The 45,298-nt window shown below is 53.4% G+C and carries 37 protein-coding genes; 32 read left to right on the plus strand and 5 right to left on the minus strand.

The genetic code is table 11. The features are described from left to right. The first annotated feature begins 132 nt into the window (after positions 1-132). The 4 genes from NOS26_RS08775 (at position 133) to htpG (ending at position 5,093) form a co-directional block, all read left to right on the plus strand. Positions 133-435, plus strand: coding sequence for a hypothetical protein (locus NOS26_RS08775; RefSeq protein WP_255917582.1), 303 nt, complete (start codon positions 133-135; stop codon positions 433-435). Then, the gene (locus NOS26_RS08780; RefSeq protein ID WP_014016992.1) at positions 432-590 is read left to right on the plus strand and encodes a hypothetical protein; all 159 of its coding nucleotides are present in this window, start codon (positions 432-434) and stop codon (positions 588-590) included. The genes NOS26_RS08775 and NOS26_RS08780 overlap by 4 nt, the downstream gene beginning before the upstream one ends. A 39-nt stretch (positions 591-629) precedes the next feature. Next, a complete protein-coding gene (locus tag NOS26_RS11645) occupies positions 630-2,756 on the plus strand; it encodes an ESPR-type extended signal peptide-containing protein (protein ID WP_305120451.1) in 2,127 nt (708 codons plus the stop codon). A 387-nt stretch (positions 2,757-3,143) separates the two neighbouring features. Then, entirely contained in the window at positions 3,144-5,093 is a 1,950-nt protein-coding gene (htpG, locus tag NOS26_RS08800) for a molecular chaperone HtpG (protein WP_014016990.1), read from the plus strand. A 294-nt stretch (positions 5,094-5,387) separates the two neighbouring features. Here htpG and gltS read toward each other — a convergent pair whose 3' ends face one another. Further along, complete coding sequence (gene gltS, locus NOS26_RS08805) at positions 5,388-6,650, minus strand: sodium/glutamate symporter (protein WP_095340535.1); 1,263 nt, start codon at positions 6,648-6,650, stop codon at positions 5,388-5,390. Between the two features lie 114 nt (positions 6,651-6,764). Then, a complete protein-coding gene (locus NOS26_RS08810) occupies positions 6,765-7,976 on the minus strand; it encodes a nucleotidyltransferase family protein (RefSeq protein ID WP_255917583.1) in 1,212 nt (403 codons plus the stop codon). Between the two features lie 260 nt (positions 7,977-8,236). On the opposite strand from NOS26_RS08810, the gene NOS26_RS08815 reads away from it, so the two are divergent. Genes NOS26_RS08815 through NOS26_RS08825 form a run of 3 tightly spaced genes read left to right on the plus strand, consistent with a single transcriptional unit; the run spans position 8,237 to position 10,724 of the window. Then, entirely contained in the window at positions 8,237-8,773 is a 537-nt protein-coding gene (locus tag NOS26_RS08815) for a hypothetical protein (RefSeq protein WP_027895757.1), read from the plus strand. Between the two features lie 31 nt (positions 8,774-8,804). Next, complete coding sequence (locus NOS26_RS08820; protein ID WP_036203959.1) at positions 8,805-10,001, plus strand: acetate/propionate family kinase; 1,197 nt, start codon at positions 8,805-8,807, stop codon at positions 9,999-10,001. 36 nt (positions 10,002-10,037) lie between these two features. Continuing rightward, on the plus strand, positions 10,038-10,724 hold the full coding sequence (locus tag NOS26_RS08825) for an HAD family hydrolase (RefSeq protein WP_036203962.1): 687 nt from the start codon (positions 10,038-10,040) through the stop codon (positions 10,722-10,724). 157 nt (positions 10,725-10,881) lie between these two features. Here NOS26_RS08825 and NOS26_RS08830 read toward each other — a convergent pair whose 3' ends face one another. Together NOS26_RS08830 and NOS26_RS08835 are read right to left on the minus strand one after the other, a co-directional pair. Continuing rightward, entirely contained in the window at positions 10,882-11,271 is a 390-nt protein-coding gene (locus NOS26_RS08830; RefSeq protein WP_027895760.1) for a hypothetical protein, read from the minus strand. A gap of 5 nt (positions 11,272-11,276) precedes the next feature. Continuing rightward, the gene (locus NOS26_RS08835) at positions 11,277-12,188 is read right to left on the minus strand and encodes a LysR family transcriptional regulator (RefSeq protein WP_014016983.1); all 912 of its coding nucleotides are present in this window, start codon (positions 12,186-12,188) and stop codon (positions 11,277-11,279) included. Positions 12,189-12,678: 490 nt separating this feature from the next. Here NOS26_RS08835 and nifJ point away from each other — a divergent pair, with 490 nt between their 5' ends. From nifJ to arsA, 14 genes are all read left to right on the plus strand, one after another. Next, positions 12,679-16,194, plus strand: coding sequence for a pyruvate:ferredoxin (flavodoxin) oxidoreductase (nifJ, locus tag NOS26_RS08840; RefSeq protein WP_022497482.1), 3,516 nt, complete (start codon positions 12,679-12,681; stop codon positions 16,192-16,194). A 148-nt stretch (positions 16,195-16,342) separates the two neighbouring features. Then, positions 16,343-17,965: an EamA family transporter gene (locus tag NOS26_RS08845; RefSeq protein WP_255917585.1), complete on the plus strand. Its 1,623-nt coding sequence runs from the start codon at positions 16,343-16,345 to the stop codon at positions 17,963-17,965. Between the two features lie 324 nt (positions 17,966-18,289). Further along, on the plus strand, positions 18,290-20,266 hold the full coding sequence (gene recJ / locus NOS26_RS08850; protein ID WP_255917586.1) for a single-stranded-DNA-specific exonuclease RecJ: 1,977 nt from the start codon (positions 18,290-18,292) through the stop codon (positions 20,264-20,266). Positions 20,267-20,281: 15 nt separating this feature from the next. Next, complete coding sequence (locus NOS26_RS08855) at positions 20,282-22,486, plus strand: bifunctional (p)ppGpp synthetase/guanosine-3',5'-bis(diphosphate) 3'-pyrophosphohydrolase (RefSeq protein WP_255917587.1); 2,205 nt, start codon at positions 20,282-20,284, stop codon at positions 22,484-22,486. Beyond that, on the plus strand, positions 22,483-22,932 hold the full coding sequence (dtd, locus tag NOS26_RS08860; RefSeq protein ID WP_014016978.1) for a D-aminoacyl-tRNA deacylase: 450 nt from the start codon (positions 22,483-22,485) through the stop codon (positions 22,930-22,932). Before NOS26_RS08855 ends, dtd begins: the two co-directional genes overlap by 4 nt. A 15-nt stretch (positions 22,933-22,947) precedes the next feature. Next, positions 22,948-23,583, plus strand: a complete 636-nt coding sequence (locus NOS26_RS08865) for an MBL fold metallo-hydrolase (protein WP_255917588.1) — start codon at positions 22,948-22,950, stop codon at positions 23,581-23,583. A gap of 3 nt (positions 23,584-23,586) precedes the next feature. Beyond that, positions 23,587-24,681 (plus strand): AI-2E family transporter, encoded by a 1,095-nt coding sequence (locus tag NOS26_RS08870; protein ID WP_014016976.1) that lies wholly within the window; start codon positions 23,587-23,589, stop codon positions 24,679-24,681. Then, entirely contained in the window at positions 24,653-25,180 is a 528-nt protein-coding gene (locus NOS26_RS08875) for a Fur family transcriptional regulator (RefSeq protein WP_014016975.1), read from the plus strand. The genes NOS26_RS08870 and NOS26_RS08875 overlap by 29 nt, the downstream gene beginning before the upstream one ends. 1 nt (position 25,181) lies before the next feature. Then, complete coding sequence (gene hemZ, locus NOS26_RS08880; RefSeq protein ID WP_255917589.1) at positions 25,182-26,636, plus strand: coproporphyrinogen dehydrogenase HemZ; 1,455 nt, start codon at positions 25,182-25,184, stop codon at positions 26,634-26,636. Then, the gene (gene hisS, locus NOS26_RS08885; RefSeq protein ID WP_170101785.1) at positions 26,637-27,902 is read left to right on the plus strand and encodes a histidine--tRNA ligase; all 1,266 of its coding nucleotides are present in this window, start codon (positions 26,637-26,639) and stop codon (positions 27,900-27,902) included. Positions 27,903-27,909: 7 nt separating this feature from the next. After that, positions 27,910-29,703 (plus strand): aspartate--tRNA ligase, encoded by a 1,794-nt coding sequence (gene aspS / locus NOS26_RS08890; protein ID WP_095340713.1) that lies wholly within the window; start codon positions 27,910-27,912, stop codon positions 29,701-29,703. A 771-nt stretch (positions 29,704-30,474) separates the two neighbouring features. Beyond that, entirely contained in the window at positions 30,475-30,786 is a 312-nt protein-coding gene (locus tag NOS26_RS08895; RefSeq protein ID WP_027895216.1) for a helix-turn-helix transcriptional regulator, read from the plus strand. Between the two features lie 69 nt (positions 30,787-30,855). Continuing rightward, positions 30,856-31,266, plus strand: a complete 411-nt coding sequence (gene arsD / locus NOS26_RS08900; protein WP_255917590.1) for an arsenite efflux transporter metallochaperone ArsD — start codon at positions 30,856-30,858, stop codon at positions 31,264-31,266. Continuing rightward, positions 31,263-32,996 (plus strand): arsenical pump-driving ATPase, encoded by a 1,734-nt coding sequence (arsA, locus tag NOS26_RS08905; protein WP_255917591.1) that lies wholly within the window; start codon positions 31,263-31,265, stop codon positions 32,994-32,996. Before arsD ends, arsA begins: the two co-directional genes overlap by 4 nt. Before the next feature lie 191 nt (positions 32,997-33,187). On the opposite strand, the gene NOS26_RS08910 is transcribed toward arsA, so the two are convergent. Beyond that, positions 33,188-34,699 (minus strand): NAD(P)/FAD-dependent oxidoreductase, encoded by a 1,512-nt coding sequence (locus NOS26_RS08910; protein WP_255917592.1) that lies wholly within the window; start codon positions 34,697-34,699, stop codon positions 33,188-33,190. 325 nt (positions 34,700-35,024) lie between these two features. Between NOS26_RS08910 and rpsO the strand changes: the two genes are divergently transcribed. The 11 genes from rpsO to NOS26_RS08965 all read left to right on the plus strand — a co-directional run bounded on the left by rpsO (position 35,025) and on the right by NOS26_RS08965 (position 45,131). Next, positions 35,025-35,291 (plus strand): 30S ribosomal protein S15, encoded by a 267-nt coding sequence (gene rpsO, locus NOS26_RS08915; protein ID WP_014016966.1) that lies wholly within the window; start codon positions 35,025-35,027, stop codon positions 35,289-35,291. A 139-nt stretch (positions 35,292-35,430) separates the two neighbouring features. After that, a complete protein-coding gene (locus tag NOS26_RS08920; protein ID WP_051524965.1) occupies positions 35,431-37,584 on the plus strand; it encodes a polyribonucleotide nucleotidyltransferase in 2,154 nt (717 codons plus the stop codon). 5 nt (positions 37,585-37,589) lie between these two features. Next, positions 37,590-38,036, plus strand: a complete 447-nt coding sequence (locus tag NOS26_RS08925) for a dUTP diphosphatase (RefSeq protein WP_022497734.1) — start codon at positions 37,590-37,592, stop codon at positions 38,034-38,036. A 156-nt stretch (positions 38,037-38,192) separates the two neighbouring features. Further along, positions 38,193-38,765, plus strand: a complete 573-nt coding sequence (locus tag NOS26_RS08930; RefSeq protein WP_211182007.1) for an NUDIX hydrolase — start codon at positions 38,193-38,195, stop codon at positions 38,763-38,765. 12 nt (positions 38,766-38,777) lie between these two features. Next, on the plus strand, positions 38,778-39,950 hold the full coding sequence (locus NOS26_RS08935) for a phosphopentomutase (protein ID WP_255917593.1): 1,173 nt from the start codon (positions 38,778-38,780) through the stop codon (positions 39,948-39,950). A 4-nt stretch (positions 39,951-39,954) separates the two neighbouring features. After that, positions 39,955-41,259 (plus strand): thymidine phosphorylase, encoded by a 1,305-nt coding sequence (locus NOS26_RS08940; RefSeq protein ID WP_255917594.1) that lies wholly within the window; start codon positions 39,955-39,957, stop codon positions 41,257-41,259. A gap of 65 nt (positions 41,260-41,324) precedes the next feature. After that, positions 41,325-42,710, plus strand: coding sequence for a 23S rRNA (uracil(1939)-C(5))-methyltransferase RlmD (rlmD, locus tag NOS26_RS08945; RefSeq protein ID WP_255917595.1), 1,386 nt, complete (start codon positions 41,325-41,327; stop codon positions 42,708-42,710). A gap of 403 nt (positions 42,711-43,113) precedes the next feature. Next, complete coding sequence (locus NOS26_RS08950; protein ID WP_014016959.1) at positions 43,114-43,704, plus strand: hypothetical protein; 591 nt, start codon at positions 43,114-43,116, stop codon at positions 43,702-43,704. A gap of 14 nt (positions 43,705-43,718) precedes the next feature. Continuing rightward, positions 43,719-44,231, plus strand: a complete 513-nt coding sequence (locus NOS26_RS08955; protein ID WP_014016958.1) for a hypothetical protein — start codon at positions 43,719-43,721, stop codon at positions 44,229-44,231. A gap of 27 nt (positions 44,232-44,258) precedes the next feature. Further along, the gene (locus tag NOS26_RS08960; protein ID WP_014016957.1) at positions 44,259-44,762 is read left to right on the plus strand and encodes a hypothetical protein; all 504 of its coding nucleotides are present in this window, start codon (positions 44,259-44,261) and stop codon (positions 44,760-44,762) included. 39 nt (positions 44,763-44,801) lie between these two features. After that, positions 44,802-45,131 carry a hypothetical protein gene (locus tag NOS26_RS08965; RefSeq protein ID WP_157868813.1) on the plus strand — a complete coding sequence of 110 codons (330 nt, stop codon included), beginning with the start codon at positions 44,802-44,804 and terminating at the stop codon, positions 45,129-45,131. Positions 45,132-45,298 lie beyond the last annotated feature (167 nt).

A 45,298-nucleotide genomic window follows, 5' to 3' on the forward strand; every position in this document is an offset into this window, starting at 1 on the left:
CTGCAAACTATATATATACTAAAGTATGTATATATATATAGCTTTTCCGGATATCTTGCCGTTCCTTCCATATTATGCTATAATTATATTATAATAAAATTATCATAAAATGTAAGGGGGGGGGTGAAAATCATGTATCCTGTCCAACTGATGATTTCTTACTTTACAACTAGTTTTACGGCCATCATGCATATCGGCAGAGAGGTGACGGCTAAACAATATACAGGGGGGGATTTACAAGATAGTAAAGGCACATATATAAAAAAACAGGCCCAGGAATGGGTGCGTCTTGTTTCATATAGATATAAAGAAGGACAGTGTAGGCATATACTCTCCTTTTTGGCATGTTTGCATTCGTTTGTTATTTCCAATTATTGGTTACCACCTGTCTGCCATTCAGTATGGAATGACAGGAGCATGACCATGTTCGTATGAAATGTGCTGTTTGCGGCAAAGAATTTACCTGCCGGGAATGTGGGAAAATCGTCATCGTTACGACCCCCAAAGACCGGCATCGGACTTTTTGCTGTGATGACTGCCGAAAACGTTGGTTTAATAAACGGCGGAAAGTTTCGTATGAACAGAAATAATACCTGAAAAAGTACGTATAAAAGAAGGAGGATATCTATATGAATAAAATATACAAAGTCGTGTGGAATAAAGCAAGAAATTGCTATGTTGTAGCTTCGGAATTTGCTAAAAATCATCAAACGGGTTCAAGCCGTATAAAAGCTGCATCTGTAGCGGCTGTTATGGCAGCAACTATGCTAACTATCGGGACAGGCGTTATATATGCTGCTGATAATGTAGATACAAGTGTAAAAGAGCCAAAAGAAACTATTGTATATAACAATACAACAGATGAAACCACGAAGTTAAATGATCCTAATTTAAGCCATTATCGTCCTGGTACTTGGGTTCATGGTCATACAGCTGAATGTGGTGAGTTGACGTATAATACAACATTGACGATTGGGGACATTAATAAAGTTGCTGATGCGTTAGTTGAGAATGATAAATTGCTTTATGATCAGGACATTAAAAATGTAACCATGAATAAGGAAACGAATAAGGGAACAATTTCCTTGATACGTAATGATGGGAGTAGCGTTCAAAATAATATTACTTTAACTGGAAACGGTGGTGTTAACGGTCAAGATACAGCAGTAACTGTTACAGTTGGAAACGAATCTCAAAAATTTCAGACAGGCTCTGTTGTTAGGGCAATTGAAGATACTAGCGGAAAAGTAACAGGATTCACTATTAATGGAACTCCTTATAATGTGATGAATCTGCCCGTTCACATCTATAACGGAGGTAAAGTTGCCAGTGGTGTGTATGCAAGCGGTACCCAGATTGCAAAGGACATGACGATTAGCAATCTGCAGTTTGATTTTGGCGATGGCCTGAAAGCAGAAGAAGTGGGCGCAGAAGGAGACAAACGCGTCCTGGTATCCCTGGATAAAGATGCCCTGAAGGGCGACCCTGATTTCAAGGGGGATAAAGGCGAAAAAGGTGACACCGGCGCTCAGGGTGAACAAGGTCCGAAAGGCGACAAGGGTGACACCGGCGCTCAGGGTGAACAAGGTCCGAAAGGCGACAAGGGCGATAAAGGTGACACCGGTGCTCCCGGCAAGGATGGTAAGGACGGTAAAGACGGTGGCGTAGGAACTGTCGTTGGTGACGATACCAATATAACCGTTGAAAATCAGGAAAAAGACCCAACCAAACCGGCTAACTACAAAGTATCCCTCAATAAAGAAATTACCGTAGATAAGGTCACAGCTGGAAAGACTGCTATTTCCAGTGATGGTTTGACCATTGCGGAAGGCCCGTCAGTCACCCAGCGTGGTATTAATGCGGGTGATAAGAAAATCACGAATGTAGCAGATGGAATCATCTCGAAAGGTTCGAAAGATGCCATCAATGGCGGTCAGCTCTACAACGAAACGAGAGTTGCAAAAGACGGCAACTTCGTCAAACAGTCCAACACGGCTGGCAAAAACTTGTCGGCTTTGGATAACCAGGTAACGGCCAACACGGAATCCATTTACCATATGAATGGTCGTATTTCTGACCTCGATAACCGCGTCAACAAAGTCGGTGCCGGTGCTGCGGCTTTGGCAGCATTACATCCATTGGATTTTGATCCGGATGCGAAGTGGGACTTTGCGGCAGGCTATGGCAACTACCGCGGCGCCAATGCAGCTGCTGTTGGGGCATACTATCGTCCGAATGAAGACACGATGTTCTCTGTAGGCGGTACCTTTGGTAATGGCGAAAACATGGTTAATGCCGGCGTAAGCTTCAAACTAGGTTCCGGAAGCAGTCATGTATCGACTTCTCGTGTAGCGATGGCGAAGGAAATTAAAGAACTGCGCGGTGAATTGGAAGCTATGAAGTCAGCCATGCTCGATGCCAATGCAGGTAAGAAGATAGATACATCCAAACTGCAGCTCTTCCCGGATGTACCGCAGAATCACTGGGCTTACGAATACGTAGCACAGCTGGCCGGCAACGGCATGATCGAAGGCTATCCGGATGGCAACTTTGCCGGAGACCGCCCGATGACGCGGTATGAATTTGCAGCTATCTTGTATCGTGCCATGACAAAAGGCGCTGTCTTGTCCGACAAGATCCTCAGCGAATTCTCGCATGAATTAGAATACTTCACTGTCGATACGATAGCAAAAGACAAAGCAGGCAATCCGACGATTCAGCGTGTTCGCACAGTCAAAGAAAACAAAAATAAATAAGCTTAACGAACCATTGAATAACGGATAGGAAAAAGAACGATGCAAAGAGAAAAATTTTCTCGATGCATCGTTCTTTTTTTGTTGGTTGCTTGTTGCCTGATTCTAATCTTTGATACATATGATATAATACCAGGAGAAATGCGAATTAACATGGAAGTGTAAGTGATGAGGTATTCTATAGATTTACTTGTTTTTTTATCATACTAACATGCTAAATATAGTATAATACAATCTGGTACACTATTTCAAATTGCATACTGGATACACGATAAAGGTCAAATTCTTAAAAAATACTTGACTATTTGACTTTTTGCTGTATGATATTGGTGTAAGGGTACCTGAAGGTATCCGCCACTACGGCAGAATCGTACAAAGGAGTGTTTGAATATGGCGAAAGAAACCCATGAATTTCAAGCTGAAACGAAACAATTACTGGACTTGATGGTCCATTCTATTTATACGAATCACGAAATCTTCCTTCGTGAATTGATTTCCAATGCATCCGATGCTATCGACAAGCTGCATTACCAGTCGTTGACTAACGGCGACCTCCTCGAAGGCGATACGGCCTTTGAAATCCATTTGACGCCTGACGCCGATGCCCACACGCTGACTATCTCCGATAACGGCCTGGGCATGAACAAACAGGATTTGATGGAAAACCTGGGCACCATCGCCCAGTCCGGCACCAAGGCTTTCCTGGAAAAACTGAAGGAATCCCAGGATGCAGACAGCACGGACAAGGACCTCATCGGCCAGTTCGGCGTCGGCTTCTATTCGGCCTTCATGGTCGCCGATAAAGTCACCGTCGTCACCCGCAAGGCCGGCGAAGAACAGGCTTATAAATGGGAATCCACAGGCGATGGTGAATACAGCCTGGAAGAATGTCAGAAACCGAAACACGGCACGACAATCATCCTCAGCCTGGGCAAGGACTTCTACGGCGATGACAGTGAAGAAAACTACACCGACAAGATGACCCTCCAGAGCCTGGTCAAGAAGTATTCCGACTATATCCGTTACCCGATTACCATGGATTTCACGGCCAAGGAAAAACCGAAGGATGCCGATGGCAAGGTCATCGAAGACGCACCGGAAGAAGAACACACGGAAACGCGGACGCTGAACTCCATGCAGCCCTTGTGGACGCGCAACAAATCGGACATCAAGCCGGAAGAATATAAGGAATTTTTCCAGCACCAGTTCTATGAATGGGAAGAACCGATGGAAATCTTCCACAACCGCGTCGAAGGGGCCGTCGATTACACGGCGCTCCTGTTCATCCCGGGCAAGGCTCCGTTCAACCTCTACTATGCCGACTATGAACCGGGCATCCAGCTCTATTCGCGCCACGTCTTCATCATGGATAAATGTAAAGACCTCCTGCCGGATTACCTGCGCTTTGTCAAGGGCCTCGTCGATTCGCCGGACCTGTCCTTGAATATTTCCCGTGAACTCCTGCAGAAGAGCCGCGAACTGAGCCTCATCGGCCGCAACTTGGAAAAGACCATCCTCAAGACGTTGAAGCGGAATCTGGAAAAAGACCGTGAAAAATATGAAACGTTCTGGGCTGAATACGGCAAATCCCTGAAAATCGGCGTCTACAGCGGCATGATGACCGGTGAAAACAACGTCGAAAAATTGAAGGACCTGCTGCTCTTCATGTCGTCGAAAGATGGCAAACTCTGCACCATCAAGGAATACGTCGACCGCATGAAAGACGGCCAGCAGAAGATCTACTACGCCACGGGCAAGGACAAAGAAGCCATCGAAGGCCTGCCGCAGATGGAAATGCTCCGCGACCGCGGCATCGAAGTCCTCTACATGACTGACCCGGTCGATGAATTTGCCGTCGAAGCTATCGGCGAATACGAAGGCCACCGCTTCCACTCCATCAGCCGTGGCGACTTGGACTTGGAAGACGACGCCTTCAAAGAAGAAAAGAAGAAGAACGAAGAATTGGCTAAGGATAATGAAAGCCTCTTGAAGGATATGAAAGACTTCTTGGGCGATAAAGTGGCCGATGTCCGCTTGTCCAACCGCTTGAAGAGCGGTGCCGTCTGCCTCGTCGCCGACGCTGCCGGCCCGTCCCTGGCTATGGAACAGGCCTTTGCCGCTGCCAACAACCCCATGCTCAAGGCCCGCCGCATCCTGGAAATCAACCCGCAGCATGAACTGTTCGGCAAACTGACTGCCGTCCACGACCAGGGTAAAGACAGCCAGTCCTTCAAGGACTACTGCAACCTCCTCTACGATCAGGCACTGCTCCTGGAAGGCATCATGCCTGACGACCCCGTGGCTTTCGCCAATAAAGTAGCCAGCCTGATGGCAAAATAAAATTCCATACAAAAAAAGCCCCTCCCGGTGTGTGACCGGAAGGGACGTTCCTCCAGCAAAAGGGCTTGTCGCATATGCGACAAGCCCTTTTGCCGTAGGGGCCGTCCTGTTAAGGCGGCCCGTTTGTGGGAATTCCGCAAACTGACACCGCAATTCGTAGGCCGCAGTTCACCGATTAACCTCTCAGTCAGCTGCGCTGACAGCTCTCCTAGCAGGAGAGCCGGGCCGCCTTTCAGGACGGCCCCTACGAAAGCCGTGAGACCGCTAACTGCTAGCCACGAGCCACGGGCCCTACTAGTGGAATATATTGATGAAGATGGTGATGATCGAGGCGTTGACCGGGTCGATGATGAGCGAGCCGATGAGGGGGATGACGAAGAAGGCCGTCGGTGCCGGGCCGAAGAGTTCGGTCATGGCCGTCATGTTGGCGATGGCGTTCGGCGTAGCGCCGAGGCCGAAGCCGCAGACGCCGCTGGTCATGACGGCTGCTTCGTAATCCTTGCCCATGGCGCGGAAGACGATGAAGTAGGCGAAGATAGCCATGAACAGGGCCTGGCTGAGGAGCATGACGACCAGGGGGATGGCCAGATCGGCGAGCTGCCAGAGTTTCAGGCTCATGAGGACGCAGGTCAAAAAGACGGTCAGGCTCAGGTTGCCCAGGACTTCGCTTTCACGCTGGTAGATTTTGTAGGCGTGAGTGAAGTCGGCGATATTGCGGATGATGGCAGCGACGATCATGGAGCCGATATAGCCCGGGAAGACCAGACCGATGCTGCTGAAGAAGCCGCTGACCAGGGTACCCAGGCCCATAGCCAGGAAGAGGTGGGCCATGGCGTTCATGAAGCGGTAGTTGTCGATGGTCTGACCGATTTTATTTTCAATCTTGATGGCGTTTTCTGCGCGTTCCTTATTGCCGGCAACGGCTTTCAGTTTCGAAACGGTGCCAGCATTGAAGGATGGGTCGAAGCGTTCCGATTCGGCCGAGCTGACCAGGTGGAATTTGTGGACCAGTTCTTCGCCAATCGGGCCGCCGATGACGCCGCCGGCGACGAGGCCGAACGTAGCGGCTGCGACGGCAATGGTAGCGCCGCTGTCGAGGCCGATGCTTTCCAGGAGCGGGCCAAAGGCCGCTGCCGTACCATGACCGCCGACCATGGGGATGGAACCCGTTGCCAGGCCCAGGAGCGGGCTCAGGTTGAAGGCCATGGCCAGGCCGGAGCCGATGATGTTCTGGAAGATGATTAAAATCGTCGTGACGATGGCCATTTTGAAGACCATGACGCCGCCGCGCTTGATGAGGCTGATGCTGGCCGTATAGCCGACGCTGGTGAAGAAGAGCATCATGCAGATGTTCTGCATGATCGTATCCTGTTCGTACTTCCAGATGCCCTGCGTATATAAGATGCAATTGATGATAGCAAATAAGATACCGCCGACAACGGGCGCCGGGATACAATACTTACGAAGGACGCTGATCTTGACGCGCAAGAAGACGCCGACGTAGTAGACGACGATGGCCGCAGCCAGGGTCTGATAGATATTAAGATTTAAAGACACGCGGAAAACCTCCTTATAATTTTAAAAATACAATACATATCATAACAGATTTTAGGCTGTAAAACAATTGCGAAAATAGGGAAACTTTTTGATTTTTTAGGTATATAGCAGATATTATTTTTGAATACCTATAAAAATAGGTGAATGATAATAATCTTGATGGCCTTTGCGCTGATTTTCTTTAGAAAAACAGAATGACTGGACATCGCTGGCCCGCAGGTCCAAGGCCAGTTGTTCCCGGCCCAGCGGCGTCAGTTTGGAAAGGTCCTGGCGGATTTTGGTGATGACTGCCAGCCTGTCCCGGGCGCCTTTCAGGAAGGCTGCGCCCCGGCCGTTGAGGGCCAGGAGGCGGGCGTACTGCGGGCCGGCCTCGTAGGACTGGTCCATGAGGCGGCGGGAGGGCTGCAAGAGGGTATAGGCCCCCATGCGGCACAGGCGGCTGTAGGCATAGCGCCGCGTCTTGATGAGCTTCAGGGCCTGGTCGTAATCGCCGGCTTCGGCGAAGGCGCGGTACCAGCGGTTTTCCAGGCCTTCCGTAAAGGCCGGCAGGCGGCGCAGCTGGTCCGGCGTGAGCAGGCGGTTCTGGCCGGCGACGAAATCGCCGTAACGGCGGTAATCCGTAAAGGCCCCCAAGGTCAGCTGGTCCTGCAGGGACGGGCGGACTCTTTCTACTATATAGGATATATAAGGCTTCCCATCGCCTGGATGGTCGGTCATGGCCTGCCGCAGGGCGGAGGCGCTGGCAAAGGTGGCGCCGAGGCCGGTATCGCCATGGCGGCCCTGGCGGGGCAGGGGAAGGAAGGACAGGGGCCGTTCCTGCTTCAAGAGGGCCCGGGCGTATTCAAAAGCCAGCAGGGCATTGGGCTGCTCCAGGAGCCGGGCTTCGTCGGGGGCCGCTGCCATGAGTGCGTCGGTCCGTGACTGACCGGCCGAACCTTTTTTGGCCGTCTCCGGGCCGATTTCCAGGGTATCGGCCCGGCGGGCCAGGGAGAGAAAATCCTCGGCCGTCCCCGCCTCGACGCCGCAGGCCAGGGACTGGCAGCCCAGCCGGGCCGCTAAGGTGACGCCGCCCAGGGCAAAGCCCGATGCGCTGGACAGGGCATAGACGGCCGGAAGTTCGATGACGGCATCGGCGCCGCCCTCGATGGCCCAGGCTGCGCGGTGCCATTTATCGAAAAAGGCCGGTTCACCGCGCTGGACGAAGGCGCCGCTCATGATGACGACGATGGCCGCATCGGTCCCGGATAAGCGCCGGACCTGGCGGATGAGATAGGCATGACCGGTATGAAAGGGGTTAAATTCGGCAATGATGGCGACAGCTTCCATAAGACCTCCATAAGTTCTAAAATTCACAATATTGACGCCGAGTATGGCATCACTGTATTTATGGGACGCATTTTTTTATAAAAAGTATAGCTTATTATGTTAAGTATACGGGCGGTATATTGAAACGTCAATGGTGTATACTCGTTAGGGACAAGGGAAGGGGCGAAAGTATTTGCAATTCGTCGCTTTTTTTAGGTGACGCTATAAATCTTTTATGCTATAATGAACCTAGTCTGTAGAAAGCATAAATAGGTGATTGCATGAAAGGATTGAAATTATTAGCAGTTGCGGCCATGACCGCAGCTGTCGTATTGTTGTCCGGATGCGGCAACATGACGATGCTCGAAGAATACAGTTTCGGGTATGTCCAGCTGAAAGCCGGCAATTCGGAAGTGTATGTCATGACGCCGTTCGATCTGGCACATGTAAGCCGCCAGAATGGTGAAGGCATGATGTACATTAACAACGATAAGCACATCAATGTCGTCGCTGTCTCCGAAACGGCTGGCGAAACGACGCCTGCAGCCATGGCAAAGGAATACGTTGCCATGCTGAAACAGACACCGGATGTTTCTGATCTGCAAACGAAGGTCACCGACGCGGAAGAAAGCGGCCGTAAGACCACCGTTGTCAACGCTTCCTATACGGAACCGCTCAACGGCCAGCCGGCCAAACTCACTGTGCGGAGTCTCTTCTTTGAAGATAATGGCCAGATATGGCACGTCATGTACATGTACAAAGACGGCGATGCCCTGGCTAAAGAAGTAGTTGACCACGTATTTGGCCAGCTCAAATAATTCTAAGACAAATGAAAGAGGGTAAATTTTCATGATCGTATTGGTTGTAAACTGCGGCAGCTCGTCCTTGAAGTACCAGCTCGTCAACATGGACAATGAAGAAGTAATGGCAAAAGGTTTGGTTGAAAAAATCGGCCTTCCCGATTCGCAGCTGACACACAAATGGAATGGCCAGAAAAAAGAAATCAAACAGTCCATTCCGGACCACAAAGTCGCTGTCAAACTCGTCCTCGACATCCTCACCGATGCTGAATGTGGCGTCATCAAATCCATGGATGCCATCGATGCTGTCGGCCACCGTGTCGTCCATGGCGGCGAAGAATTTGCGGCTTCCACGCTCATTACAGATGAAGTCATGAAAGCCTTGGAAAAATGCTCGGCTATGGCTCCGCTCCACAATCCGCCTAACATCATCGGCATCAACGCTTGCAAAGCTATCATGCCTGGCGTTCCTCAGGTCGGCGTCTTTGACACGGCTTTCCATCAGACCATGCCGGCTAAAGCCTTCATGTATGGCCTTCCGTATGAACTTTACAAAGAAGACCACATCCGCCGTTATGGCTTCCACGGCACGAGCCATCGCTATGTCGCTGGCGAAGTCGCTAAAGTTATGGGCGTACCGGTTGAAAAACTGCGCATCATCAACTGCCACCTCGGCAACGGTTCTTCCCTGGCTGCCATCAAATATGGCAAATGCGTCGACACGACTATGGGCTTTACACCGCTCGCCGGCGTCCTCATGGGCACCCGCTGCGGCGATATCGACCCGGCTATCGTCCTCAACGTCATGGACAACCACAACCTTTCGACGAAAGAAATGGATACGCTCATGAATAAGAAATCCGGCGTCCTCGGCATTTCCGGCGTATCCAGCGACTTCCGCGACCTCGGCGAAGCAGCTAAGGAAGGCAATGAACGCGCTCAGCTCGCCCTCGACATGTTCCATTATCAGGTCCGCAAAGAAATCGGTGCTTTCGCAGCCGCTATGGGCGGCGTAGACGTCATCACCTTCACGGCTGGCGTCGGCGAAAACGGTATCGAAGACCGTGCTGCCATTGCAGAAGGCCTGGAATACCTCGGTGCTAAACTCGACCCGCAGCGCAACGACGTCCGCGGCAAAGATGCCCTCATCAGCACGGACGATTCGACGGTCAAGATGTACGTCATCCCGACGAACGAAGAAATCATGATCGCCCGCGATACGAAGGAAATCGTATCCAAACAGTAATGACTCAAGTGCGTGCCCGCAGAGGGAGTGAATACGGTGAAACTACTATACTGGGACATTGACGGAACCTTATTGAATACAGGCCGGGCCGGCTTATATGCCATTGAAGAAGTCTTCCATGACCTCAAAGGCACGGACGTGCCCGTGCCCAAAATCGCCGCCGGCGGCCGGACGGATAATTTCATCTGCCAGCAGCTCTTGTACAAAGCGACGGGCATCATGCCGACAGACGAAGAAGTCCACGCTTTTTGCCGGGGCTACGAAAAGAAGCTCCTCAAATGGCTGAAGCGCAAGGCTGACGAAGGCGTCGTCCTGCCTCAGGTAGAAGCGAACCTGGCCTTTTTCCAGCAGCGCAAGGAATATAAGCAACTCCTGCTGACCGGCAACAGTGCCACTGGCGCCCGCATGAAGATGGATGTCTTCGGCCTGTCCCAGTATTTCGATTTCCCTCATTCGGGATTCGCCTTCAACTATTACTATCGCGATGATCTGGCCCGCAATGCCCTGGCCATTGCCAAGAAAGCCTGGGGCGACGCCATCGAGATGGCTTATGTCATCGGCGATACGCCGTATGACATCCAGTGCGGCAAGGCCATCGGCGCCCGCACGGTCAGCGTGGCCACCGGCCGCTATTCCTATGAGGAACTGGCTCAGTGCGCGCCCTGGAAGCTGCTCCATTCCCTGCCGGAACCGGAAACCTTCCTGAAAATCATCGAAAATTAAACACACATAGAAAGGGACTGTTGCACGAAGGCTTCGGCTATCAGGCGAGGTCCCTTTTTTTGTTTGAGGTTTGAGGTTTGATGTAAGGGCCTTTAAATTTACAACCATCCGCATCAAACATCAAACTTTTAACATCAAACTCGAAAAAGACCCGGACTCATAAGGAGTCCGGGTCTTTTTCGGGTTCTTCGATGCGCCAGGTGTTTTCCAGGACACGGAAATTGAGGCGATGCCATTTTTTTTCGATATCATCCAGTGTTTGTGAAGCAGAATATAACATATTATTTTGTTTTTTAGCCTGCTTTTCCAGCTGGGCGATGCGGACACGCTGCATGGAGATCGTGTCTGCCAGCTCATAGACCTGGAACTGGAGGGCGGCGATCCACAGGAACTCCAGAAGGGCGACGAGAACGACGCACTTCTGGGCCTTGGGGAGACCGCGCCAGGCCTGGCAGAAACGGCGGCGCAGGTGGGAAAGGGCGGCACAGCCCTGCTGTTCCTTTTGGCGGAGCCCGGCCAGGAAGGCCGGGGACTTATGTCTGTCCATGGCGCCTATAAGTTGGAAATGACGCGGGCCTTATTGCGGACGAAGTCGAGCCATAACTGAGCGGCATGGGAGAGGTAGTGGCCCCGTTTCCAGATGACGTAGAGGACGTGCATGATTTCCGGTTCGACCAGGGGACGGACGACGACCGATTCCGATACGCGGGGGTTCGTTTCCTTCGTCGGGCACAGGCGGCTCGGCAGGAGGGCGACGCCCAGGTTGGCCACGACGGTCTGGATCATGAGGTCCCGCTGGCTCGTTTCAAAGACGATCTTCGGCTGGAAGCCGATCTTCTTGCAGTGCTGGATGATTTCATCGTGCAGGTTGAAGTCGTCGCGGTAGAGGACCAGCGATTCATTGGCCAGCTTCTTGAGAGGAATCGTCTTTTCCTTGGACAGGATGTTGTCCCGGTGGATGATGACGTTCATCGGGTCCTGGGTCAGGAAGAACGATTCAAAATCCTTTTCCTTCGGCTGCGTGCAGACGATGCCCAGGTCGATGAGGCCTTCCTGGACGCTGATTTCGACTTTCTTCGAGCCATGTTCGTAGAGGTCCAGTTCGATCTGCGGGTATTCCTGCTTGAAGGCGCCGAGAAGGTTGGCGAAGATGGGGGCGCCCGTGATCGGCGGCAGGCCGATGAGGACTGTCCCCTGTTCCAGCTTAAATTCATTTTCAAAGTCCGTCTTCAAGTGTTCGAACATGAAGACGACGCGCTTGGCGTGGGAGAGGAAGATCGTACCGGCATCGGTGAGTTCGACGGCCTTGGCATTGCGCATGAAGAGGACGACGCCCAGCTCTTCTTCCAGGGCTTTGATGGTACGGCTGATGGCGGACTGGGAAATGTGCAGCGTCCGAGCCGCTTTGCTGAATGATTTCTTGTCGGCTACTTCGACAAAGTATTTAAGATGATGAAAATCCATACTAACACCTCCACTGATGGTGTACACCGAATCGGACCTTTAATATACACTCGATTGGTATACGTTTACAAAATAGCACTGAATGATGCATAAACTAGCATCACATTCCTATTGAATTTAGCATTACTTAGGCATATAATTAACTTGTAAGAAAAAGTTACAAAGTCGTTCGGTTTGTGATGGTCAGCAAGCTTCAAAAGGCATGTTGGTGTGCAAATCTGTAATATCACTATAATAGTATTACAGATTGAGAATATTAGCAATACTTTTTTTGAATATTGTTGAACCTTCCCACTTTTCATCGCATTTTTTTCAAGGTAGGGACGTGTATGGACGATACGTGAACAAAAGTCATCCATGGAACCTGGGTGATGGTGTCCGCGCCGCCCGTATGAGGATGCAACAGAACGTCTTTATAGCTTTCTTAAGCCTATCAGTATGGTGTTTCCATATTGAAAGTATACTTTTATTTAAGGAGCGTGTTTTATCTATGAGCAAATTTAAAACCATGGATGGTAACGAAGCAGCTGCATGGGTGTCCTATGCATTTACTGAAGTTGCCGCAATTTATCCGATCACGCCGTCTTCTCCTATGGCAGAACATGTCGATGATTGGGCAGCCGCTGACATGAAAAACATCTTCGGCCACAAAGTCAACGTTGTTGAAATGCAGTCCGAAGCTGGTGCAGCTGGCGCATTCCACGGTTCTTTACAGGCTGGTGCTTTGACAACTACGTACACGGCATCTCAGGGCTTCCTCCTCATGATCCCGAACATGTACAAAGTTGCCGGTGAACTCCTCCCGGGCGTATTCCACGTAGCTGCTCGTGCTTTGGCTAACCATGCACTGAACATCTTCGGTGACCATCAGGACGTTATGTCTGCTCGTGCAACAGGTTGCTGTCTCTTGGCCGAATCCAATGTTCAGGAAGTCATGGATCTCGGTGGTGTCGCTCATTTGGCAGCAATTAAAGGTTCCCTGCCGTTCATCAACTTCTTCGATGGTTTCCGTACGTCTCACGAAATTCAGAAAGTTGAAGTCATGGACTTCGAAAACTTCAAGAAACTCGTTGACTGGGACGCTATCGAAGCATTCCGCAAACGTGCCCTCAACCCGGATCATCCGGAAATCCGCGGCACTGCAGAAAACCCGGACGTATACTTCCAGCACACAGAAGCTTCCAACAAGTTCTATGACGCTATGCCGGATATCGTAGCTGACTACATGGACAAGATTTCTGAAATCACGGGCCGTACGTACAAACCGTTCAACTACTACGGTGCTCCTGATGCTGAATACGTTGTCGTATCCATGGGTTCTCTCTCCGACGTCGCTAAACAGACTGTCGAATACTTGCAGAGCCAGGGCGAAAAAGTCGGTGCCATCAACGTTCACCTCTATCGTCCGTTCTCCAACAAGTACCTCCTCAACGTTCTTCCGAAAACAGTTAAGAAGATTGCTGTCATCGACCGCACGAAAGAACCGGGTTCCCTCGGCGAACCTCTCTACCTCGATATCGTTGGCTTCGTAACTGAAGAAAACCTCAACATCGACGTTATCGGCGGCCGTACCGGTATGGGCTCCAAAGACGTTCTTCCGGAAGACTTCCTCGCTGTCTTCAAAGAACTCAAGAAAGAACATCCGCTCAACGGCTTCACGTTGGCTATCAACGACGACGTTACCAACCTCAGCCTTCCGCGCGAACCGAAAATGCCGCTTGACACGACAGGCCTTACGTCCTGCAAATTCTGGGGCTTCGGTTCTGATGGTACTGTCGGCGCTAACAAATCCGCTATCAAGATCATCGGCGACCACACCGACATGTATGCTCAGGCATACTTCGCTTATGACTCCAAGAAATCCGGCGGCGTAACCATTTCTCACCTGCGTTTCGGTACTCGCCCGATTGATATGCCGTACCTCATCGACGCAGCTGACTACATCGCTTGCCATCGTCAGTCCTACATCAAACGTTTTGATGTCCTCCGCGGCATTAAAGACGGCGGCACATTCATGCTGAACTGCACCTGGACTGATGAAGAACTGGAAAAAGAACTTCCGGCTCGCATCAAACGTTCCATCGCTAAACATCATGTTAAATTCTACACCTTGAATGGTGACGCTATTGGCCAGAAACTCGGCCTCGGCACTCGTATCAACATGGTCATGCAGGCTGCATTCTTCGCACTTGCTAAGATCATTCCTATCGATGATGCCGTTAAATACCTGAAAGACTCCATCGTCAAGAGCTATGGCAAGAAAGGCCAGAAAGTCGTTGACATGAACAACGGCGCTGTTGATGCTGGTATCAAAGAATTCCATGAAGTTAACTATCCGGCTTCCTGGGCTGACGCTAAAGACGAAGTCGTCGAAGGCCGCCCGGCTACGAAGTACTTCACGGAAGTTGCAAAACCGATGCTCGAACAGGTTGGCGACGATCTCCCGGTTTCCGCATTTGCTGGCCGCGAAGATGGCACCATGCCTTCCGGCACTGCTAAATTCGAAAAAGCAGGCCCGGCTCTCCACGTTCCTTCCTGGGATGCTGAAAAATGTATCGGCTGCATGCAGTGCTCCTTCGTTTGCCCGCACGCAACCATCCGTCCGGTCCTCACGACTGACGAAGAACTCAAAGCTGCTCCGGCTGGCTTCCAGACGGCTGCTAAAGCTAAATCCGGCAAACAGTATCATGTTTCCATCATCGTTGACCAGCTCGACTGCCTCGAATGCGGTTCCTGCGTAAACGTCTGCCCGGTTCAGGCCCTCACGATGGTTCCGAACACCGACGCAGAACGTCAGAAGATGGATCTCTGGTACTATGGTACGGAACAGGTTGCTCCGAAAGCTAACCCGCAGAACAAGAAGACCGTCATCGGTTCTCAGTTCGAAACTCCGCTCCTCGAATTCTCCGGCGCATGCGCAGGCTGCGGTGAAACACCGTATGTCAAACTCATCACGCAGCTCTTCGGCGATCGCATGATGATTGCAAATGCTACTGGCTGCTCCTCCATTTGGGGTGCATCCGCTCCGGTTTCCCCGTACACCATGAACGCTGCTGGCCATGGCCCGGCTTGGGCAAACAGCCTCTTCGAAGATGCTGCTGAATTTGGTCTCGGCATGTTCCTCGGCGTAGACAAAGTCCGCAAAGACTTGGCTGAAAACCTCGACGCTGCTAAAGCCGTTGCTTCTCCGGAACTCCAGGCTGCACTCAGCGACTGGGCTGCTAACATGAACGAAGGCGAAGGCTCTCGTGAACGCGCTGACAAACTGACAGCTCTCCTCGAAAAAGAAGCTGCTGGCAAACCGGTTCTCGAAGACTTCCTCGCTAAGAAACAGTTCTTCGTTAAACGTAGCCAGTGGATCATCGGTGGTGACGGCTGGTCCTACGATATCGGTTACGGCGGTGTTGACCACGTCCTCGCTTCCGACCACGACGTCAACGTCCTCGTCCTCGATACTGAAGTTTACTCCAACACTGGCGGTCAGTCCTCTAAAGCTACCCCGACTGCAGCAATCGCTCAGTTCGCTGCTGCCGGCAAACGCACGAAGAAGAAGGACCTCGGCATGATGGCTATTTCCTACGGCTATGTATATGTAGCTCAGGTAGCTATGGGTGCTGATAAGAACCAGCTCATGAAAGCTATGACGGAAGCTGAAGCTTACCATGGCCCGTCCCTGGTTATCTGCTACGCTCCTTGCATTAACCACGGCATCCGTAAAGGCATGGGCAAGAGCCAGCTCGAAGAAAAACTCGCTGTCGAATGCGGTTACTGGGATCTCTTCCGTTACAACCCGGATCTCAAAGCTCAGGGCAAGAATCCGTTCAGCCTCGACTCCAAAGAACCGGATTACAGCAAATTCCAGGAATTCTTACAGGGTGAAGTTCGTTATGCTTCCCTTAAGAAAGGCTTCCCGGAAGAAGCAGACGCTCTCTATGCTAAGACAGAAGCAGACGCTAAAGCTCGTCGCGAATCCTATGTACGTTTACAGAAGGGTTTTGAAGACTAATTTGATTGCACTCGCTGCATGAGAATAGAAGAAAGGCCCCGCATGAAGGTTTCGACCCTCATGCGGGGTCTTTTTTATTGCCATCCTTTCTCCATAGGTATATAATAAAGTGTGTTTTTAAGAACCACTTAGAAAGGGGCCTTTCTGTATGTCATCTAAATTGGGTACGTTATGTATTGTCCTAACGGCCATAGCCTTTGGTACGATGGAAATTTCCTTGAAGATTGCCGGGACGGCGTTCACGCCTTTCCAGCTGACCTTTCTCCGGTTCCTCGTCGGCGGGCTGCTGCTCATGCCGCTGGCTATCCGCGATTTGAAGAAGCGCAGCATCCACCTCGATCGTTCCGATTGGGGGTATTTGGCTGTCCTCGGGCTGATCAACATCTGTTTCAGCATGATCTTCTTCCAGATCGGGGTCAACATGGCCAATGCCGGCCTGGCAGCCATTGTCTTCTCCAGTAATCCGATTTTTGTCATGATTTTCTCGTATTTCATTATTCACGAAGCCTTTACCCGCAAGAAGGCCATTACCTTGGTCTTGAGCCTTATCGGCCTGGTCATCGTCGCTAATCCCATGGCTATTATCCGCAGCGGCAATATCGGCTTGCTCGTATCACTGGCAGCTGCCGTTTCCTTTGCCCTTTACACGACGCTGGGGAAACTGCGTATTGAAAAACTGGGCGGCAATGTAGAAAATGCCTTCAGCTTTCTTATCGGCTGCGTCTTTCTGCTTTTCCTCCTCTTGTTCCACGGCGATCCCATTGTGGCCGGTATTGATTCTCATACCGTGTGGTCCCTTATTTACTGTTCCTTAGTCGTCACGGGCTTCGGCTATCTGTGTTTCATGAAGGCCGTCGAACTGACAGGTCCGTCCAATGCGTCCTTTGCCTTCTTCATTAAGCCGATTATCGCCTTGATCTTGTCGGCCATCATCTTGTCGGAACCGATTACGGTCAATGCCGTCGTCGGCTTGGCGCTGATCCTTCTGGGCTGCACCATGGCAGGGCCGATTGAACACCTGCTCTTCCGCCACCATGCTATCGGCGAAATCGAAGGCCGCGAAAACCATCCGGCTTGGATCAAGGAAGATACAGAAAGCCCCTTGGTCATTACGATTTCCCGTGAATACGGCAGCGGCGGCCGCAATATTGGCAAGCTCGTCGCCCGTCAGCTCGGTATCCCGTATTACGATACGGAAATCCTCAATTTGACCCGCAAAGAACATCCTCAGACCTTCGCTGCTTGGTGTAAAGACCGCAAGCGTCTCCTCGGGCCCTTGCTGACCAAGGTCTATGATGATTACATCCACTATGCATCGGGCTATGAATCGAAGCAGCAGGAAATGTTCCGCGATGAAGCGGAAGTCATCCAGGGCCTGACGGCTGGGAAATCCTGCGTCATCGTCGGCCGCCTGGCCAACTACATCCTGCGCAAACGGCCGAATACGTTCAACGTCTTCATCTCGTCCGACCCGGACTGGGCCATCCAGCGCATCATGCTCCGGGAACACGTCGATGCCGACAAGGCGCGGAAAATCCGTAACCACGTCAATCACGAACGGCGCGACCACTGCATGTACTGCACCGACTCCTATTGGGGCTATGGCGCCAACTACGACTTGAGCCTCAAGTCCAGTGACTACGGCGTCGTCAAGACCGCCGACCTCATCTTGCAGGCCGCTCAGCACCGCCTGACCATCTCCAAAGAGGACATTAACCCCGCAGCCGACCACAACGCCATCTCCACACCGGCGGCAGCGGCCGAATCGTGAGTTTGTAGTAGGGGCTGTCGCACGAAGGTTTTTGCCATCATGCATGGCCCTTTTCTTAAATGTTTGAGGTTTGATGTCTGATGTTTGAGGCAATGGCTTTTAAAGTTTGTCCCATCCACATCAAACTTTAAACTCCAAAAAGCGCTGTCTTTATATGACAGCGCTTTTTTTATACTTCAAATTTAAACAAATCTTAAATTTTCTCAAAATTAACAAATAATGGCAAGGAGCGATAGATTTAGTCTTTATTTTGAGAATAGAAAGTGATAAAATAAGAGATGACTTATTGATAGTGATTATTCCTGAGAATGTGTTGTGATAGCTATGGAGAAACGATGGCAATTCGGCCGTCCGGACAGCGGGCTCATACAGGCTTTGACCGAACAATTACATATCTCTCCGGTCTTAGCACAGGTACTGGCCAATCGCGGCATTGCCGATGCCGGCGAAGCCAGTCATTTTCTTCATGATACCCTGGCCGATATGGCTGACCCTTTTTTGATGAAGGGCATGGACGCGGCCGTGCAGCGGCTGGAACAGGCCATAACCGAAAACCAGCGCATCGTCATCTACGGTGACTATGACGTCGACGGCATTACGTCGACGTCTCTTGTTTATTCCGTCCTCCGCGACCTGGGTGCGTCGCCGCAGTTCTACATTCCTGAACGGGAGAGCGAAGGCTATGGCCTCAACGAAGGGGCCCTGGCCCAGCTGAGCCGGCAGGCGGATCTGCTCATCACCGTCGACTGCGGCATTTCGTCATACGACCTGGTCCGGCAGTTCTCACCAGTCCTGGATATGATTATTACGGATCATCACGAGCCGCCGGACCTGATTCCGCCGGCCCTGGCCGTCCTCAATCCCAAGCAGGACGGCTGCTCCTATCCCTTCAAGGAGCTGGCCGGAGCCGGCGTGGCCTACGTCCTCTGCCGGGCCTTGTGGCAGCATCACTGCCAGGAGGACCTGCCGGGCTATGCCGACCTGGCCGCCTTGGGGACCATTGCCGATCTGGTCCCGCTGACCGGCGAGAACCGCATCCTCGTCCGCTATGGCCTGGCGGCCATGAAAGAGGGGAAGCGGACGGGCCTCAAGGCCCTCCTCGACGCGTCGAATCTGAGCGGCAGGGACATCACGGCCGGCCGCATCGCCTTTACGGCGGCGCCGCGCCTCAATGCGGCCGGCCGTATCAGCCATGCCACGAAAGGCGTCGAACTGCTCCTGGAGACCGATGCGGCTAAGGCTGCGGCCGATGCGGCCGAACTGAGCCATCTCAACACAGAGCGCCAGGACATCGAGCACACCATTGCCCAGGAAGCCATCGCTCAGATCGAAGGGCAGGGGAGGGGACGCGACGGCGTCCTCATCGCCTATCACCAGGGCTGGCACGTCGGCGTCATCGGCATTGCCGCATCGCGCCTGGTGGAAACGTACTACCGGCCATCCCTGGTCATCACCGTCCGCGACGGCATCGGCAAGGGCTCGTGCCGCAGCATCAGCGGTTTCAATATGTACGAAGCCCTGCAGTATGCCCAGGACCTGCTCATCCAGTTCGGCGGCCACACCATGGCAGCAGGCTTTTCCGTCAAGGCCGAGAATATCGAGGCCCTGCGCCAGCGCCTGCTCGATTATGCCGCAGCCCACATGACGGCGGCTGATTACATCCCCTTGGTCCACATCGACAAGGAACTGGAACCGGCGGAGGTGACGCTGGACCTCATTGCCGAACTGGCCCGCCTGGAACCGTATGGCATGGGCAACAGCCGGCCCGTCTTTTCCCTGACCGGGGCGGTGGTAGAAGAAATCCGGCCCATCGGCCGGGAAAAGCAGCACGTCCGCCTCGTCGCCCGCGGAGCCGACAGGACGCGCCTTTCCGGCGTGGCCTGGTCCCAGGCCGGCCTGTGTGACGCCATCGTCGAAGGCGATGTCATCGACGTGGCCTTCCAGCTCGAACGGAACGACTTCAATGGCCTGTCGTCGCAGCAGCTGGTCATCCAGGACGTCCACCTGCCCCATCGCCATATCGTCCTCAATCGGGCGGTCATGGTCGATATCTACATGGCCCTCAAGAAGTGCATCCCCGACTGGGGCATGCCGGTCTGGCAGGTCCGCCGCCGTCTGGCTGCGGCCCAGGGGGACTGCTACGACGTCCATACCATTTATGCTGCCATCGTCGTCCTGCGGGAAATCGGCGTCCTCAAAGTGCGCCATGATGACGACGGCCCAGCTTATTATTTTCCTATCCTTGCGGGGAAAATGGATCTCCATGCGTCGCCGACGTATGAATTGTACTGCAAGGAGTAAGGAGGTCTTCATATTATGGAATTTAAAGATAAAGATGTCGAATTTAAACACCTCATCGATACGATACATTCGTATTTGCCTAAGGCCAAATGCGATGATGTGACCAAAGCCTACCAGCTGGCCGAAGAGGCCCATAAGGACCAGCGCCGCGTCAGCGGGGAACCGTATATCCTGCATCCCCTGGCGGTGGCACAGATACTGGCAGATATGAAAATAGACACGACGACCATTACGGCGTCGCTCCTCCACGATGTCGTCGAAGATACGTCGTATACCCTGGACGACCTCAAGAAGATGTTCGGCAAGGAAGTGGCCTTCCTCGTCGACGGCGTCACCAAATTGAGCCGTCTCAATTACCGTACCAAAGAAGATCAGCAGCTCAACAGCATGCGCAAGATGTTCCTGGCCATGGCCAAGGACGTGCGCGTCGTCGTCATCAAGCTCGCTGACCGCCTGCACAACATGCGGACCCTGCGCTACATGCGCAGCGACAAGCAGAAGCGCATCGCCCAGGAAACGCTGGAAATCTTTGCGCCCCTGGCCCACCGCTTGGGGATCTTCAATATCAAATGGGAACTGGAAGATCTGTCCTTCCGCTATCTCGAACCGGATAAATACTATGACCTCGTCGACCAGATGAAGCAGAAGCGCCACGTCCGCGAAGAAATCGTCAACGAAGCCATCGACGTCCTCAAGAAGGCCCTCGACGAAGCCCATATCCATTGCGAAATCAACGGCCGGCCCAAGCATTTTTACAGCATTTATAAGAAGATGAAGAAAGATAACCGCGACTTGAGCCAGGTCTATGACCTTTTCGCCATCCGCGTCATCGTCGACGACGTCAAGGACTGTTACGGCGTCCTGGGCATCGTCCACAGCCTGTGGAAGCCCTTGCCGTACCGCTTCAAGGACTACATCGCCATGCCCAAGCCCAATAACTATCAGTCCCTGCACACGACGGTCATCGGGACGCGGGGGCAGCCCGTCGAAATCCAGATCCGCACCTGGGAAATGCATCGCATCGCCGAATACGGCGTCGCCGCTCACTGGCGGTATAAAGAAGGCAACCAGACGGCCAATAAGGACGCTTTCGATGAAAAGATGGGCTGGCTGCGCAACCTCCTGGAATGGCAGGATACGAGCAATCCCAAGGAATTTGTCAATGCCCTCAAGCTCGATGCTTTTTCCGACGAAGTCTTCGTTTTTTCGCCGCGGGGCGACGTCATCGACCTGCCCCAGGGGGCTATTCCCATCGACTTCGCCTACCGCATCCATACCGACGTCGGCCACCGCTGCGTCGGCGCCAAGATCAACGGCAAGATCGTCCCCTTGGATTATAAATTGAAGAACGGCGACATCGTCGAAATCATTACGTCCAAAGTGGGCAAGCCCAGCCTGGACTGGCTGAACATCGTCGGCAGCTCCGAAAGCCGCTCGAAGATCCGCAGCTGGTTCAAGAAGGAAAACCGCGAAGAAAACATCGCCAAAGGCCTGGATGCGCTGGAACGGGAATGTAAGCGCCTGGGCCATGACTGGAAAGCCCTCAACGTCGGCGGCCGCCTGGGCCGCGTGGCCAAGCAGATGAATGCCGGCTCCGAAGACGACCTGGTCGCCGCTGTCGGTTACGGCGGCTTTGCCGTCAATACGGTCCTCATCAAGCTCCTGGAACTGCACAAGAAAGACCTGCAGAAGCAGGAAGAAAAGACCAACAGCCTGGTAGCCCTGGAAAAACTCAAGACCAAGAAGCCTGTCAAGCACAACGGCACGGGCATCCTGGTCAAAGGCGAACCGGGCCTCTTGGTCCGCCTGGCCAAGTGCTGCAGTCCTGTACCGGGCGACCCCATCATCGGCTTCATCACCCGCGGCCGCGGCGTCTCCGTCCATCGCGCCGACTGCCCGAATGTCACCCATGGCCAGAATGACGTAGACCGCCTCATCGACGTCGAATGGGATTACGACGGCAACGAACGCTTTGAAGTGAACATGGAAATCGTCGCCTACGACCGCACGGGCATCATGGCCGAAATCATGGCCACCCTGGCGGAAATGAAGATTTCCATCCTCAGCGTCAACGCCAAGACCAGCGATACCAAGAACGTCACCATCCACATGGGCATCAGCATCAAGGACCTGGCCCAGTTCGAATTTGTCGCCACCAAGATACGCCGCCTGAAGGATGTCTATGCCGTCGAACGCTATACGGGAGGGGGACAGGCATGAGAGCTGTCGTACAAAAGACCTTGAAGTCCTCTGTGACGTCGGACGGCGTCTTGGCAGGTCAGGCCGGCAGCGGCCTGACGGTCCTCCTGGGCGTGTCCGTCAAGGATACAGACGATGACGTCCGCTACCTGGCCGATAAGATCGTCCACTTGCGGATCTTTGAAGATGATCAGGGGAAACTCAATCACTCCCTCCTCGATGAAGGCGGGGAGATGCTGGTCATTTCGCAATTCACCTTGTACGGCGATGCCCGCCACGGCCGCCGTCCCAGTTATATCGAAGCGGCCAGGCCTGAACAGGCTGAAGCCCTGTACAATCAGTTCGTCGACGCTGTCCGCGCCTTCGGGGTACCCGTGGCGACAGGCCGTTTCCGGACCCACATGGTCGTATCCCTGGAGAACGACGGGCCCGTGACCATCCTCTTGGACAGCCAGAAAACCTTTTAAGGGGGAAATGTGTATATGAGCATGAAATATATCAATATGGAACTCGGTCCTATCATGACCAATTGTTATATCGTCTACGATACGGATACGAAAGACGCCATGGTCGTCGACCCGGCCTGGGACTATCCGGCCATCGACAAGGCCCTGACCAGCCATGGCCTGACGCTGCGGTTCATCTTCCTGACTCACGGCCATGCCGACCATATCGGCGCCCTGCAGGAACTGCGCCAGCGCAAGAATGTACCGGTCTACGTCGGCGCCGGCGATGCCGACCTCATTTCCAATTCGCACAACAACCTGTCCCTGTTCATGGGCCAGGCCATCGAATGTACGTCGGCCGACCACCTGGTCAAGGACGGCGATGAACTGACCCTGGGGAACCTGCACTTCACGGTCCTGGAAACGCCGGGCCACACGCCGGGCGGCCTCAGCCTGTACGGCGAAGGCGTCGTCTTTTCCGGCGACACGCTGTTCCGCTATTCCGTCGGCCGTACCGACCTCTACGGCGGTTCGTCGAAGACCTTGCTCCACAGCCTGGAAACGAAGCTCATGACCTTGCCCGACAATACGCTGGTCCTGCCCGGCCATGGCCCGGCCACGTCCATCGGTGACGAACAGCGGGGCAATCCCTTCCTGGACGGAGGCTGGTAAACTATGACTGCCTATAAGGGAGCGGAATTTTGGATGCGCGTCACCCTGGCCGTCCTGGCCGGGGCCTTGTTCCTGACGGTCCACGCCGTCTACTGGCCCGTCGTCATCTCCCTGATCCTGACATTCATCCTCATGCCGATACGCGATGGCGTCATCAAGGGACTGCGCCGCCTTACGGGACGCCAGGTACCCATCGATATAGCCATCCTCATTTCCTTCGTCATCCTCATCGTCATCGTGACGGTCATTACCAACAGCATCGTCAAACCGCTGGTCGTCCAGGTCAATTTACTGGCAGCCAACTTCAACGATTTGGTCAGCCAGACGGCGGCTCTGGTGACGCAGCTTGAAAATGAGCAGACCCAGTTCTATATTCCCGACCAGGTCAAGAAGATCATCAACGACGCCTTCGTCAAAGTCGGCAATTACGGCATCGACGGCATTACCAACCTTATCCAGTCGGTCTTTGCCATTGCCGGGACCGTCGTTGAATTTTTCGTCGTACCGATCATTACCTTTTATTTCATGAAAGACGGCGGCCATATGGTCAGGATTTTCGTCGACATCTTCCCCGAAAGTTACCGCAGCCACCTGGCCGGGCTCTTCCAGGAAATACAGCACGTCCTGAGCCGTTACATCCGCGGCCAGATCCTCATGAGCTGTATCATTGCGACGCTGACCTTCCTCGGCATGTGGGCCATGGGCGTACCTTATCCCATGGTCATCGGACTTTTGGCGGCCATTACCGAATGGATCCCCATCGTCGGGCCTATCGTCGGCGCCGTGCCGGCCATCCTGCTCAGTGCGACAGTCAGCCTGTCCCTGCCGATCAAAGTCATCATCTTCTATATCGTCATCCAGCAGATCGACAGCCACCTCATCATGCCTCAGGTCATGGGGGCCGTCATCAGCCTGCATCCGGTCGTCATCGTCATCGCCCTGCTCATCGGCGGGACCCTCTTTGGCGTAGCCGGCATGATCCTTACTGTCCCGGTGACGGCAGTGCTACAGATTCTGTGTAAACATTTATGGTTCTACAATACATATAAAGAAAAGGCGATGAAGCACAATGGAAACAACGAAAACAGAAACCAATAAAAAAGAAATCATGGAAACCATGATGAAGCGCATGAAAGAAAAGATCAAGTTCAAGAAGTGCAAGATGACTTCCCAGCGTCAGATCATCCTGCGGGCCTTCGTCGAAAGCCCGATCCGCCACATGAGCGCCGAAGAAGTCTTCGAACTCGTCAAGAAGACGGCGCCCGACATCGGCCTGGCTACGGTCTACCGGACGCTGGACCTGTTCACCCAGATGGACCTCTTGAAGAAACTCGACTTCGACGACGGCTGCAGCCGCTACGAATTGAATGACCGCGACAATGAAGGCCATTTCCATCATCACCTCATCTGCCTGGGCTGCGGCAAGGTCTGGGAATGTGAAGACGACCTCTTGGAAACACTGGAAACGATCCTGGAAAAACGCCTCCACTTCCACACCGTCGACCATCAGCTGAAAGTCTATGGCTACTGTGAAGACTGCCAGAAGAAGCGGGCAGAAGAAGCGGCCAAGGAAGCAGCTGCGAAAGAAGCGGAATAACATGTCTGTCCAGACCTATACCTATGACGGGCCCGAGGGGCTCCACGCCCTGGTCGGCCAGGTCATGGCGTCGCTGGGCTATGTCGGCGGCCGGGAAATCCGCGACGTCGGGGCGGCCGTTACCGTCCGCGATGACGGCGGCCACCTCTATCTGAGCTGTACCTTCCAGGATGGCGGGGAACCCTGGTTCTCTGAAGCCCGCCTCTTACCAGGGGTCCGGGCACGGGACGCCCTCAAGGACTGCCTCATCCACTGGCACAGCCGCTTTTCCGGCCATGGCCCGGGTCCGTGGGGGACGCTCATCGGCGTGCGGCCGACGAAGCTGGTCCACCACCTGTTCGACCAGGGCTTTACTGACGACCAGGCCGAAAAAGCTTTGCAGACGTCGTATCACGTCGCGCCGGCTACGGCCCGGGACCTGGTGGCCATGGCCCGCCTGCAGCGGCCTTACGTGACCTGTCGGGGGCGGAAATTGGCCTTATACGTCGGCATCCCTTACTGCCCCAGCCACTGCCTGTACTGTTCCTTCCCGTCGCGCCTCATCGGCAGGGAAGGGGAGGCAGCGCTTACGGCTTTCCGCGATGCCGTCCTGGCCGATCTCGACGACCTGGCCGACTTGTGCCGGACCTATGATCTGGAAGTGACGTCGCTCTATGTCGGCGGCGGGACGCCGACGTGCCTGCCCCTGCCGGTCCTGGAAGCGATGATGACGCGGCTGGCCCGGAATTTCCCGGAAGCCCGCGAATGGACGGTCGAAGCGGGCCGTCCTGATACGGCGACGCCGGACATGCTGGCCATGCTCCGCAAGGCCGGCGTCGACCGCATCAGCGTCAATCCCCAGACACTGCAGCAGCAACTCCTCGATGCCCTGGGCCGGCGCCATAGCGTCGAAGCGATTTACACCATGTATGAAAACTGCCGGAAACTGGGATTTTCCGTCATCAATATGGACTTCATCGCCGGCCTTCCCGGGCAAACCGTGGCGGATATGCAGGAAAATATGGAAATTGTTTGCAAACTGCACCCGGAAAATGTTACAATTCATACGTTAGCATTAAAAAAACGGGCTCCTTTGTTCCATCATGAATTGCGGGCTTCTATTCCGCCTGCCGAAGAAACGGGCCGCATGGTCCGCCTCTGTCAGTCCATCCTGACCGGTAGCGGTTATGTGCCTTATTATATGTACCGTCAGAAGTACATGGCAGCCAGCTTTGCCAATATCGGCTACGCCCTGCCGGGCAGCGTCAGTGCCTATAATATTGAAATGATGGAAGAGCGGCAGTCCGTCCTGGCAGCCGGACCGGGCGGGGCGACGAAGTTCCTCTGCCGCGACGGCCACACCTTGGAAAAGGTGTATATGCCGAAAGATGTCGATGCATATGTGCAGGCGCTGGCTGAGAAAATGGCCCAGCGCCGCCGTTTGTGTGCTATCATATACGGAAAAGAGGATGTTTAAATGGCAATTACTGCACCGAGAGGCACGCAGGATTTCCTGCCGGAACAGACGGCAGAGTGGCAGCTGCTGGAAGCCAAGATCCGCCAGATCTGCTCGCTCTATGGTTTCGGCGAAATCCGCACGCCTATGTTTGAAAGTACTGAATTATTTTTACGCGGCATCGGGGAAACGACAGACGTCGTCACCAAGGAAATGTATACCTTTGAAGACCGCGGCGGCCGCAGCATGACCCTGCGCCCGGAAAATACGGCTTCCGTCGTCCGGGCCTTCCTGGAACATAAGCTGTACGGCGACCCGCAGGTCCATAAGTTCTACTACATGGGGCCCATGTTCCGTCATGACCGTCCCCAGGCCGGCCGCTATCGCCAGTTCACCCAGTTCGGCGTCGAAGAAATCGGCTCCAAGGACCCGGCTGTCGATGCCGAAATCATCGCCATGGCCTTCCAGCTCTTTCGGGAACTGGGCCTGAACGATCTGGTCCTGCACCTCAACTCTGTCGGCTGCCCGAAATGCCGTCCTGTCTATCGCCAGAAGCTCCTCGATTTCTTTGCCGATAAACGGGACCAGCTCTGCGACGACTGCAACGAACGGCTGGAAAAGAATCCGCTCCGCGTCCTCGACTGCAAAGAAGACGGCGAAAAAATGATGCAGATGGGCGTACCCTTGATTACAGATAATCTCTGCGACGACTGCAAGGAACATTTCCACAAAGTCCAGGAATATCTGACAGCCATCGGTATTCCCTTTACCCTCGACCCGCGCCTGGTCCGCGGTCTCGACTATTATACCAATACGGCCTTTGAAATCATGTACGCTCCCTTGGGCGCACAGAGCACGGTCTGCGGCGGCGGCCGCTACGACGGCCTCATCGAAGAAGTCGGCGGTCCGTCGACACCGGGCATCGGCTTTGCTATCGGCATGGAACGGCTGCTCCTGACCTTGAAGGAACAGGGCCTCTTGCCGCCGGTCGAAAAGAAACAGCCCGTCTTCATCGTCGCCCTCGGCGATGCTGCCAAGACCAAGGCCTTTGAACTGCAGCAGCAGCTCCGCGAAAAGGGCCTATATGCTGAAATCGACCTCTTAGGCCGCAGCATGAAGGGCCAGATGAAATCGGCGAACAAGCTCAACGCCGATTACACGGTCATCATCGGCGAAAATGAATTGGCTGCCGGTGAAGCCCAGGTCCGCAATATGGCCAGCAAAGAACAAGTCAGCGTTCCCCTTGATGGGATTGTTGCATATATGGAAACACACAAGAAGGGATGATTTACGAATGGATACAATGGAAGGTTTACACCGCTCCCAATACTGCGCTGAAGTAAGTGAAGCGGACAACGGCAAAGAAGTCGTCTTGACCGGCTGGGTAGAACGCCGCCGCGACCACGGCGGACTGATCTTCATCGATCTCCGCGACCGTACGGGCATCGTACAGGTCGTCGCTTCGCCGGATTATGAAAAGGTTTCTTTCGATAAAGCGGAACAGGTACGTACAGAATACGTCCTGGCTGTACGCGGTATCGTCCGCATGCGTGATAAAGATACGATTAACCCCAAGATGAAGACGGGCACCATCGAAATCCGCTGCGAAGAACTGCGCATCCTCAATTCGTCCAAGACACCGCCGTTCTACATTGAAGACAACATCGACGTCGACGAAAAAATCCGCCTGAAATACCGTTACCTCGACTTGCGTCGTCCGGAAATGCAGAAGAACCTCATTATGCGCCACAAAGTAAAACATGCCATGCGCACGTTCCTCAACGAACACGGCTTCATCGACATTGAAACGCCGGAACTCTGCAAGAGCACGCCAGAAGGCGCTCGTGACTACCTCGTACCGAGCCGTGTCAACGAAGGCAAATTCTATGCACTGCCGCAGTCGCCGCAGATTTTTAAACAGCTCCTTATGATTTCCGGTATGGACCGTTATTACCAGATCGCCCGCTGCTTCCGCGATGAAGACCTGCGCGCCGACCGCCAGCCGGAATTTACTCAGCTCGACATGGAAATGTCCTTCATGGACCAGGAAGAAATCCTGACCCTCGTCGAACAGATGGTACACTACATCTTCAAAGAAACGTTGGGCCACGACGTCCAGCTCCCGATTCACCGCATGACTTGGGACTACGCCATGGCAAACTACGGCTCTGATAAGCCGGACCTGCGCTTCGACATGAAGTTCACCGACGTGACGGAACTCGTCAAGGATACGGACTTCAAAGTCTTCCGCAGCGTCATCGACAACGGCGGTCAGGTCAAAGCCATCAACGTCAAAGGCGACGCTGACATTCCCCGCCGCGAACTGGACGGCCTCGTCGAATACGTCGGCCACTACGGCGCAAAGGGCCTGGCTTGGATCGGCTTCCTCGAAGACGGCACGCTTAAATCGCAGATCAAGAAGTTCTTTGGTGAAGATAAGCTCCGCGAAATCGGTAAGGCCTGCGGCGCTGAAAAAGGCGACTTGGTCCTCATGATCGCTGACAAACCGAAAATCGTCGCAGCCGCTCTCGGCGAACTGCGTAAAGAAATGGCCCGCCGCATGAATCTCATCGACGAAAACGAATTCGCCTTTACGTGGGTCGTCGACTTCCCCATGTTCGAATACAGCGAAGAAGAACACCGCTATGTTGCTATGCACCATCCGTTCACAGCTATGCGCGATGAAGACCTGGACAAACTGGAAACAGACCCGGCTCACGTCTATGCTAAGGCCTATGACCTGGTCCTCAACGGCATCGAACTTGGCGGCGGCTCCCTCCGTATCTACCAGCCCGACGTACAGCAGCGCGTCTTCAAGGCTATTGGCCTGACACCGGAAGAAGCAGAACAGAAATTCGGCTTCCTCCTCCGCGCCTTCGAATACGGTGCACCGCCCCACGGAGGTCTGGCTTTCGGCTTGGACCGCATGATCATGCTCATGCTCAAACGCAAGTCCATCCGCGACGTCATCGCTTTCCCGAAGACCCAGAACGCTATCGACCCCATGAGCGAAGCTCCGTCGACAGTTACCAAAAAACAGCTGCATGAACTCCACATCCAAGTAGAAGAAGACTTGGTAAGTAAATAAGAGAGATGAAAAAGGCTTGTCGCTTGTGCGACAAGCCTTTTTCGTGGTTCGTGGCTCGTGGTTCGTGGTTCGTGGTTCGTGGCTCGTGGTTCGTGGTTCGTGGCTCGTGGTTCGTGGTTCGTGGCTCGTGGTTCGTGGTTCGTGGCTCGTGGTTCGTGGTTCGTGGCTCGTGGTTCGTGGTTCGTGGTTCGTAGGGGCCGTCCCAAAGGGCGGCCCGCTGTGATATTTGACCACAGCCCGTTCTGGTATTATGGTGAGCCTTTCTTCGGACTCCGATGCAGCTTCGCCGCGACAGACTCATGATTGTATTACGACCAAGTGTCGTCCGTCATAAATTCCGGTTGTGTACAGGATTCAGGCGGGACGCCTTGACAGGACGTCCCCTACGGTATCGCAGACAGGCGATGAAAAAATGAACGCTGGCCGTAAATGGCAGCTCGCAAAAATATACGGCCTGTGGTCGTATGAGTAAGGGTCCGTCCTGATAAGGAAGCCCGTGTGTGGGAATCCCGTAAATCGCTTCGTGGCTAGCAATCAGCCGTCAGCCGCGGTCCCATGGACCGCTTTCGTAGGGGCCGTCCCAACGGGCGGCCCGCTGTGATATTTGACCACAGCCCGTTCTGGTATTATGGTAAGCCTTTCAGGTGCTACTATGCGGACGCGATTGGTTTACGAGCCACGAACCACTAACGCACATATTGACAAACGTCAATATGTGCGTTATACTCTAACCATAGATTGATGAACTTCAATATGAAAGGAGGCGTCGTGATGGACGAAAGGGAAGCAGTCCGCGTTTTTAAGGCCTTGGGCGATGAGAAGCGCCTGCGTATCTTATCGCTCCTGCGGCAAGGGGAACGGTGTGCCTGTGTACTCTTGGAACACTTGAACTTGTCCCAGCCGACGCTGTCCCATCACATGAAGATTCTTTGCGAGGCCCAGCTGGTCACAGGCCGCAAGGAAGGGAAGTGGGTCTATTATTCCCTCAATACGGCCCAGGCCCCGGTCCTGGAACAGGCCGTCCACGACTTATTTCAACTCAGTGCCGTGCCGGCAGAGGACGAAGCCTGCCATTGCCAGTAAGGCAGGTTTCTTTTTTAGCTAATACATTGATAAATGTAAATATATGAATTTTTTAGGAGGTCTTTTATCATGAAACATATGGAAATCTTTGAACAAGCAATGTGCTGCCCGACCGGTCTCTGCGGCCCCTCTATCGACCCGGAACTCTTACGCGTATCGACCGTTTTGGATACGCTCAAACAGCACGGCATCGACGTCGGCCGCTATAACCTGACCAGTGCGCCTTTGAAATTCGTCCAGACGAAGGCCGTTACGGATTTCCTCCAGCACCACGGCCCGGAAGACCTGCCCCTCATCCTCGTCGACGGCGCCGTCCAGTTTGCCGGCCGCTATCCGACGAATGATGAATTTGCCAGCCTCATCGGCTTCGACCCGGCCATCCTCGAAGCAGCCCAGGCTGCTGGGGAAAGCTGCTGCTGCGGCGATGCACCGGCGGAACCGGAAAGCTCGTCGTGCTGCTGCGGAGGTGACTGTAAGTGATTCTTTATGATCCCTTTCGCGTCGTCCAGACGAAATATCTCTTCCTGACCGGCAAAGGCGGCGTCGGCAAGACGTCTGTCGCCTGTGCCACGGCCGTCGCCCTGGCCGATGCCGGGAAGAAGGTCCTGCTCATCAGTACCGACCCGGCATCGAACCTGCAAGACGTCTTTTCTATGGAACTGACCAACAAGGCTACGGCCATTGACGCCGTGTCTAATTTGGCCGTGGCCAACCTAGACCCGGTCCAGGCCGCTGCCGAATACAGGGAAAGCGTCATCGGCCCTTATCGCGTCCTCTTGCCGGAAGCGGCCCTGCGCAACATGGAGGAACAGCTGTCCGGCTCGTGTACCGTAGAAATCGCTGCTTTCAATGAGTTCACCAACTTCCTCACCGACGAGACCGTCGCCCGTGATTACGACCACATCCTCTTCGATACGGCGCCGACAGGCCACACCCTGCGCATGCTGCAGCTGCCGTCGGCGTGGAGCCAGTTCATCCAGAAGAGCAAACACGGCGCGTCCTGCCTGGGGCAGCTGTCGGGGCTGGAATCGCGGAAAGAACTGTATAAGCAAGCCGTCCGGACCTTGGCCGACGGGGCTCAGACGACGATGCTCCTCATCGCCCGTCCCGATAGCCTGCCCCTGAAAGAAGCGGCGCGGGCGTCGAAGGAGCTGGCCGCCCTGGGCATTGCCAACCAGCAGCTCATCATCAACGGCCTCCTGCCTTCCTACGATGACGATGCGACCAAGACCTTATATGAAAAGCAGCAGGCCGCCTTGCAGGCCATGCCCGAAGCCATTGCCGATTTGCCGCGTTTCCAGATTCCCTTGCGGACGTACAATATCACCGGCTTGGACCACGTCCGGGCCCTGCTCAAAGGGGAAGTGAAGGAAGCGGCGACGGAACTGACGCTGGAACGGGTCCAGCCTTTGCAGGCCGTCATTGACGATTTGGAAAGCAGCCATCGTAAGGTCATCTTCACCATGGGCAAGGGCGGCGTCGGCAAGACGACTGTCGCCGCAGCCATCGCCTTGGGCCTGGCCCGCCGCGGCCATCGCGTCCACTTGACGACGACTGACCCGGCAGCCCATTTGCAGTATATCGTCAGCCAGACGGACAACCTGACCTTGAGCCATATCGACGAAGGGGAAGAGCTGAGAAAATACCAGGATGAAGTCCTGAACCAGGCCAAAGCTAACGGCCTGGGCCCGTCGGACCTGGCTTACATCGAAGAAGACCTGCGTTCGCCGTGCACCCAGGAAATTGCCGTCTTCCACGCCTTTGCCGACATCGTCGAAGCCGCCGACGACCAGATCGTCGTCATCGACACGGCGCCGACAGGCCATACGCTGCTGCTCCTGGAATCGACGGAAAGCTACGATAAGGAAATCCGCCGGACCCATGGCTCGACGCCGCCGTCGGTACAGCACTTGCTGCCGCGCCTGAAAGGGACGGAAACGGAAGTCGTCATCGTCACCTTGCCCGAAGCGACGCCGGTATACGAAGCCCTGCGTCTGGAAGCGGACCTGAAGCGGACCAAGCTGCGCTCGAAGTGGTGGGTCATCAACAAGTCCTTTTATCAGGCCAAGACGACGAGCCCTTTGTTAAAGGCCAAAGCCTCGCACGAAATCCCTTGGATCAACAAAGTCGACGAACACACCCAGGGCCACACGGCCCTCATCGCCTGGCGCCCAGACGAAGTCCGCGGCGATGTCCTAGGGACGTTGTAGTTTTCGGAATTCTCATCACGTGGTCGCCCCTACAGAAACCCCATCCACGAACCATGAGCCACGAGCCACGAACCACGAACCACGGGATTCCCACAAGCGGGCCGCCTTTACAGGACGGCCCCTACGAGCCACGAGCCACGAGCCACGAGCCACTAAAAAAGCGGCTGTCTTCAAAGGACAGCCGCTTTTTCCTATTTCCCTTCGTAATAATAGCGCGTCCACATGACGACTTCCGACAGGGACGGGTGAGGCGTCATGGTTTCGCTGAAGGTATAGACCGATTTGGGGTCGAGGGTCCGCGTCAGCGGTTTGGCCCGTAAGGCCTGGGCCGTAGGCGATGCAATATCTTCATGGACCGGATGGATGACGTGGGTACCGCTCATGAGGTTATTGATGAAAGGCTGGATGAGGATGGACGCTTCCGGGCCGATGATGTGGGCGCCGAGGATGAATTTCGTCTTCTTGTCGACGACCAGTTTGATGAAGCCGTCGTCTTCGTCACCCGGTTCATAGCCCATGGCGTAGCCTTTGGCCGATGATGAATAGTGGTTGATGGCCGTTTCGACGTCGTAGCCTTTCTTCAGGGCCTGTTCTTCCGTCAGGCCGACGTGGGCCGCTTCCGGATAGGTATAGGTGACGGCCGGCACCGTATCGTAATCGGCCCAGCGCCATGTTTCCGGGGCGTTTCCGGAAAAGAGGTTGTGTGCCAGGATTTCTGCTTCGTAATTGGCCTTGTGGCGGAAGGGGGCCAGACCATTGACATCGCCTAAGGCCCAGATATTCTCAGCCGTCGTTTCCAGGAATTCGTTCGTTTCAATATAGCCGCGCTTGTCCAGGCGGACGTCGGTATTTTCCAGGTGCAGCAGTTCCGTCATGGGCCGGATGCCCGGGGCGACCAGGATTTCTTCAGCTGCCACTTCGCCTTCTTCGCCAGTCGTGCGGTCGCGGAAGGACAAGACCTTCAAGCCGTCGCGCTGGCTGACGGAAACCGTGTCTTTATTGAGGCGGATATCCATGCCGTAGCGCTGGAACTGCTTGAGGATGAACGCCGATACAGCCGGGTCTTCCTTGGGAAGGAGACGGACATTGTGCTGGACCATAGTGACCTTGGTGCCAGCCGCATCGAAGACGTGGGCGAATTCACAGCCAATAGGGCCGCCGCCGATGATGATCAGGCTCTGGTAGGGCTTTTTCGGATACGACGGGCCAAAGAACGATTCCGACGTCACATAGCCCGCTTCTGCCAGGCCCGGCAGGGCGGGGATATTCGTTCGGCCGCCAGTGGCAATGAAAATCTTGTCGCCTGTCAAGGTAACGCTGTTGCCGTCATTCAAGGCGATGGCAACCGTGTGATTGTCGACGAAAGACGCCGTGCCGTTGAAGGTGTCGACGTTGGGGAACTGGTCGTAATAACCTTGAATGGCCGGGCTTTCATCGATCTTTTCCCACAACCGCTTGGATAACATATCCCAGTCCAGGCGGACGTTATCAGCCAAGACGCCGATGCGGCTCCCTTCGCGGATCTCGCGGATGCGGTTGGCCGCCGTGACCATGACCTTCGTCGGAATACAGCCGCGATTCAGACAAGTCCCGCCGAACCGGCCCCGTTCAATGACAGCCACCTGCAAGCCCTGGGCCAAGGCCGCATCGGTCACAATGTTGGCTGCCCCCGTACCGATGACAATGACATCATATTTCTTCATAAGATAACGCTCCTTTATATGTAACAAAAATATTAAATACAACCTTTTTAGTATAGTATAAGCGAAAGCGGCCTTTTTGACAAGGCCGTATGAGATGATAGCCACGAACCACGGACCACGAAAACCCCACAAGCGGGCCGCCTTTACAGGACGGCCCCTACAAATCACGAGCCACGAACCACGAGCCACGAAAATCCCCTTTACACAACCGGCCGGGTATAGTATAATAGCTATGTCGTACGGGTGCTCGGTGTCTCGATGACTCCGACGATCACTTAGCACTTTGCGAATAGATTCAATTTTTTATACATGGAGGAAAGATACAATGTTAAGCGTAGAAGAAAAAAAAGCAATCGTAGCTAAATTTGGTGCCAATGAAAACGATACGGGTTCTCCGGAAGTACAGATCGCGCTCCTCACGAGCCGCATCATCTATTTGACGGAACATCTCCGCAGCCACAAAAAGGACCATGCATCCCGCCGCGGCCTGTTGAAACTCGTCGGCCAGCGCCGTAACTTGCTCGGTTACTTGCAGAAACACGATCTCGACCGTTATCGTGCTATTCTCGAAAAATTGAACTTGCGTAAATAATCTCGCATATTGTGGGGCTGATGCTGATGTGACTGCATCAGCCTCTTTTTTCAGGACACAGGGTGGTAGGTTGTAGCCTGGGTATATCGCCGATGTTCCCGGACTAGTGCCTATCACCTGTGAATTCAAGGAGGTAACAATGGAAGAACAGAAATTCCAAATGGATTTCGCCGGCCGCCCGCTGGTAATTGAAGTCGGTAAACTGGCCAAGCAGGCCAGCGGTGCCGCATTGGTCCGTTATGGCGATACCGCCGTTTTCGTCACGGCTACGGGCTCGAAAGAAGCGCGTGAAGACGCAGACTTTTTCCCGCTCACCGTCGATTATGAAGAAAAGATGTACTCCGTCGGCAAGATTCCCGGCGGCTTCATCAAACGCGAAGGCAAACCGCCTGAATCGGCAACCCTTTTTGCCCGCCTCATCGACCGTCCGATCCGTCCGCTCTTCCCGAAGACATACCGTCATGACGTCCACGTCGTGGCTTATGATTTCTGCGTAGACCATGACAACGCTCCGGAAATCGCCGCTATGATCGGTGCCTCCGTATCGCTGTGCATGTCCCACATTCCCTTTGCCGGCCCGATTGCCGGTGTCCGCGTCGGCCGCGTCGATGGCCAGTTCGTCATCAACCCGACCGTCGCCCAGAGCGAACAGAGCGATATGGACATCGTCGTCGCCGGTACGAAAGACGCCATCCTCATGGTTGAAGGCGGCGCTCACGAAATCCCGGAAGAACAGGTCCTGGATGCCATCATGTTCGCCCATGAAGAAATCAAGAAAGTCGTCGAATTCCAGCTCGGTTTCCTCGACAAGATTTCCGTACCGAAACAGGAATTCGTCGAAAAAGAACCGCCGGCAGATATCGTCGAAGCCGTCCATGCTTATGGCGAAGAAGCCATGAAGACGGCTATCTTCACGGCTGACAAAGTCGAACGCGAAGAAAAGATGGATGCTGTCGAAACGGATATTTACGAACACTTTGCCGACATTTATCCGGACAACGCCGATGATGTCGCTGAAATCACGCAGAAAATGATCAAGGAAATCGTCCGCCACATGATCGCCGTCGACAAGATCCGTCCCGATGGCCGTCGTGTCGACGAAGTCCGTCCGGTCAGCTGCGAAGTCGGCCTCTTTGCCCGCACTCACGGCACTGGCTTGTTCACCCGCGGCCAGACGCAGATTATGAGCTTCTGCACGTTGGCACCGCTGTCGGAATGCCAGCATATCGATGGCGTCGGCCTGGAAACGGATCGCCGCTACATGCACCACTACAATTTCCCGTCCTTCTGCGTCGGCGAAACGAAGTCGTCCCGCGGTCCTGGCCGTCGTGAAATCGGCCACGGCAAATTGGCAGAACGCGCATTGACCCAGGTCATGCCCAGTGAAGAAGAATTCCCCTACGCTATCCGCGTCGTATCGGAAGTCCTCGAATCGAATGGCTCCAGCTCCATGGGCAGTGTCTGCGGCAGCACCTTGGCCCTCATGGATGCCGGCGTACCGATCAAAGCTCCCGTTGCTGGCGTCGCCATGGGCTTGGTTACCAAAGGTGATGACTTCACCATCCTGACGGATATCCAGGGCATGGAAGATGCTTTGGGCGACATGGACTTTAAAGTCGCCGGTACGATGAAAGGCGTCACGGCCATCCAGATGGATATCAAGATCAAAGGCCTCAGCCGTGAAATCCTGGCCCAGGCTTTGAAACAGGCTCATGAAGGCCGGATGCATATCATGGGCAAGATGCTGCAGGTCATCAACGAACCGCGAAAGGAGCTTTCTCCCTACGCACCGCGCATCATTTCCATGCACATCAAACCCGATAAAATCCGCGACGTCATCGGGCCGGGCGGCAAGATGATCAAACAGATTACCGAAGAAACAGGCGCTAAGATCGACATTGACGATTCGGGCCTGGTATACATTGCCGCTGTCGACGGCGAAAGCGGCCAGAAAGCCAAAGAATGGATTGAAAAACTGACGGAAGACGTTGAAGTCGGCAAGACCTACGTCGGCAAAGTCACGCGCATCATGAACTTCGGCGCCTTCGTCGAAGTCCTGCCGGGCAAAGAAGGGCTGGTCCACATTTCCCAGCTGGCTAAAGAACGGGTCGAAAAAGTTGAAGACGTCGTCCACGTCGGCGATGAAATCATGGTCAAATGCGTCGAAATCGACAGCCAGGGCCGGGTCAACTTGTCCCGCAAAGCCCTCTTGGGTGGCGGCGACGAAGGTCCGTCCCATCGCAGCCGGGGTCCCCGCGGCGGTCATAACAGCCACGACCGCCAGAAACGGTAAGGCTTATGGCAGGCAGAGGATTTGAAATCGTCACGGCCTATGAAGGCTGTGACATCCATCTTCCCGTCCGCAAGACGGCCAACAGTGCCGGCTACGATTTGGAAGCGGCAGAAACGACGGTACTCGCACCGCATGCCGTCACCGTCGTGCCGACAGGCTTGAAAGCCTTTATGGAAGACGATGAATATTTGTCTATCTTCATCCGCTCCAGCCTGGCTTTCAAGAAAGGCCTTATGCTGGCCAACAGCACGGGCATCGTCGACAGCGATTACTATAACAATGCCGACAATGAAGGGCACATCATGATTGCCTATTATAATACGAACGATCAGGCCTACACCTTGGAAAAGGGCGAACGCATCGGCCAGGGCATCTTCATGAAGTACCTGACCGTCAACGACGACGCTGCCAGCGGTATCCGCACGGGCGGTATCGGCAGCACGGGAAAGTAAAAAGTGAAAATGAGATAATATACCTATCTGGAGGGTTTTGCCTCCCCTGATAGGGGAGGTGGCCCAACGGGCCGGAAGGGTTGCACTGAAAAAAACAACCTCTCAGCCAGCCTGCGGCTGCCAGCTCCCCTATTAGGGGAGCCTTTTTTTGAAAGGATGATGAATCAAGTGAGTATCAGCAAGGAAACACTCGTTTCTCGTAAAGAAATCATGAAAGGCCGGGTCCTCCACGTCACGGTGGATACCGTTTCTATCGACGACGGCCAGGGTGGCGAAGCAAAGACGGCCACGCGCGAAGCGGTCTGGCATTTCGGCGCTTGCGCCATCCTGCCGCTGACGGATGACGGCAAAATCATCCTCGTCCGCCAGTACCGCTATGCTGCGGCACAGGCCATGTTGGAAGTACCGGCCGGGAAAATCGAACACGACGGCGAATCACCCGATTACTGCGCGGCCCGGGAACTGGAAGAAGAAGCCGGCGTCACGGCTTCGGAAATCCTGCCCTTAGGCTATACGTATACGTCGCCGGGCTTCTGCAGTGAACGGATTTATCTCTATCTGGCCCGAGGGCTCCAGAAAGGGAAGCAGCACCTCGATGATGACGAGTTCATGAACATCGAATACTATACGCCCAAGGAAATGGAAGACCTCATCGACCAGAACGAAATCACCGATGCCAAGACCATTGCAGCCTTTGAAAAAGCCCGCAAATATCTGCCGGGATTATAAGGAGGGAGTTTTATGAAATTCAATCGCATCATCGTCATCGTTACGGATAGCGTCGGCGCCGGCGATGCACCGGACGCTGAAAAGTTTGGCGACAAAGGAGCCGATACGTACGGCCACATCGATGCCAACGTACCCTTGAACGTGCCCAATCTGCGCCATCTGGGCTTGGGCCGCGTTGCCCATATCCATGCCGAAGCAACAGACGTCGTCGGCTCGTATGGCCTCATGCAGGAAATCTCGGCCGGCAAGGATACGACCAGCGGTCATTGGGAATTCATGGGCAACCCCGTAGAAAATCCCTTCCCGACTTTCCCCCATGCCTTTCCGCCGGATTTGTTGAAAGCCTTTACGGAAAAGACGGGCTACGGCTACATTGGCAACGAAATCGCGTCGGGTACGGAAATCATCGAACGCCTGGGGCCGGAACACTTCCGGACGGGCCTGCCCATCGTCTATACGTCGGCAGACAGCGTCTTCCAGATTGCCGCTCACAACGATGTCATCCCCTTGGAAGAATTGTACCGCATCTGCGACATTACGCGCCGCGAAGTCTGCGTCGGCCCTTATGAAGTAGGGCGCATCATCGCCCGGCCTTTCGTCGGGACCCAGGGCCACTTCGTCCGCACTGGCGACCGCCGCGACTACAGCCGGCTGCCCAAGCGGAAAATGGTCTTTTCCTATTTGTCCGAAGCGGGCTATGCCGTCGTCGGCGTCGGCAAGATCGGTGACATCTATGCCCATATCGGCCTGACCGAATCGTACCATACGGCCAATAACCATGAAGACATGGAAGCCTTGCGGACTCAGCTGGCAGCCCATCGGAAGGATAAGGGCCTGCTCATGGCCAACTTCGTCGACTTTGACAGCATGTACGGACACCGCCGCAACGTCAAAGGCTATGCGGACTGCCTGGAAGCTTTTGACCAGGAACTGGGCCAGCTCTTGACAGAAATCCATGACGACGAACTGCTGGTCATCACGTCGGACCACGGCAACGACCCGACATGGCATGGCACAGACCATACGCGTGAACGGGTACCACTCCTGGTCTACAGCCCGGCCCTGAAGGCTTCTGTCGACTTGGGTATCCGCCAGACCTATGCCGATTTGGGCATGAGCATTATGGATAACTTCGGACTGACAGGCCTTGAATTCGGTACCAGCTTTTTATCAGAACTGAGGTGATCCTATGTGGCCCATCGACTGCATCGAACACAAGCGGGACGGCAAGGTCCTGACCAAAGAGGAAATTACGCGCTTCATCGACGATTATACGGCCGGCCGCATCGCTGACTATCAGGCCGCAGCCTGGCTCATGGCCGTCTATTTCCAGGGCATGAGCTATGAAGAAACGAAGGAACTGACCCTGGCTATGGCTCATTCTGGCGATATCGTCGATTTGTCGTCCATTCCGGGCATCAAAGTCGACAAGCACAGCACCGGCGGCATTGCCGATACGACGACGCTCATCGTGGCACCGTTAGTCGCAGCCGCCGGCGTTCCCGTGGCCAAGATGAGCGGCCGCGGCCTGGGATTTACCGGCGGTACGGCGGATAAACTGGAATCCATCCCCGGCTTTCACGTCGTCCTGCCGGAAGAAACTTTCCTGGAACAGGTGCGCCGCATCGGCTTGTCCCTCATCACCCAGTCCGGTGAAATCGCGCCGGCGGATAAACTGCTCTATGCCCTGCGCGACGCGACGGCGACCGTTGAGAGCATCCCCCTCATTGCCAGCTCCATCATGAGCAAGAAAATCGCTTCCGGCGCCGACGCCATCGTCCTCGACGTCAAATACGGCGACGGCGCCTTCATGAAGACCAAAGAACGGGCGCGGGAACTGGCCCGGACCATGGTCGGTATCGGCAATCTCGCCGGCCGGCCGACACGGGCCGTCGTCACGTCCATGGAAGCGCCGTTGGGGACGGCTATCGGCAACTGCTTAGAAGTCGATGAAGCTGTGGAAGCCTTATCGGGCCAAGGTGGCCGGCGGCTCATGGAAGTCGTCGAAGCCATCGGCGCTCAGATGCTCATCGTCGGCGGCAAGGCCCAGGACGAAGAACAGGGGAGAACCATGATTCGCGACCTCATCGCTTCCGGCAAAGGCCTGGCCAAGTTCCGGGAATTCGTCCGAGCCCAAGGCGGCAGCTCATCGTGGATTGGCAAGCGGCCCCTCACCAAGGCGCCCCAGGTCTTTACGGCGGTCTGCACCGATGAAGGCTACATCACCCGCATCGACGGCCGAGCCCTCGGCGAAATCGCCATGGCCATGGGCGCCGGCCGGGCCCGCAAGGAAGATGCCATCGACCCTATGGTCGGCATCCGCCTTTTCAAGGAACTCTATGACCCGGTCCGTCCTGGCGAAGCCCTGTTCACCCTGTACGGCAAGGAAGGCGCCGATATGATGGCCCTGGCCCAGCAGGTCGCCGACCACATCATCGTCACGCCCGACCAGGCAGACACCATCGAACCCGTCGTCAGTGAAGTGATAGTATAAAGTTTGTAGTTTGTAGTTTACAGTGTAGGGGCGCCCATGCGGGGCGCCCGCCTGAAAGGATGTCCATGAAAGAATTACGCCATATCCCCGTCCAGAAGGGGAAAACCTATGACATATCCATTGCCCGCCTGGGTACCAGTGGCGAAGGCGTCGGCCGTTACGAAGGCTTTACGGTCTTCGTGCCCTTCGCCCTGCCCGGTGAAAACGTGCGGGCCCGCATTACCCTGGTCAAGAAAAATTATGCCACAGCGGCTTTAGTCGAGGTCTTGAAGCCTTCGCCGGACCGGATCCAGCCCCAGTGTCCCGTCTACGACCGCTGCGGCGGCTGTCAACTCCAGCACCTCAGCTATGAAGGGGAATTGAAGGAAAAGCGCCAGCAAGTCCGGGATGCCCTGGAACGCATTGGCCACCTGCAGGATATCGACGTCCTGCCGACCCTGGGGGCTCATACGCCCTGGCATTACCGCAATAAGATGCAGTTCCCCGTCGCCGCTGCCGGAAAGGGGAAAGTCGCCATCGGCTGTTTTGCTGCGGCTACGCACGAAGTCATCGACGTGACGGACTGTGCCATCCAGAAAGAAGGCAACAACGCCATCGTCGCCGTCGTCCGCCAGTGGATGAAAGATTTCAAGATTCCCGCCTATGATGAAGACGCCCGGACGGGCATCGTCCGCCATATCATGGGACGCGTCGGTGTCCATACGGGAGAAATCATGGTCTGCCTGGTCACGGCCTGCGATATGGTGCCGCACATGAAAGATTTGGTCCAGCGCCTGCGCCGGGATATCCCCGGTCTGACCAGCGTCGTTCAGAACGTCAACAAGCGCCATACTAACGTCATCTTAGGGCCCAAAACGAAGACCGTCTACGGCAAAGGGACTATTCACGACTCCATCGGCCCTTTGACCTTCCACATTTCGGCGCAGTCCTTCTTCCAGGTCAACAGTGAGCAAGCCCAGCGCCTCTATGAACAGGCCCTCGACTTTGCCGACCTCAAAGGCGGCGAAACCGTGGCCGACGTCTACTGCGGTACTGGGACCATCACCTTGTTCCTGGCCCAGAAAGCCAAACAGGTCTACGGCATCGAAATCGTCGCCCCGGCTATTCGTGACGCCGTTCGCAATGCCAAAGACAACCACGTCGGCAACGCCCAGTTCATCTTAGGCGATGCTATCTATAAATTGCCGGAACTCATCAAAAACGGCATCCGTCCCGACGTCATCGTCCTCGACCCGCCCCGGGCCGGCTGCGGTGAACCCGTCCTCAAAGCCATCGCCCAGAGCAAACCCAAACGCGTCGTCTACGTCTCCTGCAATCCGGCCACCCTGGCCCGCGACCTGGCCTACCTGGACCAGCACGGCTACCATACCGCTAAAGTACAGCCTGTAGACATGTTCCCGCGGACCCACCATGTTGAGTCAGTAGCATTGATGTCAAGAGAAGAAAAATAGGCGAAAATCCCGTATTTACGGGCTTTTTCGGATATTGATTATTTAGGTCCATATTTGTAAAATGGCCTGTAAAACTGTGTTTTTAGCACACCATGGATGAAGATTTTCTACCTCGGGGCTTCAATATGGATGTTAAAATGGGGAAATTCCAGGTTGGGGCTTTAAGATGGATGTGAAAAAATTCAATATAAGACAGAATAAGAGCAGGCGCCCCATCACTTGGTGGAGCGCCTGCTCTTATTCGTTTGCCAGAACGTAAAATCATTTCATGTCCTTCTTATATAGCAAATTATTATATATGACACTAAATTGTGATTAAAATTACTCTAATTTGCAAATAAAAAACATAAATGATAAAATTAAATAAATATTATCGTGATATTTATTGTTGGGAGGGCAGTTTATGAAAAGTATTAAAAAAATTCCATTAATTGTAGCAACGGCATGTATGATTTGCTTACCTTTTTGTACGAGTCATGCAATTACTTACATTCCAAGTTCAGAATCAGATGGTTCCTATGAAGCGGGTCAAGCTGCCGGATCTCTTTTAGGAGCGTTGTTTAGTCGGAATCGTCGACCTCATATTAATGTGCATAAGCAGTATGTATACGCAGGGAGCAACGGTTCCTCTGCTTTCTACATAGACTTATCATCTGCTAAATCTATAAAGAAGACAGATACATTCAAATTGGCATCGGCTGATTTTATTTATGTTGATTATACGAAAGAACAAATTTATAAGATAAAAAATCATATTTCATACGATGTAAGTAGCCAAGTTGCTAGAGTTTCTTTAGCCTCAATGAGCACATTCGATTATAAAGGAAAATTGTTACAGGGGCCTGCAGAGGGAAATGGTCAATTTTCAGATGTAAATCCGCAAGGTCCTACGGCTGCTGCTGTGAATACGGTTTATAACAAGCTGTATGGGATGGCTTTCTATTATGATTCTTCGATTCCCGTATTAACAAAAACAGGTGCCTTGGTTGATTAAAGGATGTGATTTATATGTCAGTGCGACTAAATAAATTAAGTATTTTTTTTCTTGTGTGTGTAGTGTTTTTTTCTTTTACATTACAGGCATTTGCTGCTGAAAAACTAGATCAAAAATATATGGGCTTAGGAGATTTAACATGGGGGAGACCTCTTTATGATATTGAAGGCGAATATGATGTTAAATTCGTAAATAAAAGAACATCAAGTATAGCGTCGACTTCTGTAGAAACCTATTTAATTAGAATTCCAGAAGCCAATGGAAACATGTGTTTTTATGGGCCGCTTGTAGCTTCTGCTGAGTTTGCGAATGGAAAATTGTTTGCTATAATTATCCCTTTTAAGGGTTATGATGACGAACTCTACAAATTGACCGAAAAATTTGGTCACCCACCATATGGAGATAGTTCTAATACAGTAGGCTGGCGTGGTGAACGTATATTGATTTTCTTAAAACGGGAACAAAGTGATTTTGATGGCACTTTAATATTAATAATGCCAGGAGCACAAGATTTTCTTTATAAATAAACTATTTGTAATAGGAGGATAATTAATATGAAGAAAATACTCGTTTTAATAAGTATGTTGTTCATTCTTGTAAGCGCGAATGCATACGCTTCTTGGGAATATATGGGCAATGACTCTTCTGGGAATCAAGAGTATATATTGCCAGAAAGTTCACAAGTTATAAAATTTACACCTAAACAATTTGAATGGACAGTACAAGTAAAAGAAATATATAGTCGTGAAGGAAAAAGTGATCTTATTAGTAATTATGCGTTAAAAGGCGTTAAAATCAAAGGTATCGAATTAGCGGATTACGAAATTAAGACTTATCATTTTAAAGCCTGGAAAGATCAAGTAGGGTTTAGAGTGGATAATTCCTATGGATACAACAATAATGGTTATCAAGTATGTACCTTTAAAGGGTGGTACAGTTTTGAGCCTTTTGAATCGAGATCTCTTGTTGGTTTATTTTCATACAGAGCATTAAATTATTTGGAAACTTTGAACAATATTGACTATTTTAAAATTTTAATAGAGAACAATAAAAAATAAATTGCGTAAAAAATTCATGAATTATAAAGGAGAAATTTTATGAAAAGAATTGCATTAATTCTAGGATTGATTCTCGCCTTATTTACTTTTTCTGCTGGCGCTTCTGCATGTCCGTATTGTGGAGCTCCAGGTTATTTCACAGGGGAAAGAGGAAACAATTATAGTAATTCGTGGGATGTATATCAATGTTCGAATGGTCATCGATATGATGTCCCTAATACTCTTTCTGGCAGTACTTCTGGCCCAAGAAATAATTGTCCGTATTGTGGAGCTCCAGCTTATTTTACAGGGGAAAGAGGAAATAATTACGGCAATTGGTGGGATGTATACCAATGTTCGAATGGGCATCGATATAATGTTCCTGACTAAAAATATTAACTAGGCGTGGGCGTACTAAGTTGGTTTGATGCAATAAAAAATTAGACGATTTATAGAAAAGCGATGAACCTATGAAAAGATTTGCTCATAAGTTCATCGCTCTTTTACATTATAAAAATACACTTATACCGTAACTTCGATGCCGGATTTAAATTTGA

Source organism: Megasphaera sp. SC8-1 (assembly GCF_024436295.1).
Lineage (GTDB): Bacteria > Bacillota > Negativicutes > Veillonellales > Megasphaeraceae > Megasphaera > Megasphaera elsdenii.

Bases quoted from the DNA above. Each gene is read 5' to 3' on its own strand.
- NOS26_RS08775 (WP_255917582.1), top strand. From the start codon at position 133: ATGTATCCTGTCCAACTGATGATTTCTTACTTTACAACTAGTTTTACG.
- NOS26_RS08780 (WP_014016992.1), top strand. From the start codon at position 432: ATGAAATGTGCTGTTTGCGGCAAAGAATTTACCTGCCGGGAATGTGGG.
- NOS26_RS11645 (WP_305120451.1), top strand. From the start codon at position 630: ATGAATAAAATATACAAAGTCGTGTGGAATAAAGCAAGAAATTGCTAT.
- htpG (WP_014016990.1), top strand. From the start codon at position 3,144: ATGGCGAAAGAAACCCATGAATTTCAAGCTGAAACGAAACAATTACTG.
- NOS26_RS08810 (WP_255917583.1), bottom strand. From the start codon at position 7,976: ATGGAAGCTGTCGCCATCATTGCCGAATTTAACCCCTTTCATACCGGT.
- NOS26_RS08815 (WP_027895757.1), top strand. From the start codon at position 8,237: ATGAAAGGATTGAAATTATTAGCAGTTGCGGCCATGACCGCAGCTGTC.
- NOS26_RS08820 (WP_036203959.1), top strand. From the start codon at position 8,805: ATGATCGTATTGGTTGTAAACTGCGGCAGCTCGTCCTTGAAGTACCAG.
- NOS26_RS08830 (WP_027895760.1), bottom strand. From the start codon at position 11,271: ATGGACAGACATAAGTCCCCGGCCTTCCTGGCCGGGCTCCGCCAAAAG.
- NOS26_RS08835 (WP_014016983.1), bottom strand. From the start codon at position 12,188: ATGGATTTTCATCATCTTAAATACTTTGTCGAAGTAGCCGACAAGAAA.
- nifJ (WP_022497482.1), top strand. From the start codon at position 12,679: ATGAGCAAATTTAAAACCATGGATGGTAACGAAGCAGCTGCATGGGTG.
- NOS26_RS08845 (WP_255917585.1), top strand. From the start codon at position 16,343: ATGTCATCTAAATTGGGTACGTTATGTATTGTCCTAACGGCCATAGCC.
- recJ (WP_255917586.1), top strand. From the start codon at position 18,290: ATGGAGAAACGATGGCAATTCGGCCGTCCGGACAGCGGGCTCATACAG.
- NOS26_RS08855 (WP_255917587.1), top strand. From the start codon at position 20,282: ATGGAATTTAAAGATAAAGATGTCGAATTTAAACACCTCATCGATACG.
- dtd (WP_014016978.1), top strand. From the start codon at position 22,483: ATGAGAGCTGTCGTACAAAAGACCTTGAAGTCCTCTGTGACGTCGGAC.
- NOS26_RS08865 (WP_255917588.1), top strand. From the start codon at position 22,948: ATGAGCATGAAATATATCAATATGGAACTCGGTCCTATCATGACCAAT.
- NOS26_RS08870 (WP_014016976.1), top strand. From the start codon at position 23,587: ATGACTGCCTATAAGGGAGCGGAATTTTGGATGCGCGTCACCCTGGCC.
- NOS26_RS08875 (WP_014016975.1), top strand. From the start codon at position 24,653: ATGGAAACAACGAAAACAGAAACCAATAAAAAAGAAATCATGGAAACC.
- hemZ (WP_255917589.1), top strand. From the start codon at position 25,182: ATGTCTGTCCAGACCTATACCTATGACGGGCCCGAGGGGCTCCACGCC.
- hisS (WP_170101785.1), top strand. From the start codon at position 26,637: ATGGCAATTACTGCACCGAGAGGCACGCAGGATTTCCTGCCGGAACAG.
- aspS (WP_095340713.1), top strand. From the start codon at position 27,910: ATGGATACAATGGAAGGTTTACACCGCTCCCAATACTGCGCTGAAGTA.
- NOS26_RS08895 (WP_027895216.1), top strand. From the start codon at position 30,475: ATGGACGAAAGGGAAGCAGTCCGCGTTTTTAAGGCCTTGGGCGATGAG.
- arsD (WP_255917590.1), top strand. From the start codon at position 30,856: ATGAAACATATGGAAATCTTTGAACAAGCAATGTGCTGCCCGACCGGT.
- NOS26_RS08910 (WP_255917592.1), bottom strand. From the start codon at position 34,699: ATGAAGAAATATGATGTCATTGTCATCGGTACGGGGGCAGCCAACATT.
- rpsO (WP_014016966.1), top strand. From the start codon at position 35,025: ATGTTAAGCGTAGAAGAAAAAAAAGCAATCGTAGCTAAATTTGGTGCC.
- NOS26_RS08920 (WP_051524965.1), top strand. From the start codon at position 35,431: ATGGAAGAACAGAAATTCCAAATGGATTTCGCCGGCCGCCCGCTGGTA.
- NOS26_RS08925 (WP_022497734.1), top strand. From the start codon at position 37,590: ATGGCAGGCAGAGGATTTGAAATCGTCACGGCCTATGAAGGCTGTGAC.
- NOS26_RS08930 (WP_211182007.1), top strand. From the start codon at position 38,193: ATGATGAATCAAGTGAGTATCAGCAAGGAAACACTCGTTTCTCGTAAA.
- NOS26_RS08935 (WP_255917593.1), top strand. From the start codon at position 38,778: ATGAAATTCAATCGCATCATCGTCATCGTTACGGATAGCGTCGGCGCC.
- NOS26_RS08940 (WP_255917594.1), top strand. From the start codon at position 39,955: ATGTGGCCCATCGACTGCATCGAACACAAGCGGGACGGCAAGGTCCTG.
- rlmD (WP_255917595.1), top strand. From the start codon at position 41,325: ATGAAAGAATTACGCCATATCCCCGTCCAGAAGGGGAAAACCTATGAC.
- NOS26_RS08950 (WP_014016959.1), top strand. From the start codon at position 43,114: ATGAAAAGTATTAAAAAAATTCCATTAATTGTAGCAACGGCATGTATG.
- NOS26_RS08955 (WP_014016958.1), top strand. From the start codon at position 43,719: ATGTCAGTGCGACTAAATAAATTAAGTATTTTTTTTCTTGTGTGTGTA.
- NOS26_RS08960 (WP_014016957.1), top strand. From the start codon at position 44,259: ATGAAGAAAATACTCGTTTTAATAAGTATGTTGTTCATTCTTGTAAGC.
- NOS26_RS08965 (WP_157868813.1), top strand. From the start codon at position 44,802: ATGAAAAGAATTGCATTAATTCTAGGATTGATTCTCGCCTTATTTACT.